Annotated in this window: 50 protein-coding genes (1 of these 50 only partly in view); 33 read left to right on the top strand and 17 right to left on the bottom strand. The window is 41.6% G+C overall.

Annotated features, from left to right (window positions below; translation table 11 throughout):
• Positions 1 to 839 carry the 3' portion of a BCCT family transporter gene (locus HNW13_RS08135; RefSeq protein ID WP_182744383.1) on the top strand. 742 nt of this gene lie to the left of the window's left edge, so 839 of the gene's 1,581 nt are visible here — the last part of the coding sequence; its start codon lies beyond the left edge, outside the window; the stop codon is at positions 837 to 839.
• 79 nt (positions 840 to 918) lie between these two features.
• Here HNW13_RS08135 and HNW13_RS08130 read toward each other — a convergent pair whose 3' ends face one another.
• Positions 919 to 1,635, bottom strand: a complete 717-nt coding sequence (locus HNW13_RS08130; protein WP_101088459.1) for a 3'-5' exonuclease — start codon at positions 1,633 to 1,635, stop codon at positions 919 to 921.
• Positions 1,636 to 1,645: 10 nt separating this feature from the next.
• A complete protein-coding gene (locus HNW13_RS08125; protein ID WP_101088458.1) occupies positions 1,646 to 3,523 on the bottom strand; it encodes a DUF294 nucleotidyltransferase-like domain-containing protein in 1,878 nt (625 codons plus the stop codon).
• Between the two features lie 1,047 nt (positions 3,524 to 4,570).
• Here HNW13_RS08125 and HNW13_RS08120 point away from each other — a divergent pair.
• Complete coding sequence (locus tag HNW13_RS08120; RefSeq protein WP_192114801.1) at positions 4,571 to 5,542, top strand: DnaJ C-terminal domain-containing protein; 972 nt, start codon at positions 4,571 to 4,573, stop codon at positions 5,540 to 5,542.
• 2 nt (positions 5,543 to 5,544) lie between these two features.
• On the top strand, positions 5,545 to 5,862 hold the full coding sequence (locus tag HNW13_RS08115) for a chaperone modulator CbpM (RefSeq protein WP_101088456.1): 318 nt from the start codon (positions 5,545 to 5,547) through the stop codon (positions 5,860 to 5,862).
• A gap of 423 nt (positions 5,863 to 6,285) precedes the next feature.
• Here HNW13_RS08115 and HNW13_RS08110 read toward each other — a convergent pair whose 3' ends face one another.
• The gene (locus HNW13_RS08110) at positions 6,286 to 6,543 is read right to left on the bottom strand and encodes a hypothetical protein (RefSeq protein WP_192114802.1); all 258 of its coding nucleotides are present in this window, start codon (positions 6,541 to 6,543) and stop codon (positions 6,286 to 6,288) included.
• Positions 6,544 to 7,300: 757 nt separating this feature from the next.
• On the opposite strand from HNW13_RS08110, the gene proV reads away from it, so the two are divergent.
• The 4 genes from proV to proX (HNW13_RS08090) all read left to right on the top strand — a co-directional run bounded on the left by proV (position 7,301) and on the right by proX (HNW13_RS08090) (position 11,819).
• Positions 7,301 to 8,527 (top strand): glycine betaine/L-proline ABC transporter ATP-binding protein ProV, encoded by a 1,227-nt coding sequence (gene proV, locus HNW13_RS08105; RefSeq protein WP_192114803.1) that lies wholly within the window; start codon positions 7,301 to 7,303, stop codon positions 8,525 to 8,527.
• Positions 8,528 to 8,553: 26 nt separating this feature from the next.
• Positions 8,554 to 9,405, top strand: a complete 852-nt coding sequence (locus tag HNW13_RS08100; RefSeq protein WP_192114804.1) for a proline/glycine betaine ABC transporter permease — start codon at positions 8,554 to 8,556, stop codon at positions 9,403 to 9,405.
• Positions 9,402 to 10,436 carry a glycine betaine/L-proline ABC transporter substrate-binding protein ProX gene (proX, locus tag HNW13_RS08095; RefSeq protein WP_162022988.1) on the top strand — a complete coding sequence of 345 codons (1,035 nt, stop codon included), beginning with the start codon at positions 9,402 to 9,404 and terminating at the stop codon, positions 10,434 to 10,436. The genes HNW13_RS08100 and proX (HNW13_RS08095) overlap by 4 nt, the downstream gene beginning before the upstream one ends.
• A 348-nt stretch (positions 10,437 to 10,784) precedes the next feature.
• Positions 10,785 to 11,819 (top strand): glycine betaine/L-proline ABC transporter substrate-binding protein ProX, encoded by a 1,035-nt coding sequence (gene proX, locus HNW13_RS08090; RefSeq protein ID WP_192114805.1) that lies wholly within the window; start codon positions 10,785 to 10,787, stop codon positions 11,817 to 11,819.
• 243 nt (positions 11,820 to 12,062) lie between these two features.
• On the opposite strand, the gene HNW13_RS08085 is transcribed toward proX (HNW13_RS08090), so the two are convergent.
• Positions 12,063 to 12,377: an ADP/ATP-dependent (S)-NAD(P)H-hydrate dehydratase gene (locus tag HNW13_RS08085; protein WP_347813080.1), complete on the bottom strand. Its 315-nt coding sequence runs from the start codon at positions 12,375 to 12,377 to the stop codon at positions 12,063 to 12,065.
• A 65-nt stretch (positions 12,378 to 12,442) separates the two neighbouring features.
• Between HNW13_RS08085 and HNW13_RS08080 the strand changes: the two genes are divergently transcribed.
• The gene (locus HNW13_RS08080) at positions 12,443 to 13,474 is read left to right on the top strand and encodes an IS630 family transposase (RefSeq protein WP_124013279.1); all 1,032 of its coding nucleotides are present in this window, start codon (positions 12,443 to 12,445) and stop codon (positions 13,472 to 13,474) included.
• On the opposite strand, the gene HNW13_RS08075 is transcribed toward HNW13_RS08080, so the two are convergent.
• A complete protein-coding gene (locus HNW13_RS08075) occupies positions 13,457 to 14,293 on the bottom strand; it encodes an ADP/ATP-dependent (S)-NAD(P)H-hydrate dehydratase (RefSeq protein WP_192114806.1) in 837 nt (278 codons plus the stop codon). The two genes, HNW13_RS08080 and HNW13_RS08075, sit on opposite strands and share 18 nt — an antisense overlap.
• A gap of 179 nt (positions 14,294 to 14,472) precedes the next feature.
• On the opposite strand from HNW13_RS08075, the gene HNW13_RS08070 reads away from it, so the two are divergent.
• Positions 14,473 to 15,429 (top strand): Gfo/Idh/MocA family oxidoreductase, encoded by a 957-nt coding sequence (locus tag HNW13_RS08070; protein ID WP_192114807.1) that lies wholly within the window; start codon positions 14,473 to 14,475, stop codon positions 15,427 to 15,429.
• A 62-nt stretch (positions 15,430 to 15,491) separates the two neighbouring features.
• Here the strand turns inward: HNW13_RS08070 and HNW13_RS08065 are convergent, their stop codons facing one another.
• Both HNW13_RS08065 and HNW13_RS08060 read right to left on the bottom strand, forming a co-directional pair.
• On the bottom strand, positions 15,492 to 16,661 hold the full coding sequence (locus tag HNW13_RS08065; RefSeq protein WP_192114808.1) for an MFS transporter: 1,170 nt from the start codon (positions 16,659 to 16,661) through the stop codon (positions 15,492 to 15,494).
• 96 nt (positions 16,662 to 16,757) lie between these two features.
• Positions 16,758 to 17,408 (bottom strand): peroxiredoxin-like family protein, encoded by a 651-nt coding sequence (locus HNW13_RS08060; protein ID WP_192114809.1) that lies wholly within the window; start codon positions 17,406 to 17,408, stop codon positions 16,758 to 16,760.
• A gap of 159 nt (positions 17,409 to 17,567) precedes the next feature.
• Here HNW13_RS08060 and HNW13_RS08055 point away from each other — a divergent pair, with 159 nt between their 5' ends.
• Positions 17,568 to 18,476: a LysR family transcriptional regulator gene (locus tag HNW13_RS08055; RefSeq protein WP_192114810.1), complete on the top strand. Its 909-nt coding sequence runs from the start codon at positions 17,568 to 17,570 to the stop codon at positions 18,474 to 18,476.
• A gap of 132 nt (positions 18,477 to 18,608) precedes the next feature.
• The gene (locus HNW13_RS08050) at positions 18,609 to 19,739 is read left to right on the top strand and encodes an acyltransferase family protein (protein ID WP_192114811.1); all 1,131 of its coding nucleotides are present in this window, start codon (positions 18,609 to 18,611) and stop codon (positions 19,737 to 19,739) included.
• 161 nt (positions 19,740 to 19,900) lie between these two features.
• Here HNW13_RS08050 and HNW13_RS08045 read toward each other — a convergent pair whose 3' ends face one another.
• From HNW13_RS08045 to HNW13_RS08035, 3 genes are all read right to left on the bottom strand, one after another.
• A complete protein-coding gene (locus HNW13_RS08045; protein ID WP_101088445.1) occupies positions 19,901 to 21,118 on the bottom strand; it encodes an HD-GYP domain-containing protein in 1,218 nt (405 codons plus the stop codon).
• Between the two features lie 354 nt (positions 21,119 to 21,472).
• The gene (locus tag HNW13_RS08040; RefSeq protein ID WP_192114812.1) at positions 21,473 to 22,258 is read right to left on the bottom strand and encodes a class III extradiol ring-cleavage dioxygenase; all 786 of its coding nucleotides are present in this window, start codon (positions 22,256 to 22,258) and stop codon (positions 21,473 to 21,475) included.
• 78 nt (positions 22,259 to 22,336) lie between these two features.
• A complete protein-coding gene (locus HNW13_RS08035) occupies positions 22,337 to 23,224 on the bottom strand; it encodes a LysR family transcriptional regulator (RefSeq protein WP_192114813.1) in 888 nt (295 codons plus the stop codon).
• Positions 23,225 to 23,309: 85 nt separating this feature from the next.
• On the opposite strand from HNW13_RS08035, the gene HNW13_RS08030 reads away from it, so the two are divergent.
• The 6 genes from HNW13_RS08030 to HNW13_RS08005 all read left to right on the top strand — a co-directional run bounded on the left by HNW13_RS08030 (position 23,310) and on the right by HNW13_RS08005 (position 28,598).
• Positions 23,310 to 23,741, top strand: coding sequence for a PACE efflux transporter (locus HNW13_RS08030; protein ID WP_192114814.1), 432 nt, complete (start codon positions 23,310 to 23,312; stop codon positions 23,739 to 23,741).
• Positions 23,742 to 23,871: 130 nt separating this feature from the next.
• Positions 23,872 to 24,249, top strand: a complete 378-nt coding sequence (locus tag HNW13_RS08025; protein WP_192115155.1) for a hypothetical protein — start codon at positions 23,872 to 23,874, stop codon at positions 24,247 to 24,249.
• A gap of 665 nt (positions 24,250 to 24,914) precedes the next feature.
• Positions 24,915 to 26,036: an iron-sulfur cluster-binding domain-containing protein gene (locus HNW13_RS08020; RefSeq protein WP_192114815.1), complete on the top strand. Its 1,122-nt coding sequence runs from the start codon at positions 24,915 to 24,917 to the stop codon at positions 26,034 to 26,036.
• A 4-nt stretch (positions 26,037 to 26,040) separates the two neighbouring features.
• Positions 26,041 to 27,096 (top strand): acyl-CoA desaturase, encoded by a 1,056-nt coding sequence (locus tag HNW13_RS08015; RefSeq protein ID WP_101088440.1) that lies wholly within the window; start codon positions 26,041 to 26,043, stop codon positions 27,094 to 27,096.
• A gap of 126 nt (positions 27,097 to 27,222) precedes the next feature.
• The gene (locus HNW13_RS08010) at positions 27,223 to 27,681 is read left to right on the top strand and encodes a DUF2127 domain-containing protein (protein WP_192114816.1); all 459 of its coding nucleotides are present in this window, start codon (positions 27,223 to 27,225) and stop codon (positions 27,679 to 27,681) included.
• Positions 27,682 to 28,127: 446 nt separating this feature from the next.
• Entirely contained in the window at positions 28,128 to 28,598 is a 471-nt protein-coding gene (locus HNW13_RS08005) for a Dps family protein (RefSeq protein WP_101088438.1), read from the top strand.
• Positions 28,599 to 28,794: 196 nt separating this feature from the next.
• Here HNW13_RS08005 and HNW13_RS08000 read toward each other — a convergent pair whose 3' ends face one another.
• The 3 genes from HNW13_RS08000 to HNW13_RS07990 all read right to left on the bottom strand — a co-directional run bounded on the left by HNW13_RS08000 (position 28,795) and on the right by HNW13_RS07990 (position 32,113).
• Positions 28,795 to 29,382, bottom strand: coding sequence for a TetR/AcrR family transcriptional regulator (locus HNW13_RS08000; RefSeq protein WP_192114817.1), 588 nt, complete (start codon positions 29,380 to 29,382; stop codon positions 28,795 to 28,797).
• Positions 29,383 to 29,697: 315 nt separating this feature from the next.
• Positions 29,698 to 30,447 (bottom strand): IS5 family transposase, encoded by a 750-nt coding sequence (locus tag HNW13_RS07995; RefSeq protein ID WP_124011573.1) that lies wholly within the window; start codon positions 30,445 to 30,447, stop codon positions 29,698 to 29,700.
• Between the two features lie 259 nt (positions 30,448 to 30,706).
• A complete protein-coding gene (locus tag HNW13_RS07990; protein ID WP_162023001.1) occupies positions 30,707 to 32,113 on the bottom strand; it encodes an alanine/glycine:cation symporter family protein in 1,407 nt (468 codons plus the stop codon).
• Positions 32,114 to 32,503: 390 nt separating this feature from the next.
• Here HNW13_RS07990 and HNW13_RS07985 point away from each other — a divergent pair, with 390 nt between their 5' ends.
• The 4 genes from HNW13_RS07985 to HNW13_RS07970 all read left to right on the top strand — a co-directional run bounded on the left by HNW13_RS07985 (position 32,504) and on the right by HNW13_RS07970 (position 37,132).
• The gene (locus HNW13_RS07985; RefSeq protein ID WP_192114818.1) at positions 32,504 to 33,844 is read left to right on the top strand and encodes a HAMP domain-containing sensor histidine kinase; all 1,341 of its coding nucleotides are present in this window, start codon (positions 32,504 to 32,506) and stop codon (positions 33,842 to 33,844) included.
• 117 nt (positions 33,845 to 33,961) lie between these two features.
• Positions 33,962 to 34,501 (top strand): response regulator, encoded by a 540-nt coding sequence (locus tag HNW13_RS07980; protein ID WP_102036286.1) that lies wholly within the window; start codon positions 33,962 to 33,964, stop codon positions 34,499 to 34,501.
• 395 nt (positions 34,502 to 34,896) lie between these two features.
• Positions 34,897 to 36,038, top strand: a protein-coding gene (locus tag HNW13_RS07975) for an IS3 family transposase (RefSeq protein WP_192114819.1) whose coding sequence is annotated in 2 segments (ribosomal slippage) — positions 34,897 to 35,143 and positions 35,143 to 36,038 — 1,143 coding nt in all. Because the reading frame shifts where the segments join, the coding sequence is not laid out codon by codon here.
• 503 nt (positions 36,039 to 36,541) lie between these two features.
• Positions 36,542 to 37,132 (top strand): hypothetical protein, encoded by a 591-nt coding sequence (locus HNW13_RS07970; RefSeq protein WP_192114820.1) that lies wholly within the window; start codon positions 36,542 to 36,544, stop codon positions 37,130 to 37,132.
• A gap of 172 nt (positions 37,133 to 37,304) precedes the next feature.
• Here HNW13_RS07970 and HNW13_RS07965 read toward each other — a convergent pair whose 3' ends face one another.
• On the bottom strand, positions 37,305 to 38,246 hold the full coding sequence (locus tag HNW13_RS07965) for a nucleotidyl transferase AbiEii/AbiGii toxin family protein (RefSeq protein WP_194956081.1): 942 nt from the start codon (positions 38,244 to 38,246) through the stop codon (positions 37,305 to 37,307).
• Positions 38,243 to 38,647, bottom strand: a complete 405-nt coding sequence (locus tag HNW13_RS07960) for a DUF6088 family protein (protein ID WP_182770863.1) — start codon at positions 38,645 to 38,647, stop codon at positions 38,243 to 38,245. Before HNW13_RS07960 ends, HNW13_RS07965 begins: the two co-directional genes overlap by 4 nt.
• Before the next feature lie 1,108 nt (positions 38,648 to 39,755).
• Between HNW13_RS07960 and HNW13_RS07955 the strand changes: the two genes are divergently transcribed.
• The 3 genes from HNW13_RS07955 (at position 39,756) to HNW13_RS07945 (ending at position 43,233) form a co-directional block, all read left to right on the top strand.
• A complete protein-coding gene (locus tag HNW13_RS07955; RefSeq protein WP_192114821.1) occupies positions 39,756 to 41,516 on the top strand; it encodes a protein adenylyltransferase SelO family protein in 1,761 nt (586 codons plus the stop codon).
• 261 nt (positions 41,517 to 41,777) lie between these two features.
• Entirely contained in the window at positions 41,778 to 42,428 is a 651-nt protein-coding gene (locus HNW13_RS07950; protein WP_192114822.1) for a MarR family transcriptional regulator, read from the top strand.
• Positions 42,421 to 43,233: a DUF3307 domain-containing protein gene (locus tag HNW13_RS07945; RefSeq protein ID WP_192114823.1), complete on the top strand. Its 813-nt coding sequence runs from the start codon at positions 42,421 to 42,423 to the stop codon at positions 43,231 to 43,233. The genes HNW13_RS07950 and HNW13_RS07945 overlap by 8 nt, the downstream gene beginning before the upstream one ends.
• A gap of 70 nt (positions 43,234 to 43,303) precedes the next feature.
• Here the strand turns inward: HNW13_RS07945 and HNW13_RS07940 are convergent, their stop codons facing one another.
• Positions 43,304 to 43,489: a hypothetical protein gene (locus HNW13_RS07940; protein WP_192114824.1), complete on the bottom strand. Its 186-nt coding sequence runs from the start codon at positions 43,487 to 43,489 to the stop codon at positions 43,304 to 43,306.
• Between the two features lie 385 nt (positions 43,490 to 43,874).
• On the opposite strand from HNW13_RS07940, the gene HNW13_RS07935 reads away from it, so the two are divergent.
• The 3 genes from HNW13_RS07935 to HNW13_RS07925 are packed head-to-tail and all read left to right on the top strand — an operon-like array spanning position 43,875 to position 46,583.
• Positions 43,875 to 44,621: a (Fe-S)-binding protein gene (locus HNW13_RS07935; protein WP_192114825.1), complete on the top strand. Its 747-nt coding sequence runs from the start codon at positions 43,875 to 43,877 to the stop codon at positions 44,619 to 44,621.
• Between the two features lie 8 nt (positions 44,622 to 44,629).
• On the top strand, positions 44,630 to 46,018 hold the full coding sequence (locus tag HNW13_RS07930) for an LUD domain-containing protein (protein WP_011637317.1): 1,389 nt from the start codon (positions 44,630 to 44,632) through the stop codon (positions 46,016 to 46,018).
• Between the two features lies 1 nt (position 46,019).
• Positions 46,020 to 46,583, top strand: coding sequence for an LUD domain-containing protein (locus tag HNW13_RS07925; RefSeq protein WP_192114826.1), 564 nt, complete (start codon positions 46,020 to 46,022; stop codon positions 46,581 to 46,583).
• A gap of 365 nt (positions 46,584 to 46,948) precedes the next feature.
• Here the strand turns inward: HNW13_RS07925 and HNW13_RS07920 are convergent, their stop codons facing one another.
• A complete protein-coding gene (locus HNW13_RS07920) occupies positions 46,949 to 47,848 on the bottom strand; it encodes a LysR family transcriptional regulator (protein ID WP_192114827.1) in 900 nt (299 codons plus the stop codon).
• 347 nt (positions 47,849 to 48,195) lie between these two features.
• Between HNW13_RS07920 and HNW13_RS07915 the strand changes: the two genes are divergently transcribed.
• The 6 genes from HNW13_RS07915 (at position 48,196) to HNW13_RS07890 (ending at position 57,637) form a co-directional block, all read left to right on the top strand.
• Positions 48,196 to 48,846 carry a GntR family transcriptional regulator gene (locus HNW13_RS07915; RefSeq protein WP_123883537.1) on the top strand — a complete coding sequence of 217 codons (651 nt, stop codon included), beginning with the start codon at positions 48,196 to 48,198 and terminating at the stop codon, positions 48,844 to 48,846.
• 56 nt (positions 48,847 to 48,902) lie between these two features.
• On the top strand, positions 48,903 to 49,781 hold the full coding sequence (gene prpB, locus HNW13_RS07910; RefSeq protein WP_192114828.1) for a methylisocitrate lyase: 879 nt from the start codon (positions 48,903 to 48,905) through the stop codon (positions 49,779 to 49,781).
• Positions 49,782 to 49,885: 104 nt separating this feature from the next.
• Complete coding sequence (gene prpC, locus HNW13_RS07905) at positions 49,886 to 51,010, top strand: 2-methylcitrate synthase (RefSeq protein ID WP_101088421.1); 1,125 nt, start codon at positions 49,886 to 49,888, stop codon at positions 51,008 to 51,010.
• Positions 51,011 to 51,097: 87 nt separating this feature from the next.
• Positions 51,098 to 53,689, top strand: coding sequence for a Fe/S-dependent 2-methylisocitrate dehydratase AcnD (gene acnD / locus HNW13_RS07900; protein ID WP_192114829.1), 2,592 nt, complete (start codon positions 51,098 to 51,100; stop codon positions 53,687 to 53,689).
• Between the two features lie 128 nt (positions 53,690 to 53,817).
• Complete coding sequence (prpF, locus tag HNW13_RS07895) at positions 53,818 to 54,987, top strand: 2-methylaconitate cis-trans isomerase PrpF (RefSeq protein WP_192114830.1); 1,170 nt, start codon at positions 53,818 to 53,820, stop codon at positions 54,985 to 54,987.
• Between the two features lie 481 nt (positions 54,988 to 55,468).
• Positions 55,469 to 57,637: a cation:proton antiporter gene (locus tag HNW13_RS07890; protein ID WP_192114831.1), complete on the top strand. Its 2,169-nt coding sequence runs from the start codon at positions 55,469 to 55,471 to the stop codon at positions 57,635 to 57,637.
• Positions 57,638 to 57,671 lie beyond the last annotated feature (34 nt).

Here is a 57,671-nt window from a genome sequence, read left to right as displayed (position 1 = left end):
TTGAAGGTGACCTATCCTTGCAAATCACTATTATTGTTGTAGTGACCATGCTGGCTATTGTCTCTGTGGTACGCGGGCTTGAAGGTGGTGTTAAAGTAATCAGTAACGTCAATATGTTACTTGCTGTTGTTTTAGTTGTCTTTGTTGCGCTTGTGACCGCTGCTGTTTCTATGGGCACTATTCCTACCACAGTAATGGGTTATGTTAAGAATATCATTCCCTTGAGTAATCCAATTGGTCGTGAAGATGAAGCTTGGATGCACGGCTGGACCGTGTTTTATTGGGCATGGTGGATTTCATGGTCTCCATTTGTGGGTATGTTTATTGCTCGTATTTCTCGTGGCCGTACGGTACGTGAATTTCTTACCGCAGTATTAATTATACCAACATCAGTGACTATCTTATGGATGTCAGTATTTGGTGGTGTCGCTATTGACCAAGTTGTCAATGAAGTCGGCATATTAGGCAGTGAAGGACTAACGGACGTTCCGCTTGCTATGTTCCAGATGTTTGATGCACTACCATTAGGCAATATTTTATCAATGATAGCTGTGCTACTGGTACTGGTTTTCTTTATTACCTCTTCCGATTCTGGGTCGTTGGTGATAGACAGTATTACTGCCGGTGGTAAAATTGATGCGCCGATCCCACAACGTATTTTTTGGGCTACAATCGAGGGTGCTATCGCAGCGGTATTACTCTGGGTTGGTGGCACTCAGGCGATTGAGGCATTACAAGCAGGTGCCATTTCGACGGCCTTACCCTTTACCATTATTTTATTGGTAATGTGTGTCAGTTTGTTGATGGGCATGCGCACTGAAAAACATAATAAAAACTAGTTTTTATTTGCTACAAAAAAGCCGATGATTGATTCATCGGCTTTTTTTTTAAGCATAATTTTTGTTCAATCAAAGCACATTATAACCATAATTTGTCAATCGCAGTGTCTGGACTAAAATGATATTTAATTTGAGCCTGCAGTAACTCTGCGGTGGCAATTGCATCGGTTAACGCATCATGGGGTGCATAAGCAGGTAAGTGATAACGTTCACGGCTATTAGCAAGCCGAATTGATTCTGTGCGCTTTCTTTTAAATAAATTAAGCAACCCTTGTGACTTCGCCCGTTGCACATTAGCCTCAATCTGCATGGTATCGATAACCGGAAACACAATACCTTCATTAATCAACATGCGTAAAGTGTGGTCAAGAAAATCACGCTCAATATGCCGATAATGCACCACCACAACTTTTCCTGCCAATTCATTTAAAAGCTGCTCCAAAATCAACAACAAATCTGGCGCACCTTGTAAATCTGAGTGGGTAATACCGTGAATAATAATTGAGTTTTCTTGTAATTTATCTATAGGGTTGAGATACCATTTTTTTGCTTTACTACAAAAAATTCGCTGTAAATTAAATGGTACTAGCCCAATACTAATGATGCTGTTTTGCTGTGAATCTAAACCGGTAGTTTCAAAATCCAATGCGACAAACTCAATATCACTTAATGGTGTTTCATTGTGATAAGTACCTGCATGATAAAAATCATGCAGGCGTTTATCTTTACTGTTATTGGCTTTTAATTCTAGAAAGGCTTGCCAGTTTAAAATCTCCTGGTCGCTGAAATTAGTCATGAGTTAACCTTTAAAGTTTGTTAGAACTGTAGCGATATTTTAAAAAGTTTTGCGCATTGCTTAACACTAAAAAAGCATCTTTAAGGTTGCGTCTTTCAAAATCAGACATACTTTCGGGTTCAATATTATTATCAGGCTCAATCCCAGACTCTATGTCTGTTGACTGATGACGCAAACGAACCAAAGAAATAAGCTCCATGGCATGTTGTAAATCTTCGCCCTTGGATGTGGGCAGAATACCCGAATCGATAATGTCTTCTAAACGTTCAAATGAGTTTTGTGATTGTGAGCCGATGGCAAGGGCATGCACTCGGATCAAATCGGCCAATGGCGCAGTACCACGACGTTTTAAATTGATAGAGTTATTATGACGACCATCTTTTTCCATCACAAAATCTTTAAAGAATCCCAGAGGTGGTTTTCGGTTGAGGGCATTGTGTGCTAAACAGGCTAAAAAGCGGTTGTTTTTCTTGGCTTTACTTAAGATAAAGGCATTGAGTTGTTCGGCCCATTTTATGCGACCATAAACCCCCGTAAGATCAAAGAAAATAGAGCAGTTTAATAAGGCTTGAGGGTTGGGGTTTTCTATCCAGTCACCGAAACATTCTTCCCATTGTTCGCGTGTTTTACGGTATTCAGGGTTACTTGCCATAATATCACCGGTGCAGTAACTGTACCCGCAGGCAGCTAAACCATCACAAACAAAATCTGCTAACTTTTCAAAATATGCTCCATGCAACGCAACGTTATAGCTATTATCCAGGATAATAGCATTATCCTGATCGGTCACCATTAGCTGTTCATCTCGAGCCATCGAACCCAGAGCTAAGAAGCAATATGGAACAGGTGGCGGGCCGAACTTTTCTTCTGCAAGTTCTAATAAACGCTGTTTAAAGTTACGACCGATTTCAGACATTGCCCGTCCGACCATGTGTGAATTAGCGTCTTCGTTAACCATGCGTACAAAACAGTTTTTTAACTCCGCAGAAAGCAGCACTAAATCTTCGCTACTTTTTTGCTGGAAGATACTGCTTACAAATAACAAACTATTTTGCGATTCGTAGCGAATGATATCCGCAACTTCAATCAGACCAATCGGTTTCTTATTTTTTAGAATGGGCAGATGATCAATATTGTTGCGCAGCATAAGCAACATCGCTTCAAAAATATACGCGTTGTGATCCAGCGAAATTAAATCGGTCGACATGACTTGTGAAATAGGATTATCAACACTTACCCCGGCTGCGATGACCTTAGCGCAGAGATCATGTTCGGTAATAATACCAACGAAACTGCTATCTTGTTGATCATCTATATCTGGGTCATTAATTAATACCGCAGATATATTCTCTTCGGCCATGATTTTGGCCACAGCTTGTATGCTGCTATTACAGGACAGAACCACAGGCTCTCTGGTGACTAAGGTTTTTACTTTGGAAGTGGTCAGTGCATTAGCATCATCGGTTTTTCCTTTTACCGCTTGTTTTAAACGGGTGGAATCCTCAGCTTCAACAAAATCAGCAAAATCATCATAATTCTCGCACAAATCATTGAATACCGACTCAGGAATACAGTATACCAGCGTATCTTTTACCGCTTTGGCTGGGAAGCGCACTTTATTATTGGTTAACAAGCCCATTTGTCCAAATAACTGCCCCTGGTCTAAACGATTATAAAGTTCACCTTTACGGCGATATAACTCTACGACTCCGCTGCGGATCATATATAGCTCTTTAACGTTGTCATTAAAGTTAACAATCATGCTATCTGTGCGGTAATAAGAAATCTCAACACTTTTAGCAACGTCAATTAACACTTGTTCTGGAAGCTGATCAAATGGGGCGTACTGAGCAATAAAGCTCTGAATTTCGAGTACTTCGGCTGTCATGAATAGACCTGCTAGTTGGTGATGACTGGAGAATTGTTAATATCTATTTAGCTATTATACGAGTGAAAATTGCTATTGTGTTCGAATATATAGCGGTTGCTGAGGCCATTAGTTACCTTTACGTGTTAAGCAGTAATGATGGTGGCCTAGCCAAAACGAACGATAATCTACTTATGTTATTAGCCATAGTAGCACTGCTGTTCTGATATTGTACCCAAAGCATTTCTGTGTGGTTAGATATTGAGTTAATTTGGTGAAACAAGTGACATTGCTGAATATTGTCATCAATGATGATATTTACTGTTCGATTTCAATAAGGCAATTTTATAAATTCCAGCCTAAGTGGTTAATCTATCCGCACTTATTAGTGCGTAATTAACACCATAGAAGTTAAAAATAAAAATTTTCTCTGAGGATAAAGGCTGTTCATGAAGCAGTGTCTCTTGTTATGTGAACATCGATATAATGTTGGAGAACGTAATGCAACTCGATAGCAAGCGCAGCACTCGAGGTGCCAGTTAATTTAAGTGCAATACTAAGCAATACTAAGCAGTACTAAGTAGTAATAAGCAGTAATAGCAGCACAATCTAAGTCAATTTATTGATATTTATCAACATAAATAGCCCGAGATGATGGGCGTGTTATCCATTTTCGCTGAAGATTTTACAGATCAAAGTTATGCAGATTACACCATGCTTTCATGCCGTTGTGTAAAGTGTCATCGTGTTCAAAAATGGATGATAGTACTGCTATGGTGTCATTGAGTTAGCTTTATATTGTTAACTAAGCTTGACACTTTTGTGAATGAAGTTAAGGCATAGTGTTTAGGATATAAATCAATTTCATAGGGTTATGCTGATGTAGTGTTATTTAAGCGGATGATGTTTTATTAATCATGCAATGCGCATTAACTAAACTCGCTATACTGTAATAGAGTTGATCAAGATCAAGCGTGTTGTTCGTCTGTGGGCCTAAACTCATTAGTGTAGATGGGTTCAAAGTTGTCTAACGATCCGTTGCAAACTTGCTTTTTGTGAGGGGATAAAATGAATTTTAAAGACTATTACACTGTATTAGGCATAGACCCTAAAGCGAATGATAAAGCGGTAAAGGTCGCTTATAAAAAACTCGCCGTGCAGTATCATCCCGATGTGAGTAAACATCCAGATGCAGAAGAAAAATTCAAAGAAATTGGTGAAGCCTATGAGGTGTTGCATAACACTAAAAAGCGAGCCGAATATGACGAGTTACGTCATCATCATCTTAATAGAACCCAAAATAGCTATGCCAATCAAGGTGGAGCGAATGGCGCCAGTCAAAATTGGGGACAACAGCAAAGCGATCCTCAAACCGACCAAGAATTTTCAGACTTTTTTAGTTCAATTTTTGGTTCAAGCCACGGTGGTTTTGAACAAGGTGGCCAACATAGGCAACGCCAAACCCAGCCCCCAAAAGGCCAAGATATTGAAATTGAGTTTCCGATGTTTCTCGAAGAAACATTGGTCGATACTCTTAAGCCAGTCGAGTTTACCTTACAACAACGAGAACCTAGCGGTCGTATCGTTGAACAACCTAAATCGTTAAAAGTTAAAATTCCTGCTGGCGTTGTTAATGGCGAACGTATTCGCTTGAAAGGACAGGGCGGTCCGGGAGCGACCAAGGCCGACAATGGCGATCTGTATTTACAAATTCGGTTTGTGCCTCATCCCATGTTTGATGTTGATGGCCGAGATTTGAGCATTGTTGTGCCAATAGCGCCATGGGAAGCAGTGCTGGGTACCAAGCTTAAACTGCCCACGTTAACCGGTAATATTCAGCTCACTATCCCTGCTAATAGTCAGTCAGGACAGCGATTACGTATAAAAGGAAAAGGCTTACTCAGTAAAAAAGTACATGGGGACTTATTTGCTGTACTCAAAATAGTCGTCCCGACATCACCAGACGAAACAAGCACACAATTGTGGACTGAATTAGCAGAGAAAAATAAGTTCGACCCACGTGCCAGTTGGAGTAAATAACGATGCTGCAGATTAATATAAGCGAACAAGATTGTTGGTTGAGTAGTGATGAACTGTGTGAGTGCAGTGATATCAGCTCAGCCTTACTACTTGAACTTGTGGAGCACAGTATTGCGATTCCATTGCAGGGCGAGGTGATAGAAACATGGCAATTTAGTGTCGAGAATTTACATCAAGTTAAAAAAGCCACGCGCATTCAACGTGATCTGGCACTCGACTGGGGTGGCATTGGTTTAATTTTACAATTACTCGATGAAAGAGACCGATTAGATCATGAAGTCCATATGCTAAAACAGCAACTAAGTCGGTTTAAAATATAATGACATATCGCTGACTATTGGATGTTAAGGCTCGTTACACTTCTCATTGGCAGTTGCGATTAAGCGGCAGCCTGATTATGTAAGTACCGCGATTTAGGACAGTCATTTAATTAATGCTACCTAACTATCGTTATTTAAGCTGTTTATAAAGGTTTATTAACGTTCTTTGCCGCTAAAAAACCAATACAGCTAAAATACATAAAGCCGAATAATGACTGTTGATTGTGGCCTAATGACATCACTTTTGCTCATTTAAGTACAATGCCTCTGGGCATAAATGGGCTGTAGGCAGTACTTCTTCTACCGATTTTGCCGCATATGGACATCGTTTAATAAAGGAACACAAATTCAGATAATCAAATCGATGACATCAATATAATAATGGATAATTACAGCGTTTGAAATTGGTTTTTTGCAATGGTACTAATGAACAAACTCAATGGTAAACAGGCACAGATAGACGAGAAAGATACCAATAATAACGAATCTAAACCAGCGCGTAGCGGTGCTAAAAATATCCAATAGCGACATCGGAGTTACAATTAAAAACGCCGTATTATCTAGTGCTTTCTCACGAATAATTGCCGCTGATACAAACATAAACATCGTCATCGTTAGGATCACCGCAAGTAAGCTAGGCACATGGCGAATATCGCTATTATCAGCATTACCAAATATCATTATTTGCGGTTATAGAATTTTCACTATCATGTTAAATGTGATCCGATCCCGACTCTATAATCATCCTGTTTTTGTAATCATTCTAAATGGCTATAGGCGAAGGTTGTAATTTGCTGTCATCGCTTACAACCCGCGATGACAGGGGTAACACTCATAAATAACCCATCAAACAGAGGGCGGGTGATGTGACTTGCTTGGCGAGGAGCATCAACGTAATTAATGTGACAAGAGAAACCAGAAAAACTCATGTAATACTTCTTAACAAAAGTATAAGCCAACAATAACGTTAGTGAGTCAAAGTGGTAGTGTAGTCGTACGATAAATATTCATAATCTAGCCATGAAAAGATAAGTCATCACTGCATAAAAAAAACACTTGATTCATGTGAATTAAAAAACAGCAAATTAATTCAGTTTCTGAAGCCTATAAATTTACTAACTAGCCAATTAACGATAAGCCTAAATGATTAACCACATAGTGCTTAGTTAACGAGGATGATGTAGACAACTAAATCAATAAATTACCCCTAACAAATATAAGGGTAATTTGGGTTTTATTTTTACAATTAAATTCAATGATTTATGTCTATTTCTGAAAACACTAACATTGACATGATTAGCGTTTAAGGACTACTGTATAAAATATATCGCGAAAGTGTGTGGTAAATATTTAACAGCGCAAAATTTATTCACGTGCTTTTTATGTAGCGTTAGTACAAAAAAGCAGAACGGCGTAAAAGAGCGTCATGGAAAATATTATGGAAAAAATAGTAATAAAAAATCTCTATAAGGTTTTTGGTTCTGAACCTCGCAAGGGGGTAAAATTACTTGAACAAGGGAAAAGTAAAGAAGAAATTTACGAACAGACAGGACTAACTGTTGCAGTTCAAGGTGCAAGCTTTACTGTGAACAAAGGTGAAATTTTTGTCGTGATGGGTCTGTCCGGCTCAGGAAAATCAACTCTAGTAAGAATGCTAAACAGGCTTATTGAACCAACGTCTGGAGAGGTGTTAGTTGATGGTCAAAATATCCTCAAAATGAATAAGGATGAGCTGGTAAAGTTTCGCAGAAGTAAAACCAGTATGGTCTTTCAGTCTTTCGCTCTTATGCCTCACCAAACAGTGTTAGAAAATGCTGCATTTGGACTCGAGCTTGATGGTATGGATAAGAAACAACGTGAAGAGCGAGCTCTAGATGCTTTAAAACAAGTCGGACTCGAAGGCTTGGAGAATGCATATCCCAAAGAGTTAAGTGGTGGTATGCAGCAGCGAGTGGGATTGGCGCGAGGCTTAGCGGTTGATCCTGATATCTTGCTCATGGATGAGGCATTTTCGGCGCTTGATCCTCTTATTAAGACAGAGATGCAAGATGAACTGCTTAAACTGCAAGATCGTCATGAGCGCACCATCATTTTTATCTCCCATGATTTAGACGAAGCATTACGTATTGGTGACCGAATTGCCATTATGCAGGGCGGCCGAGTTATCCAAGTCGGGACGCCAGAAGAGATTTTGCAAAATCCCGCTGACGATTATGTACGCGCTTTTTTCCGCGGTGTTGATCCAACCGGTGTTATCTCCGCAGGGGACATTGCCCGCGATAGCCAGCCAACGGTCGTTTGGCATACTAAAGCAGGTAGCCCACGAGCCACATTAGAAATGTTGAGTATGAAAGATCGCGAATTTGCCTATGTATTAGATTCAGAACACCGGTTTTTAGGTGTTGTCTCTTCAGATTCCCTGCGCGACGCTATTGACCAAGGAAATGGTACCAGCAAACTTGAGCATGCCTTTCTTGCAGAAGCTAAATCTGTTCAGGAAACCGATAGTCTTCAAGACATTTTATCTTTGGTAGCATCTCATTCTTGGCCTATTCCAGTTGTAAACTCAGAAAATAGATATCGCGGAGTTGTTTCTAAAAATCTGTTTCTTCGTACCTTAAACCGTGCAGAGAAGGGGACTTATTTTGAGCAGTCAGCATCTTAGAATACTAGCTTCAGGAGTGTTATATCATGTTCAGTTTTAATGAAAGAGTTATTCCCTTAGATGCATGGATCACAAGCCTTGTTGACTGGTTGGTAGAAGGGTATCGATGGTTTTTCCAGATGATAAAATGGCCCGTAGATTTCATTTTATCGAGTGTGTCAGATGGACTTCTGGCAACTTCACCTCTGCTTGTTATTGCACTGTTTGGCGTCATTGCTTGGAGGGTGTCAGGTTTCAAACTTGCTGGTTTTACGCTTGCATCGTTGATTCTCATTGGTCTGCTTGGTTTCTGGTCTGAAACCATGATAACCCTCGCCATGGTATTTTCATCTGTTGTGTTCTGCACCGTTGTTGGCGTGCCATTTGGTATATGGGCTGGACGCAGTGATCGTGTTAATAACATTCTACGACCCATTTTGGATGCGATGCAGACAACGCCAGCCTTTGTCTATTTGGTACCTATAGTGATGCTTTTTTCTATTGGCAACACTGCGGGTGTTCTTGCAACCATCATTTTTGCCCTGCCACCGTTGGTTAGATTAACCAGTCTCGGTATCAGGCAGGTACACCCAGAGTTAGTCGAGGCTGCGCTCGCCTTTGGGGCAACAAGCTCGCAGGTTTTACTTAAAGTTCAGATACCACTTGCTCTTCCGACCATCATGGCTGGTCTTAATCAGACCATCATGATGTCGCTCTCCATGGTGGTTATCGCCGCAATGATTGGCGCAGGAGGCCTCGGGGCACCTGTCGTTCTGGGCTTAAATACACTTGATATTGGTTTGGCCACGGTTGGCGGTCTTGCGATTGTTTTATTAGCAATCATTCTAGATAGAATCACCCAATCATTGGCAACCCCAAAAAATAAGGACGTAAAATGATACTTAAAAAAGTAATACTGGGCGCAGCTTTAGCTGCAATCACAATGACGGGGTCTGCAGCTCTTGCTGATACTCTCAAGCCAGGAGAAGGCATAACCGTTAAACCAGCTCGAGCGACATGGGACACCGGTTTTTTTCAGGAAGCGCTTGTACGACGAGGTCTTGAGACTCTTGGGTATGATGTGGAAAAGCCCAAAACGCTGGTGAATCCAATCTTTTACAAAACGGTCACTCTCGGTGATATTGATTATTGGACCAATGGTTGGTTTCCAATGCATAACGATCAACTACCGAAAAATTTTGATAAAAAAGCTGAAAAGATTGGTTATGTCATGAAAGCCGGTGGACTGGGTGGCTATTTAGTGTCTAAAAAAGAGGCCGATAAATATAATATTACCTCCCTTGAAGATTTTAAACGCCCTGAGGTGAAGAAAGCCTTTGATACCAATGGTGATGGCAAGGCCGATCTGACTGCCTGCCCTCCAGGCTGGGGATGTGAAAAAATAATCACCCATCATATGGACGTATATGGTCTCAAAGATGCTATCAATCCAGTGAAAGCGGCATATGCAGCAGGAATGGCATCGGCGATGGCGGGTTATAAAAATGGTGGACCAATCTTCTTCTATACTTGGGCACCAAATTGGACCATTTTTAAACTAAAGCCAGGCAAGGACGTTGTGTGGATCAACGTGCCTGAAATCAATCCGACCAAAGCGCAAAGTTCTGCAGTTGAACGAATGACGATAAAGGGACTTGAAGGCGCAGTTTCTGACCCGGTAAAACTTGGTTTTGTTGCTTCTGACATCCAGGTCGTCGCCAACAAAAAATTCACCAAGCAAAATCCAGCAGCTAGGAAATTTTTTGAAGTATTTACCCTGCAGCTTGCCGACGTCAACGAACAGAATACTCGGATGAACGATGGCGAAAAGAGTGAACAGGACATTCAACGCCACGTTGATGCGTGGATTGCCAAAAACCAAGATCAATGGAACGGTTGGCTGACTGAAGCACGTAATGCTGCTAAATAGTCTCAACCTGCACTAGCTTATTGGTAACCCGGAGCACACATACCGTGCTTACGGGTTATTTTTATACAACCCCCCCAAGTGTTTAGTAAAACGTATGCCAGCGCTTTCAAAAAAGAGGACTAAGCTGATAGTGAATTAGCCCCTAAAGAGGCAATGATGTTTTTCAAAGTAACAAGCCTAAGTTCTTATCATATTTTTCAAAATACATTTCAAATTCAACATATTATTTAAAATATAATTCATAAAAAAAATGAATGTGCTTATTTAAGTCCAAAGGTACAGGTCTATTATTGGTAATTATTTAAAGATAATGACCCAATCTATGGCAACAAAAAATAAGGAACGAAAATGATAATTAAGAAAGTAATAATGGGTGTCGCTTTAGCTGCAATAACCATGACAGGGTCTGCAGCTTTTGCCGATAATCACCAGCCAGGTGAAGGCGTAACCGTTAAACCTGCGCGGGCCACGTGGGACACGGGATTTTTTCAGGAAGCGCTTGTACGACGAGGTCTTGAAACACTGGGGTATGATGTAGAAAAACCTAAAGATCTGTCGAATCCGATCTTTTACAAAACCGTGACTCTCGGTGATGTTGATTATTGGACCAATGGCTGGTTTCCAAATCATGACAGCCAGATGCCGAAAGGATTTTATGACAAAGGTGAGAAAGTTGGTTTTGTGGTTAAGGCTGGGGGTCTGCAGGGCTATTTGGTGTCTAAGAAAGAGGCCGATAAATATAATATTACCTCCCTTGAAGATTTTAAACGCCCTGAAGTGAAAAAAGCCTTTGATACCAATGGCGATGGCAAGGCCGATCTGACCGCCTGCCCACCAGGCTGGGGATGTGAAAAAGTCATCAGCCACCATATGGATGTATACGATCTCAAAGATGCTATTAATCCGGTGACCGCTTCATATGCAGCAGGAATGGCGTCAGCGATGGCGGGTTATAAAAATGGTGGACCAATATTTTTCTATACCTGGGCACCAAACTGGACCATTTTCAAACTGAAACCAGGCAAGGACGTTGTCTGGATAAACGTGCCTGAAATTAAGCCATCCGAAGCTCAACGTTCTGGTGTTGAACGAATGACGTTGAGTGACATTGAAGGCGCGGTTTCTGACCCAGTAAAACTTGGTTTTGTTGTTTCTGACATCCAGATAGTCGCCAACAAAAAATTCACCAAGCAGAATCCCGCAGCAAGGAAATTTTTTGAGGTATTTACCTTGCCGCTTGGCGATATCAACGAACAAAACACTCGTATGAACGAAGGCGAAAAGAGTACCCAGGATATTCAAGGCCACGTGGATGAGTGGATTACCAAAAATCAGGATAAATGGAACGGTTGGCTGACTGAAGCACGTAACGCGGCTAAATAGTCTCAACCTGCAGTAACTAATGGTAACCCGGAGCACACATACCATGTTTCCGGGTTTTTTAAAGATAAGACTGGTGTGTATAAAGACAATTTGACATATAACCACTACTTATCAATGAAGAGGTCATTTACTTTTGTGTTTGAAAACAGAGTATGAATAAACATTTATAGCTAGATTATTACGATCTAGCCTTTGGTAAGCCATCTCGGTATTGGTCACCATCACGCGCTGATTTAGCATCGGTTAAACGGCTAATACTTTTAAAATAGCGTTAGGAATATAGTTAAGTAGGTCACTGGCTAACATGCCATATTGGCTTAAGTCCTCTGCAGCAATGTCGCCTGCCAAACCGTGTAAATAGACACCCAAACACGCTGCATTTATTGGGCTAACGCCTTGAGCGCAAAACCCTGAAATCATACCTGTTAACACATCGCCGGTTCCGGCTTTGGCTAGCGCGCTGTTACCTGTTGGGTTGATAAATACTCGCTCGCCATCACTAATCACACTGTGTTTGCCTTTAAGTACCACCACAGTGTTTAATTGCTTAGCGGCAATACTGGCATATACCCGTGATCATTGAAAATGCTTGATTTTGTCCCAAATGGGATCATCATAGCCCCATGAAACAAATTACACTCTCGCCAGAACAAAAAGTAGCATTGGAAACTCGACATAAAAGCTCGAGTGATAGGCGTGAGTGTGATCGCATTAAAGCCATTTTACTACGCGATGAAAATTGGCCAACGCCAATGATTGCCCAAGCGTTACGTATTCACGAAACGACCGTAGTTCGATACATTGATGCCTATGCTCACGACCAAAAACTCACGTGTAATAGTGGCGGCTCCTTAAGTTATCTGAGTCAAGAGCAAACTGAACTATTGATTGCACACCTGTGTGAGGTGACCTACTTGCATAGCCATCAAATAGTCGCTTATATCTCAGAACAATTTCAGATTAAGTACACAGTGTCAGGCCTCAATAAATGGCTGCATAAACATCAGTTCAGCTATAAAAACCCTAAAGGGGTTCCTCACAAATTTGATGAAGACAAACAAACGGCTTTCATTGAATATTATGAGCAACTAAAATCCTCGTTAACCCCTGATGAACCGTTATTATTTATGGATGCGGTTCATCCGACCCAAGCCACAAAAATCACCGCAGGCTGGATAAAAAAAGGCGTTGATAAACCGATAGAAACGACGGGAAGCCGAACCCGTATTAACGTGGTTGGTGCAATCCGACTTGGTCACTTAACAGAAGCGGTCATTGAGCAATATAGCAAAACGGTTAACGGTGCATCCATCATCGATTTTTTAAACCAAATTAGAGCGCGTTACTCAACAAGTGGTGTTATCCATTTGGTGCTTGATGGCGCTGGATACCATCGAAATGCCTTAGTAGTTAAAGAGGCTAAAAATCTGAATATAACATTGCATTACCTGCCGCCTTATAGTCCAAATTTAAACCCAATAGAACGATTGTGGAAGGTAATGAATAAACATGCGAGGAATGGGCAATACTTCGCAACGACAAAAGAATTCCGACGAAAAATCACTGACTTTTTTAGCATCACCCTCCCCGATATTGCCGATACACTCGGTGATACAATTAATGATAACTTTCAGAAATTAAAACCTGCAGTTTGAATTCACTTGAGTATAGTGCACCCGTTTGGCTTGAATTTCGCTGACATCAACATTGAGTAACCTAGATAACTCCTTTGGGTGTGGTGTGATAATGCTGTTTTTGGGCAAGTTGATAGATGTTTTCGATGGGCCGCTAGGATGAAGTAAGTGACTAATAAAGTTAAGTGCGTCTGCGTCAAAGATGACCGGATTAGGATTAGCTTGTATCTCAGTTAATAGGGCGTAAAAAAATCCATTATTGCCATCAGGAACAGATAAACCCTGTGAATGGCTGTTGCTAAGATGTTTGTTACTGAGTGGAGGGTTAGCGAGAGGACTAATGTTAGGGCTAATGTTAGGGCTAATGTTAGGGCTAATAATGAGTTGGTCAGTACTGTGGCCAATACTTAATCCACTGCCCATGGAAATGACACTGGCTTGGTTGAGTTTATCGCGAAGTTGTAACACAGCCCTTTTATCAATGGCCTGTACGTCAATAGCTTGTAGGTCACTCGACTGAGTATTCGATGGCTGCATCTTTGTTGATAATAAGTCTGTTGCTTGCCCTGCATCATCATGCCTTTGTGTTACATGAGTGAGTAGTGGCAAGGTAACAACATTTGGCGTTAATGCACTCACACTGTCACATACCGATGGACTACTGGCTAAGGTGACGTAACCCGCACCAACTCGTAATGCGGATAAACTCGACAAATAAGCCGCTCCCCGATAATGCAATGAACCAGCAATATTCAATACATGGCCAAAAGTCATTTTATGGCTGTTATCCGGCCTTGGAGGCAATATACTTTTGATATATTCAAGGGTTAACGTATTCATTGGCACTCGCGAGTTAATTTTGCATATCGATACAATAAAGTAGCACAAACAGGAAAAGCGTAATGGCTACTGCGACAAAAAAATGATGATATTTAGCTCTTACTATTAATTCATTAGTCTTGGAGGTATTGTGAATAGATTAATAGCCTTTGGCTTAGACATAATATTAAGGAAAATGAATGACTAGAATAAACTGGGGCATAGTGAGTACTGGCAGAATAGCGGCTTTATTTTGTCAAGATTTAGTCTTTTCGACTAACAGTCATTTATATGCCGTTGCCGCGCGGCAACAAACGGATGCCGATGCTTTTGCGAAGCAATACGGCGCCGAAAAGGCCTATCAAGGCTACCAAGCATTATTTGATGATCCAGACGTTGATATTGTGTATGTCGCCACGCCACATAATTTTCATTTTCAGCAAGCTTATGATGCTTTAATGGCAGGTAAACACGTGTTGTGCGAAAAGCCGATGACAGTGTCGGTTGAAGAATGCAATATTCTGGTTACGTTAGCCAAAGACAAAGGCTTGCTGTTAATGGAAGCATTATGGACTTATTTTTTGCCAGCAATCAAACAAGCAAAAAAATGGTTAGATGAAGGCCGTATTGGTCAGCTTAAACACGTCAAAGTCGATTTTGGCTATCCGATCCTATTTACGCCTGATGGGCGTGAATATAATCCGCAATTAGCGGGTGGATGTTTATTGGATATGGGTATTTACCCATTGGCGATTGCAGATTATTTTATTAAAGCTGACATCGATAATCTGTATGTTCAAGCGCATGTATGTGAAACCGGTGTTGAAGATGATGTGATTATTATTGGTAAAAGTGGTGATATCGCAGTGAGTTTAGCTTCGTCGTTTCAGTGCCGATTAAGTAATAACGCTTATCTTATTGGCGATAAAGGTTACATTGTTATTCCTGATGCATTCAGAGCGTCTGAATGCAGTTTGTATCATCTAGATGAGTTGGTCGATAGCTTTATTGATAGCAGAGCATCATTGGGCTATCACTTTGAGGCGGATGAAGCATGTCGACTCATCGAACAAGGCGATCTTGAAAGTAGGGTAGTAACACATCAACATAGCTTATTGTTTCAGTCGCAACTAGCGAGAATAAAGGCACTGATTTAAGATTGATTCAGCCGCTATGCTGGCAATATAGTCAATATAGCGGCCGCCAATCATTGAGCGGATTAACTCTTTTTTTCGGTAGCGGGTTTGCTGAAAATTTTATTGTCGCTGAACTGCATGGCGACCAATATCACAGCCATAATACTGGCTAATAGCATGGCGGTAGAAAAGCTCACCGTGGTGCCACCGGGAATAAATTCAACAAACGAAGTGATAAACTGACCGCCAAATACGGCCATCGTAAAATAGGATAAATTTTTGCCTCTAACGTTGGCTGCACATTTTTCTACCGTCATATGGTTAAGTAACGGAATACTGAAACCAAAACCAATACCCGCAAAGACAGCTCCAATGAGTAATATCGGCATACCGTTTGCGTTTGCAAAACCAACATGCGCGAGGGCATATGCTACAAATGCGACAGCTAACAAATACGTAGCGCTCATGTGTTTGGCAACTTTTGGCATAAAGTACGCAGCAACCACTGCAACCAATGAGATAAATGCTAGTAAATTACCCACTTGAGCTTCGTTATAGCCTTGTTGAACCATGCTCTTTGGGAGCACGACAATAGCGGTAAAAAAGATCACCATTGCCATAGTGGCAAAAAGATAAACCTGATGAAGTGATAGCCCTTGTTGAGTCTGGTTGTTATCACATTCAGCCTCAACCGTGATGGATGGATGTTTACGCGGCACAAATAACAACAGCATCAGTAAAAATAACCAAGCAACTAAGTATAAACTCAGCGGATAAGCCCAATTAATACTGGCTAATGTACCGCCTAAAAACAGAAACAATACCCCACCTAATTCAATAGCCATACCTTGTTTAGCTATCATGCTGAGCCGCTCATTACCGGTGTACCATTGCGAAATAAGTACGGTACTGCTCGCCATAACGACCGCAGTAATACCGCCTAATAAAATACGATTAGACAATACAAACCAAGGGCCATTCAACCAATACACCGCAAAGCCCAAGGCCCCATAGAGTATTAAACCGACGATGAGCGCCCGATAAGCACCAAACTTATCAATTGATTTACCCGCTATTGGGGCAAATAATACTGCACCTAATGCCGGAAAAGTCACCAGCCATACCGCATATTCATTGATGCCCAATGCATTCGATATGCTTAGTAATCCCGGAGCAACAAGGGCGCCAACCATAATGGTGAGGCTGGCAATACACAGCAGCGAAAAGCTGCCAAGTTTAGATAAACGAGTCATTGTTTTACCTGTGATTTGCTGAAGAACCATGATTTAAGAGAAGAGAGCGAAAGAGTGATTGTTCAACCACTCAGTCATTGATATCAGCATTGAACATTAAGCCAGCAGCTTTAATGCTTGTATGATGTCTTCTGGCTCTGAACGAGTTCGGTAATCTACGTCGACATAACGCCAGGTGACAACGCCGTCTTGACCGATAATGAATGTCGCGGGGATCGGTAACACACTGCCATTGCCATTATTGATGGCTTCAAGGTCGAGCTTGCGATCAACGCGCATATGTTCAGCGAGAAATTCAGGCACTTGCCATGCAACCCCATATTGTGATGCAACTTTTGCATCTTGATCTGACAATACCAAGAACTCTAGGTCTTGCATTTCATCTTTTGTCATAGAGCCATCCGGCACTTGCGGACTGATGGCAACCAATTGAGCTCCAAGGGTATGAATATCGGCTAACCTTGCTTGTAAAGCACGCAGCTGTAAGTTGCAGTACGGGCACCAGCTGCCACGATAAAATGTCACTACAACAGGGCCTTGGTGCAGTAAATCTACCAGGGATATTAATTTCCCATCCGAATGAGGTAACGAAAAGTTGGGCGTTTTTTGGCCAAGATTAATTGCACTATCACCTTGTTGAAATGCTTTTGCTTGTTCAATAATATCGTCAACGACTTTCATGAAATCAGGGTTCTTTTGTCGTCCCTCATTCATTTTAGCGTCGGTTTGCTGTTGTAAACTGTTCATATATTCCCTCGATAGCAACTAATTTAGCTAGCCTTTGGCAGACGACTCTGTGATTGGGACTTTGTAAATATAACTAGGCTAAAGAGTAAAGTGTTAGCGTCTATAATAAAAATGTTATTATTTTATTGAATCTATAGCAAAAGCGTATTTGAGGTGATTGTGGATATAAAAACATTGAAAAGCTTTATTAGCGTAGCGTCACACCACAGCTTTTCTGGCGCGGCGCGTGATCTCAATACGGTACAGCCGGCGATTAGCCGTCATATTGCCATGTTGGAAGAAGAGCTAGGAGTTATGCTGTTTATCCGCAATTCGCGCCAGGTGAAAATCACTAACGCGGGAGAGCAATTGTTGCACGATGCGAAACAGATTATTGCATTGGCAGACAACGCTAAAAGTCAGGTAAAACGAGCACAGCAGGGGCAGATAGGCGAGCTTAATATCGCTCATTTAAGTTCAGCATGTTTGACTTTTATGGCAGATTTAGTTCGCAGCTATTCGCAGCAATATCCTGATGTTCATGTCACGTTATTTGAAATGACCGCGACAGAACAAATTGAAGCATTTAAAGATAACCGCATAGATGTTGGGTTTTCGCGGCCATTACCCAGCGGGATTATTGATGAATTTAACAGTAGTAATATTTACATCGACAAGTTGGTGGCCGTTGTGGGACAACACCATCCCCTGGCTGAATATAGCCAAATAGAATTGGGTCAATTACAACAGCAAAAGTTGATCATCTTTAACCGTGACGAAGCAGTAGGTTTGTTTGACGATACCATTATGCTGTGTAAACAAGCAGGATTTTCGGCCAATATTATTAGCCAACCTAAACATATGCAGACCTTGTTAACTGAGGTGGCTGCTGGTCTAGGTGTTGCTATTGCGCCTTATTGTATTCGTAAATTATACAGTCAAGGTTGTCATTTTTTACCTTTCACTGATGCACATAAAGCTATACCCACTCAGCTACATGTAAAGCGTGCTAATGATCGTGCTACTGTAGATGCTTTTGTCGCGTTGGTATTATACAACAAAGCTAAAATTGCCAAAAGTATGGCTTAATTAATAGAGCTTGAATGATAGAGTTTAAGAAGTGCAGCTTAAGTGATGAAGTTTAAGTAAGATGGAACATTGCACTTAAGCCAGCTAGATACTCAACATTTTATACTAACAGGCCAGAGGAAGGCATTGACTATGGATGAGGTTTTACCACAAAACAGGCGTTATTCAGAACTTGATTGGTTGCGGGTGGTACTGATTTTTGCAGTTTTTTTACACCATGTATTGATGCCATTTAATGGTGACGACTGGCATGTGATGAATAATGAATCGAGCAAAGTGCTTGACGATATCATGGTGTATTTTGAACAACTCAGACTGCAAACATTGTTTTTTATCGCGGGTGCAGCCAGTTTTTTGTTACTGCAAAAAATGCCCGTGCGCCAATTTCTCTCGAGTAAGTTTCATCGGCTTTTTATCCCTTTGCTGGTGGGAATGATATTGATTGTGCCGCCACAACATTATTATGAGAACATTACTGAATATAGCTCTTTAGCATCGGCGTATGGTGAGTTGATGTTGTCGTTTGATAGTAATCATTTATGGTTTATTGAATTTTTAGTTATCTTTATGCTGCTTGCGGTGCCACTTAGGTATTTGTTAACACGCCAGACCGGTATTAAGTTACAACAATGGCTTGAACGAATAAGCCGTCATCGTTTTGGGTTGATCAGTTTAGTTTTAGTGTTAACCGTATTACGTGGTGCGCTCAAATATGTTGCGCCATCAGACAGTCACCATATCGAAAACCTGTCATTGAGTGTGTTTTATTTGTTTTTCTTCTTTGCAGGCATGTGCTTTGTCAAAAGCGAGCTTATTTGGCGCGCGTTAGCTGAACATCGATACACTTATTTAGCCAGTTTGTTCGTGAGTTCAATCCTGTTTTATGGCTACTATTACTCACCTGATTTAAGCCCGTATTTGTCACTTACCACACGATGGCAATTATGGTGGTTAGTTTGTACGCTAGTGTCTTGGTCTGGGTTATTAACCATGGCAGGTTTTGCGATTGCTCATATTAAAAATACGCCAACATGGCTGCATCAAACCAACGAATTGATCTACCCGTTTTATATTTTGCATCAAACTGTGATTGTGATGTTGGCGTTTTATATTGTGCAGTGGCAAGCTTCAATCACAATTAAATCGGTAAGTTTATTATTGAGTGCTTTTATAGTGTGTGCATTGCTATGTTATTGGTTGATACGGCCGTTTAACGTTACGCGGTATTTATTTGGACTTAAAATTATGTCTAAATCCAAATAACAGCTATTGATTAAGTTTTTGATATTAAGGAGTTTAACCGTAATAGACCACATTTAATCAAATTGAAACACCCAGATGTGAAAAGTCCGCCAAAGGCGCAACACGCTTAATATTCGCCTTAGCTTAGTACATAAAACAATCAATTAAAAAGCGGAAGTGGATTAGCCTTCGTGCGCTAAATACTCAATAATTTGTTCCATGTTCAGATTAAAATCATCAGCACGTACACACTTAACAATTAAGTCATCAGTGACAGTCGCTAAATCAATTTTGTTTCCTACTTCAAAGCGGTCTGGTTTTAAATGATAGAAAGGTCTGACTAATGGTCGGATAGGGTCTTTTGGGTTATGACCTTCAACAATAGCGAGTCTATTTGACTCAAGTTGAACCACTGAACCGATAGGGTAAACTCCCATACAACGAATAAACTGGTCGACTAAGTCTTTATCCAATTCATTTTTTTCAGCTAACGCGCGCAAAATACTGAACGATTTCACTTGGGCATAACCCTGTTTGTAACAGCGGTGCGAAGTCAGCGCATCAAAAATATCGCATATGCTGATCATGCGTCCATAAAGGGTAATTTTTTCTGCTGGTACGCCAAATGGATAACCCAATCCATTGAGTTTTTCATGATGTAAGCTTGCCACTTCTAAACTTAGTTGGCTGATGCCTGGGGTATTCTTCATAATTTCAATCGAGTAACTGGCATGAGTTTTCATAATATGAAACTCTTCATCGGTCAGTTTGTCTGGTTTGTTTAAAATCCGATCGGGGATCATGATTTTCCCAACATCATGTAAAAATGCGCCGATAGCCAGTTGATTAACTATGTCTTTGTCGATTTTTTTATAGACGGCAAACATGGTCATCAAAACAGAGACAGACACAGAGTGTTCTAATAAATATTCATCTTTATTACGAATATTTATCACACATGATAGGGCATTGGGATTATTAAAAATTAAATCGGTGGATTCTGAGGTGATCTTCTGTACCGGATCCATGTCTAACGGAAGACCGTGCTGCGCATTATGAAACAGCTTTTTCTGAATGTCTTTTGATTCATTGAACACTTGGCGCGCTCTAACTATTTCTTGATTAAAGAAATTTGCTTTCACATCGGTACGTACAGGCGTCACTTTTCGGGGCGCTTGAGGCTTAGGCCAACTGATATTTTGCTCAATTGTTGCGACATCAACTTCAGCTTTACTGGTATCAATGAGTAGTTTGGTAACCGATTTACGTTTTAATGCTTCAATAACCTTTTCGCTTTTAAGCACACCAGGTTTAGTGAGCGAAAAAGTATCTTTGGGTTCGGTTATTTCGACTACATACATTCCAACACAAACGTCAGTAATGTCATGTTCAATCAGCATAAATCGGTTCCTTGGGGCTATTTTCAACGTATGAGCGATGCGAGTCAAAGTACAGTTATAGTACTGCTATAGTACGACATTTTTAATAATATAGCGTATATAGTGCTGCAATATAAGCGTGATAACTTAATGAAGATCAATATTTTACCAAAAAAAATACTTAGCGAGTGCTTATAAATGTAACGACAATGAAATATAAACATAAACGCAGTTTATGATGAATTACCAACGACGTCCATTGTGTTTGAATTATCGGCATGTAACTGCGCGTTTTTTATTCAAAATTTATGATTAATTCTACTAATACATGAGCTTAAATATTTTACTCTATCCCTATTACTTAACACATCGTGTTTAATTAAATGAATAAGCATCGAGTGCTAACAATTCATACTCAACGTCTTGATGTATTTTTTTAGCAACACTTGCTTCGCTCGCCCCTAAAACAGCAATCAGCGGTAAAAAATGTTCCTGAGTCGGATGATTAAACTTAGCAAATGGTGCGAGCTGTAAGTAGTTTAATAACGATTGGGTATCATTATTTGCTAGCTTTTCTTCAACCCATTTGGTGAATTGATTCATCATATCAACGCCATTTAGTGTTTTAGGCTGACGAAAAACCTCGCTTAAATTATGGCTTGTTCCACCCGAACCTAAGATGAGAATATTATCGTGTTTTAATGATGCGAGTAGCTGTCCGTATCGATAGTTTTGTGCAGCCCCAACACGGGTGTTAATTGATATTTGTACGATTGGAATATTTGCTTGTGGGTACATCAATCTAAGTGGGATCCACACACCATGATCCCAGCCATGTGTTGGATCTAAATTGACCTTGATGCCAGCGTTGATAAACATGTTGGCAATTTGCTGAGCCAATGCGGGTTCACCCGGTGCAGGGTAGTGAATTTGATACAGTTCATCAGGGAATCGATAGAAATCATGAACGGTTTGTGGTTGCGCTCCAGCGGTAATCACCACATCGTCAGTGACATCTAAATGGGCAGAAAACACCACAATAGCTTTAGGTGTAGGCAATTGTCGGCCTAATTGTTGTAAAAAACGTGATGTTTTACTATTTTCGACAGCCATCATAGGAGAGCCGTGCGAAATAAACAGAGGTTTTTGATGTTGTTGCATATTAAGTATTCTCGTTTAATATCATTTACTACGAGTTTATTGTGAACTCAAATAACCATTTTTAAAAGAGTTTCATCATCATTCTGAATTCGTCAGTAATTGTCGCAAAGAATGTCTGAGTTGCTTAAACATCGGCTCTAAGCTGTAACGATGATGTTGGATTACTTCGACACTGGCTTGCCAACCCATATCTTTAAATTCGCTGGGTAATAACACCAATTGGCGACTTTTTACATATTCATTGGCGATATGATTGGGCAGTAAACACCAACCATTGCCCTGCAGTGTTAGTTCAAGTAGCACGTAATAATTGTCTGCATACCAAATGTCGGGGCTCAAGGCGAGTTGAAAGTTACTCGATTTGTTGTTACGCGATCGCATCAGTAACTGCCTGTGCAGCTTTAGGCTGGCTAAGTTAGTCGTTTCTTTTTGGGCTAATGGGTGTTTTTTCGCAACGTAAATATCAAATTTAACTGAACCAATCGTTTCATAATCAATGTGCGATGGAATAGACAGTTCGCTAAAAATAATCCCAGTTACGGCTCTATCAGTGTCAATCATATCAACAATATCGATGCTCGATGCAGTAAAAATTGCCAAAGAGGTATTGGGAAAATTGATTTCCAGCTGATTGACGATACTGGAGAGTTTGTGAAACGGAATGCCTTCATCTAGGCCTATAGTGAGCTCTGAAATAAAAGGCTTATCGAGGTACTGTGCACAATAGCGTAAACGTTGGTGTTGCTCTAATAACACTTGCGCGTGAGATAAAAGCTTTTCGCCTGCCAGTGTTAATTGCGGATAACGCCCACTACGGTCAAACAATATCGCATTGCAATCTATCTCAAGATTGATGACATGCTGGCTTACTACGGATTGGGCTTTTTTGAGTGAACGAGCCGCAGCTGAAAACGAGCCTGTTTTTGCTGTCGCCACCAACGCCTCTAGCTGATCAATACTATACATATCGCTTTTCCAGATACTACCTAACTGTTAAGTATCCTTATATTGGATGAGAATAATGCAAACGTCACGATTAATTGAGTGCATAATGCAAACAAAAGAGAGAATATTCCACGCGGTGTCTTTTGAGATATTGGCGGCAGCCATCATCGTCCCTGTGAGCGCCATGCTCATGGAGAAGAGCACCACTGATATGCTGGTGGTAAGTATCGGCATATCGTTATGTGCTGTCACATGGAACTATATTTATAATATTTGGTTCGATAGGTTATTAGGCAGTGACAGAGTTAAGCGTAATTTATCAACTCGTATTGTCCATGCGATGTGCTTCGAAGGGGGCTTGTTAGTGGTAACCCTTCCAATGGTATCGTGGTATTTAAGTTTAAACCTTATTGATACCTTAATACTTGAAGGGGGCGTATTGGTGTTTTTCTTCGTTTATACTGGTGTATTCAATTGGGCCTACGATATTTATCAACCTTACCAGCGCTGGTTTGGTAAAACGTTAGGTATTAGCTAAAAGCCTTTACGAGGGCGTCGATGCAATGTCGACTTCACTATGGCATCATTACTGAGTTCTCTCCCCCTGCAGGATGCCAAGCGAAATGGATTATCGCTTAAGTGTATTGTTATTTACTGTGTTTGTCTTGATGCTCCCGATCCACTTTGCGCGAGCAAATACTTTAACGCCTTTTACTAGTGATGGTTGCAGCGCATTTCCAGATGGCACGTTTGAACAAAGCGAATTATGGTTAGCGTGTTGCCAAAAACATGATTATGACTATTGGAAGGGCGGCACATTTGATGAACGCCTCGCATCAGATAAAGCATTACGTGCCTGTGTTACCAATGTGGGCCAACCGCAAATTGCTTTATTAATGTTAGCCGGTGTAAGAGTGGGTGGCTCGCCATATTTACCCACCCAATTTCGCTGGGGTTATGGTTGGTCATACCCAAGAGATTACGGTTCGTTAACTGAAGACGAGCAGAGACAAGTAGAAGGACTCTTTGGTCAAGAGCAAAAGTAATCATTAATCATTAATCATATGACAACAAAATCACCACAACACATCGGCACTCTTTTAGGCGTGTTATATGGCATATCGTTAACAATATTGGCGATATACCAGCGCTAAATGACTTTAGTGGGCTGGTTAACATATCATTTATATTTTTGATTCCGTTGGTTATTGTTCTTATTCGCGTTCACTTTGAGCTCAACAAAGAGTAAAATTTTTTAGCCGAACCCTTCGGACAGGGTTTGTTGGTCATTTCTACTGTGTTATCGGCTTTTAATGCAAATAAGAGCTACAAAGCCTCTGCCTTGTAGCTTTTATTTAAGTCATAACCAACAATTCGCTGCAAAAACAACCTTGAAAGAACATCTGGTCCTGGCGATTAAACCGATGTCACCAGTGTCATTTCGATGCCAAAAACCGTTAAGCTTAATTAAAACCTCACGCCGTTAAGCTATCCCATGAGTGTTTAATCGTTATATTTGTTATTTCGATAACATCTCAATATCCACTATTTATCGTCATAATCTCTATTATTAGAAATGGGTTGTCATTTAAAGCCTCATTCAATCGCCTTTTTAATAATGTGTTAAATAGCGTCAACAGCCACTTGCGCCTCGATGTTATTTCAGCATACAATCGTGCGCCGAAACTGAGCTAACACGTGTACGCTATAAATGAATTTATTGACCCAACTTAACAAAGTCACTGCTAAAACCTTATTTCATACTGAATCATTAGGCAGTTATTTCGAGCCGCTTATCCAACGTGTTAAGCCAGCGTGGCGAGCCCACTGGTTTCGTGCCCAGGTTTTGTCAGTTAAACCGCTTCGCGATGATGTATTACAGCTTGAGTTAGCTCCGCAAAAATCTTGGCCGCAAGCCAAAGCTGGCCAACATGTGTTATTAACGGTTGAGCTAAATGGACGGTTAATGACGCGGCCTTTCTCTATTTCGTCGTCGCCCGAACAACATCATGCTCAATACCCCAAAACACGGGTTATTCGCTTAACCATTAAACATAACGCGAATGGCGCTTTTACCTCAGGGTTAAGTCGGCATATCACTGCTGGTTGTTATGTTAACTTAAGCGCGCCGCAAGGTGATTTTGTGCTAGGTGAGAGTGTTGTTGACCTGCCTGAAACCCCATTATGGTTTGTTGCTGCAGGCAGTGGTATTACTCCGTTTATGGCTATGTTGCATCAATTGGCATTGTCTATAGAACGATCAGTATTGCAATCATTAAGCCCTATTCAGCTCATCTATTTTGCTAAAGCCGGCGAGCACTTATATGTTGATGAACTTACTGCTTTAGCGCAACAGATCCCTCAGCTCTCTGTGAAAATGTTGGTGCGTAAAAATGGCGACAGTTTAGCTGCTGCATTACAGGATTGCCCAGCAGCGAGCCAAGTGTTGATCTGCGGTCCCGGCAAGTTTAAGCAAGATGTTGACTGCCAATTAGATGCCATTAATCACCCGCCACAACACCGTCAAGCCGAGTACTTTCAAGCACCGGTATTGCCCCAAACAGATAACGGCCACCAGCATATTCAGTTAACGCAGCGAGGCAAACAAACCCAACTTATATTAGCAACGAACGATACTTTGCTAAATGGTTTAGAACTACAGGGAATAACTGCCAATTTTGGCTGCCGTATTGGTGTGTGTCACCAATGCCAGTGTGTGAAAAAAACGGGCGTGGTTAGAAATTTACGCACCGGTGAGCTATCGCAACAAGGTGAACAATTGATCCAATTATGCATTTCTCAGGCAGTGACGCCACTTGAGTTGGAATTATAAATCGATGAATAAAAATATTAATTTTGAGTTGTTAGCTAACGAGTTAGATGACTTAAAGCGCCAAACTTTAAGCGAGGTTGGTGCCACTGATGCTGCTTACATTCGTAAAGTGATTGTGTGGCAACGCGCTTTAGAGTGGGGCGGTCGTGTGTTATTGATGCTCGGGTTTATCCATCCACTATGCTGGGTTGTGGGGGTGTTGAGCTTAGCGAGCGCCAAAATTCTCGACAATATGGAAATTGGTCATAATGTGCTGCATGGGCAATATGATTGGATGAACGATCCTCATATTAACTCGCGTCAGTTTGATTGGGACATCGCCTGTGATGGTAAAAGTTGGCAACGGATCCATAATTACGAACACCACACTTACACCAATGTAATAGGTAAGGACCGTGATTTTGGTTATGGTTTGCTGCGTTTGTCGAATGATTTTTCGTGGCGGGTTAAAAACCTATGGCAATTTATTACTTACGTTAATTTAAGTATGCTATTTCAATGGGGTGTGTCTTACCATGAACTCGCTGCAGAACGTGTTTTTATGGGTAAAAAGAAACAAGACCGATCATCAAAAGTTGATGCTAGTGAGCTCAAACGTCGTTTTTTTAGTAAAGGTGGTAAGCAACTAATCAAAGATTACCTGCTATTTCCTCTGCTGGCAGGTCCACTATTTTTGTGGGTGATATGTGGTAACTTAATGGCTAATCTAATTCGCAATCTATGGACGTCTACCATTATCTTTTGTGGCCATTTTACCACCGATGTACATACCTTTAGCCAAGCAGAGTGTGAAAATGAAACTCAAGGTCAATGGTATTATCGTCAGGCGTTAGGGTCGTCAAACATTCTCGGTGGCAAATTGTTTCATATATTTACTGGTCACTTGAGTTTTCAAATAGAACATCATTTGTTCCCAGACTTACCATCGTCACGCTACCAGCAAGTGGCGCCACAAGTGGTGGCAATATTTGCCCGCCATGGGATTGCTTATCATACAGGGCCTTTTTTACGTCAATATAGCCAAGTGGTTAAACGTATTTTACGTTATTCTCTACCATAAACTGGATGACATTCGCTGACTAAGCACTTCAACCGAAGTGCTTTTTTTTATCGATAAAATATTCATAGGCGTGGTTATTAACAGCCGTTAAGATAGGTCAATCTGTTTAAACTGGAAACGCGAGAGATGATACCTTCAGATAAAGGGGTACGAGCTATAGCGATGCTAGAAGCAAGTAAAGGCGTATTGGCTTTATTGGTTGCAATAGGCTTACATGCGTATGCTGGTGCAAATTTGTCGGTGTTGGCAACACAATGGGTGACGCATTTACACCTAAACCCTGCAAGTCATTACCCGAGTATTTTTATTGCAATGATAGGATCGGTATCGCAATCAAGTCTGACGTTATTAGCATTAGGAGCTGCGGCATATACTTTGGTGCGCTTTATTGAAGCCTATGGTTTATGGCATAACATGCGTTGGACTCAATGGTTTGCACTTTTTAGTGGCGCAATCTATTTACCTTTTGAGCTTTACGAAATGATGAGCCACTTTAGCCTGCTCAGTGTGATTGTGTTGCTAATTAATCTTGTGGTGGTCATATATATGTATTTTGTGTTGTTTCCGCGTAGAGCAGCCATATGAGATCCGCTTCAATGTTTCGTTACGCAGATTAATCTAAAATTATTAACAGAGTTTAATGGCCAGCGGTTGATCCATTAAGTGGTAATGTTAGTATAAATACTCACTAGCATTAACGATGAGTTAGCGAAAACACGATTGATTGACTCGAAATGATTTATTTTACGCGAGTTTATGACGTTAATTTATGTAGACATTCAATTAAGTCATTTGCTTTACTAAATGCACTTTATTTGAATTGAGACCCGTTTTATTAGTGGTGTAATATTTGTTTTAACGGCGAGTGTTTTTATTGGTTTAATAAAACGACGATAAATACTCGCTGAGATACAATGTAAGCAACATGTTAATAGTAGAGGTGTTTATTATTAATCTTGCTGGCTTGTAATCACCATTTATACAAATGCTGTAATGTTATGACTAATTAATTCTACTTTACGAGGAATAAAATGACTGACATCGATATTGGTATAAAAAAAGATGACCGACTAAAAGTTGCCGAAGGCTTAAAAAGTTTATTGGCTGACTCTTACACGCTTTATTTGCAAACCCATAATTTCCATTGGAATGTTACCGGGGTACATTTTCGCGAATTACACTTAATGTTTGAAGAACATTACACTGAACTTGCGACAGCGGTCGATGATATTGCCGAACGTATTCGTACCTTGGATGTGGCCGCACCGGGAACGTATAAAGAGTTTGCGCGCCTGAGTTCTATTAAAGAAGTAGAAGGTGTGCCGAGTTCTACTGATATGGTTGACTTACTTACCCTAGGCCATGAGCAAGTCGTTAAAACATCGCGACAAGTGCTTAAGTTAGCACAAGCTGCTGATGATGAGTCAACGGTAGCCTTAGTGTCTGACCGTATGCGGATACACGAGAAAACGGCGTGGATGTTAAGAGCGACACGTAAGTAATCTGTACGATACTGAACCGTGTTGATACAATTTGCGATGGTTAGTGCTGTTATTATTTGAATTTGAATTTGAGATGCGACGATCTACTCATGAAGTCGATAGTTAGCATGATATTCTGGCATTGACTAAAATGTGAGTTAAAACGTGAGTTAAAACGTGAGTTAAAAAAGCGCCTCAATAAGGCGTTTTTTTGTGTTTAAGCAGTAGCAAGTTGTTTAAAAAACTCTTCTTGCTGTTGTCTCACTATGTCAACGTCATTGGTTGCTTTTAAATAAGATCGCAAACCAATAATGTTGATTTGAATTTTCTTCGCCGTGAGTTGACTGTCTAAATGGGCAGGTAAGTCGCCTTCAAGTTTGGCTTGGTCAATAATACTGGCAAATCGTTGTTCAAATTTGTTGAGCTGCTCACGGGCAACGTTTAATGTATCTAGATGAGATTCATCTAATTCAGATAACGTCCTTACTAACATGCACAATTCACTGGGTGAACCTTCACAGCATGGTTTAATCAGCCCACGTAGATAATGTGTTAATCCAACCCATGCACGATCATGTTGTTGTAACATATTATTTAAATTACGTTCGCCCGTTTGAGCATAACGAATAAGTGTCGCTTGATATAAATCAGCTTTACTACCAAATGCGGCATAAATACTGCCTGGTCGCATGTCCATAGTTGTTTGAATTTCTCGCGTTGATGTGGCCAAAAAACCTTTCTGCCAAAACAGGTTTTTTGCTCTTTCAAGTACGTCATCGCGATCGAATTTAGAAATATTAGCCATTACATCCTCTTTGGTTAGTTGGCTATTTTACGTTAACCCTATGAGATAAGGCCAGTATCTTTTGGCAATTTTTTAACCATAATGGCCATTGTTGCTGATTATGCTTAATTATGGATTTGATATGAACGATTCCTAATTGAGCAAATAATGTCGTTTAAACAACAAAACTGCATTCACGAGAGGTTATTTGAATTACAAAATTGACGGATAAATGCAGTGGATAAGCATGAGTGGTGTTGTGATATTGGTATTGTGATATTGGTATTGTGATATTGGTGTTGTGACATTAGCGTTGTACTAGGGGCTGTTGATCTTTCACATTGGCAGCCAAATTATAGAGCAAGCTAGAGCCAGCAGGCTTTCAAAATTAATTTTCAATTTATCATAGCGGGTAGCTATCGCTCTAAAATGCTTGAGCCGAGCAAAAGCATTTTCAACTAAATGCCGATATTTGTATAAACACCAATCGATATCGCCATTTCCTTGCTTCGAATTTTGTCTTCTAGGGATCACTGGCTTTGAACCACATTCACGCACTTTATCTCTAATCGCTTCACTGTCGTAGCCTTTGTCTGCAATAATAAAATGACTTTGTGGCAATAATTCAATAAGGGCATTAGCTGCTTTGCTATCATGAACTTCTCCACCTGTAACAATGAATTCTATCGGTAAACCATAGCTATCTACCGCGAGATGGATTTTGCTTGTATTACCACCACGACTTAACCCAATTGCTTGATTTTCATCAGATGATGCACCTGAACTGTGTTGATGGGCTTTTACATAACTTCCATCAATAAATTCCCATTCAGTATCACTATTAGTCGATAATGTTTTGAACAGCCTAAGTAAAATACCTTTTCTTGACCACAGTAAAAATCGACGGTAAATGGTATTCCATAAGCCAAAATATTCAGGTAAATCTCGCCAAGGGCAGCCAACACGCAATCGGTAAAGGATACCTTCCATCGTAAATCGATGCTCTTGCTTGTTATAAACTCTATCATCAAGCAGAATAGCTTTTAGCTTCGACCACATCTCATCAGTGAGCATTAATCGGGGCATGGTAATCTCGTTGTATTTGTTTTTGGCGAAGTGAATTATACGAGATTACCTTCTTCGCACAAAATTCAAACAAAGATCAACAGCCCCTAGTAGTGATGTAATGGTGGCATTTTGATATTGGCGTTATATTAGTACGGCTATAATGAGCCGTTATTAACGATAAAGCGGAATTGAACTAATGTATTCAATTCCGCTTTCAAAACTAAGCACTCAATTTACACTGAAGTTAAATCCATTGTAAAAATGCGCTGATTAAAGGCTAAGACCAAACCCCTTTTTCGGTTTTACCTTGTATTTCTACATCGGCCAGTTTGAACTCAGGCTTGTTAGTGGTTTTAAGTTTAACTTGATAATCACGGGTTAAATTTACGATGGTCGGGGTTAACAGCATAATGGCACTGATGTTCACTACCGTCATTAATCCTAACGCCATGTCGGCCATGTTCCACACTTCTTTTAATGAGGCGTTGGCTCCCCAATACACCATGCCTAAATACAATAGTGTGTAAATGGTGCGGCCATAGATGTTGTCGAGTTTAAATAGATGCAAGTTACTTTCTGCGTAGGCGTAGTTTGCTACTACAGAAGTAAAAGAGAATAGGGTAATAATGATGGCAACAAACATATCGCCGCTTATGCCCATATGGTAAGTCATGGCGTTTTGAGTGATACGAATACCTTCCATTTCACTGCCAATACTACCTTGAGCCAGAAGAATCACAATGGCGGTACAGCTACACAACACCATAGTGTCAATAAACACCCCAAGCATTTGTACGTAACCTTGCGCAACCGGGTGATTTGGCACCGGAGTGGCGCCCGCTGCCGCATGTGGCACACTGCCTGCGCCAGCTTCGTTAGAATATAACCCGCGTTGAATACCATTTTTAATCGCAGCACCGAGCGCACCAGCTGCTGCTTCATTTAACCCAAAAGCAGAGTTAATAATATCCATCAATACCCCAGGGACTTGTTGGATATTAATAATGGTGACGGTTACCGCTGCCAAAATAAATGCTAAGCCCATAAAAGGCACCACGAACTCGGCAAAACGCGCAATGCTGCGAAGGCCTCCCATAACAATAATGCCAGCAATTAAAGTAATGACCGCTCCAGAATAAACGGGTGAAATTTCGAAGGTGTGGTTGAGTGCGTCGGTGATGGTGTTGGCTTGCATGGCACTGAAACTAATGCCGTAACCAAGGAATAAACATAATGCGAATAGTACCGCTAACCAAGGTTTATTCAGTCCTGCGCGGATATAATAGGCGGGTCCTCCGCGGTATTCTTTATGATCGTCTCGCACTTTATATAGCTGACCTAAAATGCTTTCGGCAAATCCGGTCGCCATACCCAGTAGCGCGATAACCCACATCCAAAATACCGCACCGCTACCACCGAGTGATATTGCCATGGCGACACCGGCTAAATTACCAGTACCGACACGGGCAGAAAGACCGGTACACAAGGCTTGATACGAGCTAATGCCCGATTTGTCACCTTGAGTACTGCCTTTCATTACTTTAAACATATAACCAAAATGGCGAAGTTGAATAAATCTTAACTTCAATGAAAACCACACACCGGCAAATACCAATATATAAATGAGCACTTGGTATTCGCCCCACAGCACATTGTTGGTGAGCGATATAATGTCGTTAATCATTGAACAACTTCCTTGGTTTTATCGTTTTATTATTAGATATTTAAAAAGGTTACATTTCGAAAAAATGACCTATGAATGAAAACACAGACAACGTCCAAATGCGTTAATAACCCTGTCAGAGGGGTTATAATGCAGTTGGTTGATTTTGTTATTTGAATCGATATGCATTGTATCTACATATTTAACGGTATGCGAGGCGTTTTTGTTAGTTGTTTACTTTATTTTTGACTAAAAAAGTGAGTCTGCTTCGCTGAATTAATATCGTTAATATTGGCACTGCAAGGGTAAATTTTTGATAAAATGCTCTACAATTGCCGTGTTGTAAGGCTCTAACATTTGAAAGCGGGTTCTTTAGCTTAATACATCATAAAAATTAGGATAAATAATAGTATGACAAATGCTAGTCTGCCTTTTAATACAAGTCAGCAACAATTAGCCTTACTGCGATTAGTCAATTGGGGCCTTAAAATCGGCCTTATTTTGTTTGCTACAGACTTATTTGGCTTAACAACACCTCCGGTGACTTTGTCTTACGTGCTCATTTTTGAAGCTTGTTATGTCGGCTTTAGCTATCGATTTCATCGACTCAGCATGAACCACAATGGTTTGTTGTTTTTAACCTTATTGTTAGACACCTTGTTCTGGGCTACCTGGTTATATTTTACCGGTGGAGCAACCAATGCCTTTGTTTCATTGCTGTTATTACCGATTGCGATTTCTGCAATTACCTTACCCCTATGGGCACCTTGGTGCTTAACCATCGTATCGACGATATTTTATACTTTGATGATTGTTGATATCACCAAGCAAAATAATAGCCCGTTAATGGATCATGATATGAGCCAAATGCCAATTAACCACGTTATGCAAGCAAACCAGGCAATGGCTGCAAATCATGTTATGCCTGCAAGCCACAGTATGGACATGGGCTCGCACTATTTAGGCATGTGGTTTAATTTTGTTATTTCGGCATTAGTGTTAACCATCACGGTGGGCTTTATTGCCAAACGAATAAGACAAAAAAATGCCGAGCTGCGCTATTTACGAGAAGGCCAGTTACGCCAGGAAAAGATATTGGCCTTAGGCACCGCATCAGCGCAAATGGCCCACCAACTGGCAACGCCGTTAGCCACATTGCGTTTACTCACCGATGAGTTAGTCGATACCCATCATGATGCAGAACAACTGGAATTGATCAGCGAAATGCAGCAAGCGCTGAATCGCTGCGAAGTCACCTTAGCTGACTTACGTTTAGCGACCGAATCGATACGGGAGCAAAAACTAGCACAACAGCGGGTCGATGAGTTAGTGGCAACCTTAACCGAGCAAATCAGTTTATTGATGCCAGAAGCGCAACTGAATATCGCCATAGCACCACAAGTTGAGTCACGTATAGTCATGACCGACATGAGCTTGTTGCCTGCATTAATGGCGTTAATTCAAAATGGCATTCAAGCCAGTGAAGATAACCAACACCAGACCCGCGTAGATATCAATATTGGTTTGTCACAACCCAATCAGCTGACTATGACTATACGTGATTACGGTGTCGGCATTGCGACTCATTTGTTACAAACATTAGGCAGTAACATGGTAAAAAGTCCCAAAGGCATGGGCATCGCGGTATTATTAAGTCACACCAGCTTTGAGCGTTTAGGCGGTAAGTTATACCTTAAACCACATTCAGAATGCGGCACAGAAGCCATCGTGACGTTGCCGTTAAGCGTATAAAAAACGAGTTGAAGCTATTTTAAACGAATAGACGCGAGTCGAAGTAAACAGACGTTGAAATAAACTGACGTTGAAATAATAGACGTTGAAATAAATACAAGCTGAATTGAGAACATCATGAACAAGCTATTGATTATAGAAGACGATTTAGCCCTAGCGACCATTTTAGCTCGCCGCCTTGGCAAACATGGCTTTGAGTGTAAAACCTGCCATCACGCCAGCGACAGTTTATTAATGGCAAGGCAATTTGTGCCAACGCATATCGTGTTAGACATGAAACTGGCTGAACATAATGGTTTGTCGTTAATTAAACCGTTAAGACAATTATTACCCAACGTCCACATGGTATTGCTCACTGGTTTTGCCAGCATCGCGACTGCGGTAGAAGCCATCCGCCTCGGCGCAGACAATTACCTCGCCAAACCCGTCGACACTCAAACCTTATTAAATGCATTATTAGTCACACCAGACACTACAACGACTTATGGTGATATTGAAGAACTACCACTTAACCCCAAACGGGTTGAATGGGAACACATTCAACAAGTCCTCGCCACCAACAATGGTAACGTATCAGAAACTGCCCGCCAACTGGGCATGCACCGCAGAACCTTGCAGCGCAAATTGCTGAAAAAGCCAACGGCAGATAATCGGTAGAATAGGGGAGTTGGGTGTTTGTCCTACTTTGGACAAAGGGTGTTTTTAGATATTGCTTCATGGTCTGCGGCCACTAACGTCGTGGCGCTTCACCCACACCAGAGTTTTAAAACTTCGTTTGAATTCTCATCGATAAACTCCACCATAAATCGGTCGATTATAGCGTTATTTCGGTAATGGTATTGAGCATGAATTTAGGTTTATTTTTAGATTATTGCTTATTGCTTATTGCTTATTGGCCTGCGGCCACCAACGTCGTGGCGCTTCACCCACACCAGACCAAGAGGAAACCAACGGCTGTTCCCTCTTGGAACTCCCAGCCGCCTATTGTGGCTTAATGAAACTGTACACCGATTGAGGTAAAATCCCCTTAAGATAAAACGGTGTAAACAGTAATGAAGACTCAACCAACTTACTCAACAGAATTTAGAATAGATACCGCTAACCTTGTGATTAAACAAGGTTACACCATCCGAGAAGCTTGTGAAGCAACCGGCGTAGGCCCGACAGCGATTAGACGTTGGGTAACTCAGCTAAGACAAGAATTTGAAGGTATTACTCCATCAGCTAATGCCATCACTCCCGAACAAAAACGAATTCAAGAGCTTGAAGCGCAAATTAAGAAAATTGAATGGGAGAAAGATATCTTAAAAAAGGCTACCGCTCTCTTAATGCAAGACAACATCAAACGATAGCATTAATTGAATTGTTATCGAGAGAGCAGAACATCGTCAAACAGCTTTGTCATTTGTTTGAAATACCGCGTAGCAGCTACCATTATCATCTCAAACATCGTGGATTAGTGAAGCCTGAACGTGAGAAACTGCGCCAGCAAGCGATTGCAATCCACCGTGATAGTCGTGGCTCTGCAGGGGCAAGAACGATAGCAGGCCAGCTTAATCAACTGGGTGAAAATGTTGGCCGTTATAAGGCCGCGAGTTTAATGAGAGATGCAGGGCTAATAAGTAACCAACCCAGAAAGCATCGTTACAAGATAGCAAATGATGAATCTAAAATAGCCCCTAATTTGTTAAAGCGGCAGTTTAACGTTGAAGCAATAAATCAGGTTTGGTGTGGTGACGTGACCTATGTTTGGTCAGGAACCAAATGGCTCTATTTAGCCGTGGTAATGGATTTGTATGCGAGAAAAGTGGTGGGTTGGGCTTGCTCTGACAGCCCGAATACCGATTTGACTTGTGCAGCATTAAGAATGGCATTTGAAAGTCGTGGACGGCCCCAAAACCTGATGTTTCATTCTGACCAGGGTTGCCATTACAGTAGTCTTCAATATCGACAAATGCTGTGGAAATATCAAATAACGCAGAGTATGAGTCGACGAGGAAACTGCTGGGATAACGCGGTAATGGAACGTTTTTTTAGAAGTTTTAAAACAGAATGGATGCCGAAGTATGGTTACAACAATTTTGATGAAGCGAAGCTGGATGCGTTGAATTACATACTAAAGCACTACAATACAAAACGTGGTCATAGTTATAACAATTATATGACGCCAGCGGCTGCCGAAATGGCAGCGTAAAGACGCAACTCCTGTTGGTGTACAGATTTAGTTGACCACATCAGCCCCGCAACATTTTCGCTATTTACAAAATAAGAGCTGCGAAAAGTCGCCATGGGGATTTATCCAGCTTTGAATCTCGTTTGTAATCGGCCTCGGCCTTACTCGAAAATGCTAACGCTTTCGATAGTACATCCTGTACCGCGAAAGCTAGCCTGACGTCCTGTCTGGCTCACGCTATTTTCTTCAACGGTCTCAAGTTCAGAGTTGAATTTAACCATTCCCAATCATGGATTCTGACTCATTTATGGACAGTAACGTTTTAGAAAAGCCAATGTTTCAATTTACTTTTTATAAAAGTTTACCCTGACCCCACTAAATCAGAACTGTGGTGTGATATACATTGCTGTTGAACGTGACACAACATAAATAAATGAGTATAACTATTAGAGGTTTAGTTTTGCTTATCAAACTAATAAAATGGATTTCAGTACTATTAATTTTTAGTAAGGTATTAACGGATTATGAAGCGTAGATTTGTTTTTATATTTTTAATGATGATTTGTGCTGTTTCTGGATGCAGCAGTATTCCACTAACAACAATGTATAAAATGATGAGTGTCAATCCGCTAGAACTTGAACCAAGTGAGATAGTTGTCGCGGTTCAAGCCCCTAATGGAATCGTGGTTAGTAATAACGACGTAGTGATTAAGTTTGAATTTACAACGAATGACCCAAACTATAATTTTGAGGACGAGTATTTTGTAAAATTGAATACTCAATACGTATTACCTAATGAGTTAACACAAGAAATAAATCGGGACAGTAAGTTTTATATTTTGCAATTGAGTCAAAATGATACGTTAAAAATGCTTCGAGGGCAGGAGCTTGTAAAGAAATACAGAATGAACAATAGCGATGGCGGAGGAAGCTTTAATCTTAGCGTCGAGTCTGTATGTAAAAATAGTCAGTTTTCTGTTAAAAATAATGAATTAAACGTGTTTTTAAAACTTAATGAGAATGATGATTTTTTTACCTTTATGGAAGACCTTAACGTGTTAGAGATCGGTGAAGACAAATCGGGTTATATTAAACCTATTAGGTCTTGCACATAGCTATGACTGTTGTGGCGCTTAGTCCATACCAGACCAAGAAGAAACTGTATTGGCTAACGAAAGTTGGACATTACTTTAGAAGTTATCTAGCTTATTTCTGGACAAAAATCTGTTTAAAGAAAACATGCACCAGTTAAGATGTAGCTAAGAGCTGCAATGGCAGCATCGAGGGTCAGGCGATAAGCTGCTCTGAAATCCCTTTAAACGAAGCAAAGCAGGTATCAAAGTTATGTGGATCTGAGTTGTACACCATTGGAGCTACAAACTCGTCAAAACGCTTATGAAATAATTCGTTGGTTTCTAGCTCTTCTAATCCCAGCTTTAACTCATTATGCGGATCGTCGACAAACTCCTGATGTTGATTTCCATATCGCGCCTTATCTTCTTCTAAGACAGCATTAAAAATCGGCTTTAACACGTCCATATCAATCATATGTTCTAAGCTAATACAATGCACATCGTAGATGTGACGAACCAATGTCTCGTCATCCATACGCTTTGGATCACGCTTGACTGACATGGTGCGGCGTAACATGGAAAGCACTTTTTCAACCAAAGTCGAATCAATGGAAATACACGACATAGCGCTTACTTCGGCAGGTTGCTTGTAGCTTTGTGCCACTAGCGATGAAATAGTGCGAGATTCAACCCCTTGAAGTTCAATGGTCTCAATGAGCTCAAGTTTGATGTAAGGTCGTAGACACGGTGCTTGTTTGTATTGTTGAGGGTACTCTATTTCGATTTCTACATAGCGATATGAATCTAAAACCGTTTTTTTAAAGTATTTTAGGTAAGGGTGCTCAGCTAACATTGTTAGGAGGTCTTCAACTAATACTTTGCGAGCTCTTTTTTTCGCTTCTGTACCTTTGTTGAGAAATTCCAAAGTAGGAATCAATTTTATATCGACGTCTTCAGACATACGCATGATCTTAATGTTTGACTTAGCTAAAGCTGTTCCACCTGAAAACACAAGTCGATGGTGCTCACTGTTTACATTTTCCAACATAGCAAGTAGTGACACAACCCAATAGTCCTTTTCCGGGATGGATGGGTTACCTAATTCGAGTGCATCAGAGATTTCGAGAAACTGCTTTTTTAGTTTTGATATGGTCATTGTCGATTACTCAATACCCTGTTACCAACTTTAATGATGCGGTTGAATTGCTTAGAATCCCACTTGTACTGGATGGACGCTGGTATTTGAGTGGATTTTCCATTGATGCTTTTTTTTGATATGGCATCCATTTCAAAATCTACACCACGCAATTTTAAGATTTCACGCATTATTGCATCAGTGCCACCTGGGTTTTTTGGCATAGGTTTATTAGTTAGGCTGTTGATCGTTGACTTAGTGTATAAACCATACCCGACTTTCATCAGTTCGCCTTGAGCCACGAGTTTTTTCAAAACACGACCAATTTGGTCATAGCTGGCATAATTGTCGAAATCTTTACGCTCGAACACATAGCGGCGAGAGCGCTTTAACTTTTGATTAATAAAGTCAGTTGCTGTCATGATTCACCCTCCTATATAGTGCTTGACCTTAGTATACTTGAAGCTCATCGTTATTTGAAATATTTACGGCATTTACTCAAAAAAACATGCGACATAAAACCACAATTTAATTTTACCATTATCATGTTTATAAAGCTTTTTCTGGCAACTATTACATTCCGACATATTATTTTATTTGTTGGCGACCCAATTAAAAATAAATTCATTTTTAGCGTAAATTTGTCGTCGTGGCGATATGAGATGTGAAGCGCTACTATATAGTAAAGACATGAGAAAAATTAAGTCAAAGAGTAACGTCAGGGAATTTGCGAGCATAGGCCCAACACATAACGGGGCAAAAATGAGTTAATTTTTTGGCTTTAAAAGTACAAATTCAACTCTAGACTTGAGGATGTTGAAGAAAATAGCGTGAAGCTCACATGGCCTTTCTCGCACATCTATGTGCTACAAGGCATTCAGGCATCCTGCCTATCAGATGTGAGCTTAGCTTTCACGGTACAGGTCGTTTCTTGGCGTCCTGCCATCACGACATTCGTGAATCCATTCACATCAGATGTACCATCGGAAGCGTTAGCATTTTTACTCTTTATTACAAGATGGGCCGAAGCAGTCTGCAAATACAGGTCAAAGTTAAATTTAACTCCATGGCTACCTTTTCGCAGCTGTTGTTTTGTAAATAGCGAAAATGTTGCGGGGCGGCTGGGCCAATTCTTTTATAAAGAATAAAGAGGGGATTGCTGTTGATCCCCTTTTGGCCCGTGCAGGGTGGAACCTTGCGATCTAATTCAAACGAAGTTTGATAAATCTGGTGTGGGTGAAGCGCCACGACGTTAGTGGCCGCAGGCCATAATTCAGATACCATATATCATATGATGAAATAGATACTTTGCAGATGCAGCAAGCTAAGCTTTCCATTAGTATAATGAGTCGTTACCATGGGTGTCGGTTCCATCCATTTCTCTCAAGCTCTTTCTAATGATACCGCGCAGGCCTTCGACATATATGCTGACAAGATCCGCTTCCAGAAATCGAACAAATCGAATCATCGTCGACACGATGAACCATCAAGTTGTGAACAACCCTTCGACTCAAACAACAAGGTATCCCTATGACTAATCAACTGTCCCAGCAAACTCCCGTTACTGTCGAGACAGTCGACGATCTCGCTAAATTGGTTAACTACTCATTGATGGACACGCTCAACAGCGATCCTGACGCGACAGCTAATGGCGACGACCATGCGCCGCGACAAGTATTCTCTGGCCACTACGTTCCTGTAAAACCGACTTCAATTGAAAATCCAGAATATGTAGCACACAGCAGCAGCTTGTTTGCTGAATTGGGTTTTGCTGACAGCATGGCGCAGTCTGCCGATTTTATGAGCTTATTCTCTGGTGACCTGTCGAACGTTCCTGAACCAATGAGTAAGGTTGGGTGGGCGTGTGGATATGCATTGTCCATTTTTGGTACCGAATACATTCAACAATGTCCTTTTAGAACGGGTAATGGCTACGGCGATGGTCGAGCTGTTTCTGTGCTTGAGGCTGTGATTAACGATAAACGCTGGGAAATGCAGCTTAAAGGCGGTGGCCGCACGCCATATTGCCGCGGTGCAGATGGTCGCGCAGTGCTGCGATCCAGTGTGCGTGAGTTTCTCGCGCAAGAACACATGCACGCGCTTGGCGTACCAACGTCGCGATCGCTGAGTTTATATGTGTCTAAAACCGAGACGGTGCAGCGGCCTTGGTATTCTGAGGGCTCTAACGAACAAGATCCTGACCAAATGATTAGTGAGGCGGTTGCTATTTCAACACGTGTGGCACCTTCGTTTATTCGGGTTGGCCAACTTGAGCTATTTGGTCGCCGTGCCCGCACGCAGGAACACCCGCAAGCGATGGCAGAGCTTGAACTGTTGATGTTGCATTTAATTGATCGTGAATACGCTGATGTTATCGACCAAAAACTCACTAACGAACAAAAAGTGCTTTTGCTGGCGCGTGAATTCCGTAACCGTTTAACTTCATTGATAGCGAACTGGATCCGTGTTGGTTACTGTCAGGGCAATTTTAATAGCGACAACTGTGCTGCTGGTGGCTTTACGCTCGATTACGGCCCGTTTGGATTTTGCGATGTGTTCAATCCACAATATCAACCATGGACGGGTGGCGGACAACATTTTGCATTTTTGAATCAAGGCGTGGCAGCAGAACGTAATTTCTTGATGTTTTGCACCGCACTAAGCCCATTATTAATATCAAAACCCGATGACTTAACCCAACTTCAGCAGTTGGTCGATGGTTTTGCCACCGAGATGCAAACAAAGTTGGAGCAGATGTGGGCGGCTAAGCTTGGGCTTAACACTTTTGATGCGGCGTTATTTAATGAGCTTGAAACGCTGATGCTGCAAACCCCAGTGGATTACACAATATTCTTCCGTGAGCTTTCGTCGTTGCCTGATGATATTGGTCCACTGACTAACAGTTTCTATCGAGACTTAGCGCAAGGGCCAAAAGGGTTGGAGCAACGCTGGTCTGCTTGGTTAGTACAGTGGCAAACACTATTAGGCACCGAGGGCAATAGCACGATGCTTATTGCAGACGAAAACGCTGACACACAGCCACGTAACCGTGATGATATTATTGCGCAGATGCAACGCGTTAACCCTAAATTTACTTTACGCGAGTGGTTGCTGGTGCCTGCTTATCAGCAAGCCAGTGTTGGCAATTATGCACTCGTTCGAGAATTGCAGAAGGTGATGACCCAGCCTTACGCAGAGCAATCTCAAGAAGTTGAAGACAAATACTATCGACTCAAGGCATCTGAGTTCTTTGGGGTAGGTGGATGCTCGCATTTAAGCTGCTCGTCGTAATGGTGAGATAATCTATTGGCTTTGATTGGTGTCATACTTTATGCCACCTGCGTCAGGATTGTTATCTCAACGTATCTGTCGACTTGCTTGGCATATTATCATTAGCCTAAAGTGGCTAAATGTCTATTTTTAGCCATAAACGGCTAAATAAGCTTGTGTACTATCAATGCACTTAGTCGTTATTAGCCAAAAATGGCTAAGCTTGCATTATTAGCCATTTTTGGCTAAATTGGTCTAAATCTGCAAACAAAGGAGCGTTATGTGGAGCCTACCAATAAACCTATAGCCGTGATTGTTGGCGATATTGTTGACTCAACAAAGCTAACCTCTGCGCAGTTTGAGCTACTACTTAAACAGATCAAATCTATCCAGACATGGATTAGCGAGGGGCATAGCGAAAATGCGCACAGTATTGAGCGCGGTGATGAGTTTCAGTCTGTCGTGCATGATATTGAAAATGCGTTGAGATACACCGTTATATACCGGATTGGCATTAAGGCGCTTGGTAAAGCATTTGATAGCCGGATTAGTTTTGCAATTGCTGCAAATGCTGATTTACGTGAGTCGGTGTCGGAGTCGATGGGGCAAGCATTTGTGCTGTCTGGCCGCGGACTCAGTGGCCTTAAGAATGACCGATTATTGTTTAGCTCCGATAGCATCGCTCTCACTGAGTATTTTGACTTACTGTTTAAGTATCTTGATAAGCAACTTAACGACTTAACTGCGCGCCAATGTGAAGTGATGTTGCCAATGCTTCGAACCAATGAGGATTTGTCGATTAGTGAGTTAGCTGACATGCTCGATGTGGCTACAGCCACTGTCAGTAAGTCACTTAAAGCGTCTGGTTGGCCGTTGATCCATGAGTTAAATTGTCGGTTTATAAAGAAAGTCGCGGGGCTCAAGTATGTTTGATTTTTTCAGCGTGCTCATTCCATTTTTATTAATTCACACCATCTGTGACTTTTATCTTCAGACCGATCGGTGGGTAGAAGCTAAAAAAGCTCGCACTTACCGTTCACCTGAGTTGTACCTTCACGCGACTTTACAGGGTGTTGCATTATTACTGCCTGCAATGGCACTCGGGATTGATTGGCGTTCAACGGTGTGCTTAATCGTTATTGTCGCGGTAAGTCATTTTATTATCGATTTATGGAAGGTCACTACACCAAAGGGAGATAAGTTAGCCTACTTTGTTATTGATCAGGCTTTGCATGTTTCGGTATTGGCCGCGATTGCTTTTCATGTTGCCGATGGCGCATCGATTGAGGCAGTGTTACAGCATGAACGTTTCTCTGATGGCGTGTTGGTGGTGTTTGCTTATTTACTCATTCTAAAGCCAACTTCAATTGTGATTGGCGCTGTGTTGAATAAGTATCCCATCGTTAACTCAGCAATGGATACTGACGTCGTTACCGACACCGATGGTGTTGCAGGTCCTGTTAGTGATAAGACAGCAAATGTGAGCGGCCTTGTTGCGGGTGGCGAGTTGATTGGTTACCTAGAGCGATTATTAATACTGACGTTTACGTTGGTGGGCAGCTATGCCGCTGTGGGCTTTGTATTAGCCGCTAAGTCGATATTCAGATTTGGTGAGTTAAATCAATCAGCCAACCGAAGCATGACGGAGTATGTACTGATTGGCTCACTGATCTCTGTGGTCATCACAACCTTAATTGGGGCGTTAGTATCATTGGGTATAGATATAAAATTTAAGTGAAAAAATCATAAAAAAAGGCCTCTATATCAATAGAGGCCCAATAATCTTATTCAGATTTAAACTGATACCTTTAATCAGCCTTTATCCCCATTCCCATAGCAGATAAAGGCTGAGTAAAGTCACCAAGCATTGAGTAGACATTTGATTGCGACTCAAAGCCATCAACCAAACAACGCCAAAGTGTGTACCAAAAATCGATAACGTCAGTTAGATATAAGTTATTAAAACGGGGGATGTTTCCGACGTTACCTATCACATGATTGTGCTTAACCTCAACCATTCTGACAATATAAAAACACCAAACTGCGACACAATGTCGCAGGCTACTGAGTTGAATTTATAAAGATTGTTAACTACTGGTTAGCATTTATCGATGTATACCATGGTGTTGCACTTATTCATTGCTGATTCATCTGTGGGCAGCGGCTTTTGTTGTTATTGATGTGAGTTTTTGGTGCTGATGAAAGCGTATTCAGATCAAAAGTGAAAAAGTCTGCCGCGATATTTGCTTAATTAGCACTACATTTTATAAGGGTATAAGCATACATTGATGGCTCGATAATGAGTCGTTAGCCATTGCTGAGTTGATTTTAAACTCACTCAGACGATGTGTAATAACGCGCCTGGGGATATACCAACTTATGAAAATAGCACTATTTATACCGTGTCTAGTGAATCAAATGATGCCAGATGTGGCCATTGCAACACTGACATTATTAGAAAAGTTAGGCCATGAAGTCATATTTCCTGCTGGGCAAACCTGTTGTGGTCAGCCGATGACAAACTCGGGGTGTTTTGATGAAGCAAAAAACACCACCCTTAAATTACTCAACGCTTTTAAAGGTGTCGATTGTGATGCCATTGTGTGTCCTGCTGCCAGTTGTTTGGTGGCGGCTAAAGAAAACTTCCATGAGTTTGATGGCAGCCAAGAAGCCCAAGAGGTTATTAGTAAGCTTTATGAGTTAACGGAGTTTTTGCACGATATTGCCCCAATTAAAGCATTCGCTCGACCTGTAGCGGCCAAAATAAGCATGCAAATGAGCTGTCATGGTATTCGTATGCTTAATTTAGCGACGCCGACAGAGCAAATGGGTAAACAACGCTTTAATAAAGTGGAAGCGGTATTGGGTAACATTGCCGGGCTCGAGATTGTCTATCCTGCTCGTATTGATGAATGTTGTGGTTTTGGCGGCACGTTTGCGGTTGATGAAGGCGCGGTGTCGGCCAAAATGGGTAAAGATAAAGCCCAAGCTCATGCGGCAACGGGTGCTAAGTATGTCGTGGGGTTTGATCCTTCATGCTTGCTGCATTTAGATGGCATGATCCGTCGTCAAAAATTACCGATTGAAACCCGCCACATTGCCCAAATCATTAATGATGCTTTATAGGAGCCACTATGACCGAACTATATACCGCATCGGGTTCTAAGGTGCATGCCCATAAAGCTGATATTTTTTGTCGCGATGAAACCCGAGTTGATTGGCATTCTAAAGCCCTGTGGGCATTACGTGAAAAACGTGATCGCGCTGCAGGCAGTTTGCCTGAATGGGAACAACTAAGGCTGCTTGGCTCGCAACTAAAACTGCATACTTTGAGCCATTTAGCCCAGTACCTTGAGCAATTTGAACAACAATGCTTGAGTAATGGCATTAAGGTGCATTGGGCTAGTGATGCCCAGCAACACAATGAAATTGTTCATGGGATTTTAGCGAAACATAAGGTTAAAAAACTGGTTAAATCAAAATCGATGTTAACCGAAGAATGCCACATGAACCCGTATTTAGAACGCCACGGTATTGAAGTGGTTGATACCGATTTAGGTGAACGAATTATTCAGCTCGCTAACATGCCACCTTCGCATATTGTGGTGCCCGCTATACACATGAAAAAAGAGGAAGTGGGCGAGTTATTTCATCAACAGTTAGGCACTAAAGCCGGTGAGTCTGATCCACTGTATTTAACCCGTGCAGCTCGCGCGCATTTAAGAGAGAAATTCCTTACTGCCGATGCTGCCATGACCGGTGTCAATATGGCGATAGCAGACCAAGGTGCGATTGTTGTGTGTACCAACGAAGGTAATGCAGACATGGGCGCTAACTTGCCTAAGTTGCAATTGCACTCAATGGGCATCGATAAAGTGGTTCCTGATATGGATTCTGTTGGGGTGTTGTTGCGTACATTAGCCCGTAATGCCACAGGGCAACCTATTACCACTTATTCATCATTTTACCGTGGCCCACAAGAGGGCGGCGAGATGCATGTGATCATTGTTGATAATGGTCGCACTGAGATGATGAAAGACAAAATTTTAGCTGAGTCGTTAAAGTGTATTCGTTGCGGCGGCTGTTTAAATACCTGTCCTGTGTATCGCCGTTCAGGCGGTTATAGCTACAACTATACTATTCCTGGTCCTATTGGTATTGCGGTAGGTGCTAAGCATGACGATACCAACTCTATTCCTTGGGCCTGTACGTTATGCGGCAGTTGTACTTATGTGTGCCCAACGATGGTGCCATTAGATAAAATTATTGCCCATCATCGTCGTTTGAAAGCAGAAGCTAAGAGGTTGCCGTATGGCAAAGGTGGCTATATGCCGTTAGTGGGCCGTTTTATGGCTAATGAAACCTTAATGAATACCTCTATGTCCGCAGCAAGATTAGCACTGCGGGTATTACCGGGGAGTTTACTCAAGCCGTTTAGTGGTGCATGGGGTAAATATCGCGAGTTGCCTGTCGCACCAGAGTCTAGCTTTGCCAGCTGGTATAACAAGAATCGGAGCCGTTAATATGTCGAATAAACACACTATTATATCTGCACTAAAGCAATCGGCATTAGCTCAACATGCCATGCCTGCCATAGATGTAGTGGCTAATAATGATGATCTTGTTGGCCAATTTAATGCAAGTTTGAACACAGTAGCGGGCACGCTGCACCATGAAGGCGGTTTAGCATCGCTACAACAGGCTGTAGATGAATTGATCCAACAAAATATGCAGGTGATCTCGTTATTGGACAGTATTAAAGGTAATCGCCAAGTGCCTGAGACTGCTCACGATCTGGCTGATATTGATTTTTCCGTGATCCCTGGCGATCTTGGTGTGGCCGAAAACGGTGCTATTTGGGTTAATCAACCCAGTCATCGAGTAACGCCTTTTATTTGTGAAAACCTGATATTGGCGTTGGCCAAAGACAATATTGTCGCCAACATGCACCAAGCGGTTAAACAAGTGGCACTACAGCCAGGCGAATTAGGATTATTTATTGCGGGTCCGTCTAAAACCGCTGATATTGAGCAAGCATTAGTGGTGGGGGCTCATGGTGCCTGTAGTTTAAATGTGTACTTATACTAGGCATTAGTGGCTAGTGATTAGTCGCCATCTGTTAGTTGTCATCTATTAGTTGCCAGTGATGTCATTGACTGAGTGTTTCAGTTGATTGCATCACGTTAACTTATAGCAATATTAATCGAACCACTTAGGTTAGAACAACCTGTAATTAATCAAAACGTTCAGTTTCAAATTCAAATTCAAATTTAAACTAAAATTCAAATTCAAATTTAAACTAAAATTCAAATTCAAATTCAAATTCAAATTCAAATTCAAATTCAAATTCAAATTCAAATTCAACTTCGCATGTAGATTTAACTTTCACTTCAAACTCTAAGTATCTAAGTATCTAAGCACCTAAGCACCTAAGCATCGAAAATCGAATCGAGTTAGAACAAGTCGAAGATAGTGGCAGCACGTTGCTGAATAAACTCAATAAACAATTTCACTTTTAAGGGTTGCTGGCGACGTTGATGATACAAAATACTGATACGTCGATGCTCACCAGCCCAATCAGGTAACACAGGTACTAGCTCTTCATTCAATAGTTGTGGTTTAACAAATAATTCTGGTCCATATAAAATCCCGCCATCACCGACAGCGGCGCGTATTGCGCCGTGTAAATCCCCTAGGGTTAATTTAGCGGGTCCATCGTAATAATACTGCTCACCACTGTGATGTTTTAAGGTCCAGTTAAATAGCGGCCACACTTTAATTAACTGATAATCAACTAGCTGCTGCGGGTGGCGAAGATCAATGAGTTGCTTGGCATACTCAGGTGATGCATACAGGCCGTAATTTAATACTCCCAACGATGTTGATACCCAAGATGAGTCTGGTTGTGCGCCACCGACAATGGCAACGTCGACTCCTTCATCTATCAAATCAATGGTGCTGTTATTTTGGGTGATGTGCAGTTGAATGTGCGGATGTTGTTTCGAAAAGTCATTGATGGCCTCAATTAATATCATCGAGGTTATCGAAACGGGTGTCGATATCCGTAAGGTACTTTGCGGCTCATTAATAGTTTGACCACAAATACGATCAAATTGCGCCACCACATTATAGTAACGGTCAAATAACGCCCCACCTTCTTCAGTTAATCGAAGTTTACGGGTGCTGCGCATTATCAACTGAGTATTGAGGCTTTGTTCTAATTTGCTAATTTTGCGGCTAACCGTGGCAATGGGCAACTTTAACTCTTGTGCTGCAGATGAAAAACCACCGGCATTAACGACATGGACAAACAAATGGATCAATTCAAGTTGGCAGGCTAAATGTTGGCTCATCAAGAGACCCTTATTGTATTTATTGCTCTATTTATTGTTGGATTAATCGATGTCTCAATCACTTTATAAAGAGGAGTGTAACCCAACATAGTGTGTACAGATAGCTGAGTAATCATCGAACCACAAAGGCGTGATGAGTTATACCGTGGTGGCTAATATTAGCATGGGCTGACTTAAGGTTTATTGAGTGGTGTCATAAATTGGTCATAGCTAAGGCTTTATGATGAATTGGATTAATTGTCGACAAAAAGTGCCTTTTGGGGTTGTTATACGATTTAAAGGTGCTATATTGTCGACAACTTGTTTTGTGTAGCTGTTTTTTAATGTCAGTTTTTATTATCCAAGGTATGAATATGATCCAGCCGATTACTTCTGCAGATAAGACCTTTGTAGCCCTTAGAGACGATATAGTCGAAGGTCGTATTCAGGCCGGCTCTAAATTGAGCGAAACTGAATTGTCGACAAAGTATGCAGTGAGTAGAGCCGTGATCCGTGAAGCCATTAACCGCTTAGAGTCGTGTCATATTGTTGAGCGTAAAGCCAACGTAGGCGCTCGTGTGGTGGCGTTATCTCCACAAGGGTTGATAGAACTGTATCAAGTGCGTGAATCACTCGAAGGCATGGCGGCACGTTTAGCGGCAAAGAACATGACCGATGACGAAATTGCCGATTTAAACCGTTTATTACAATCTCACTTTGACGAGGTCAAAGGGGGCGAGTCTTATTATCAAGAAGCCGGTGATGTTGATTTTCATTATCGGATTATTTTAGGCAGTAAAAACAAACACCTAATTTCAATGCTGTTTGATGGCATTTATCATTTAGTGCGCATGTATCGCGTACAACTTGGCATGGCGGGTCCGCGTGTGACCACCGCTTATGATGAACACAAACACATTGTTCAGGCCATTTTAAATCGTGATGCAGAATTAGCTGAAATGCTGATGCGTCGCCATATTATGTATTCTAAAAATAATATCGAACACAAATTATCGTAATGTCTTGCGTGTGGCGTGTTACGCCCACGGTCATAATTGCATATAAGGAAAATATCATGAGCGCAGGTAAAAAATTTCGTCAAGCATTAACTAACAACAAACCACTGCAAATTGTCGGTACCATTAATGCTTATGCCGCCATGATGGCAAAGCAAATTGGTCATCAGGCCATTTATTTGTCTGGCGGCGGCGTGGCTAACGCCTCTTATGGTTTACCCGATTTAGGCATGACATCACTTAATGATGTACTGGTTGATGTGCAGCGAATTACTTCAGCCTGTGACTTACCTTTGCTGGTGGACATTGATACGGGTTGGGGCGGGGCATTTAACATTGCCAAAACCATTCGTGATATGGAAAAGGCTGGCGCAGCAGCGGTACACATGGAAGACCAAGTGGCGCAAAAGCGTTGTGGTCATCGTCCAAATAAAGAAATAGTTCCAGTAGAAGAAATGGTCGACCGTATTAAAGCGGCGGTTGATGCCCGTACTGACCCAGACTTTTTCATTATGGCGCGCACAGACTCGTTTGCTCAAGAAGGGTTAGAAGCCGCTATCGAACGTGCTAAAGCGTACGTGGCAGCGGGTGCTGACGGTATTTTTGCTGAAGCAATTAAAACTGAAGAGCATTACCGCGCCTTTGCTGAAGCATTAGATGTGCCTATTTTGGCTAACATTACTGAGTTTGGCCAAACTGAATTATGGAATAAGCAACAATTAGGCGAGTGGGGCGCGGCAATGGTGTTATACCCATTGAGTGCATTCCGTGCAATGAACAAAGCAGCTGAAAATGTTTACAGTGCTATTTTAACCGATGGCGACCAAAAAGCAGTGGTAGATACCATGCAAACTCGTATGGATTTATACGACTATTTGGGTTATCACGATTATGAACAAAAATTAGACAGTTTGTTTGCCGAAGGCAAAAATAAATAACGGCCTCAGTACGACAGCAAGACTCGATTACCACTAAAATAACAATACCCTACAATCGCGATTTAGCATGGTTAAATCGCGAAAAGCATAAGAAGGAAGATATCATGGTAGACAAGAAATTATCAGGCGCAGGATTACGCGGTCAGAGTGCTGGCGAAACAAAATTATGTACTGTCGGTAAATCAGGTTCAGGCCTAACGTACTGCGGTTACGATGTATCTGATTTAGCTGATAACGCTACCTTTGAAGAAGTCGCTTATTTATTATTTAACGGCGAGTTACCAAACCAGGCTCAGCTAACTGCATATAAAGCAGAATTAAAAGCGCAGCGTGATTTACCCGATGCACTAAAAGCGGTATTAAAATTAATTCCTGCTGATGCTCATCCAATGGATGTTATGCGAACTGGTTGCTCGTTTTTAGGTAACCTTGAGCCAGAAGTCGATTTCACTCAGCAACACAAAGCGTCGAACCGCTTATTAGCCGCATTTCCGGCCATCATGTGTTATTGGTACCGTTACACTCATGACGGTGTTGAGATTGATTGCACCACAGATGAAGATTCTTTGGGTGGACATTTTCTTAAACTGCTTCGCGGTGAAACGCCGTCAGCGCAACATCGCCGTGTAATGGATGTGTCGTTGATTTTGTATGCAGAGCATGAGTTCAACGCATCAACCTTTACCGCGCGTGTATGTGCCTCAACTTTATCGGATATGTATTCTTGTGTTACTGGTGCGATTGGTTCATTACGTGGTCCACTGCACGGTGGTGCTAATGAAGCGGCGATGGACATGATCCAAAAGTTCAGCTCGCCAGCCGATGCTAAAGTACAAATGGCATTGATGTTAGAACGCAAAGAAAAAATCATGGGCTTTGGTCATGCTATTTATAGTGAGTCTGATCCTCGTAATGTGATTATCAAAAAGTGGTCTGAAAAGCTGGCCCATGAAAACGGTGACACTTCTTTATATGACATTTCTGTCGCGTGTGAAGAGTTTATGTGGGACACCAAAAAGTTATTCTGTAACGCTGACTTCTTCCATGCCTCTGCTTATCATTTTATGGGCATTCCAACTAAGTTATTTACGCCAATCTTCGTTTGTTCACGTTTAACCGGTTGGGCTGCACATGTAATGGAGCAGCGATCGAACAACCGCATTATTCGTCCAAGTGCAGATTATGTGGGCAGTGAGCCTCGTAAAGTGGCGCCTATTAGCCAACGTTAATCAGCATGCCGAGTCTCGTTATGATGACTCGGCTTTTTTCGATATAGATTAGCGCTTATTCCTTTCATATTTATTGTGGATGAAGTTATGAATACTCAATACCGTAAAGCCTTACCTGGCACCCAATTAGATTATTTTGACACCCAAGAGGCTGTAGATGCGATTGAAGCTGGAGCCTACGCCAAACTACCTTATTGTTCTCGTGTGTTTGCCGAGAACTTAGTCCGTCGCTGCTCACCTGACATGCTTACTGATTCGTTAAAGCAGCTGATTGAACGTAAAAATGACCTTGATTTTCCGTGGTATCCAGCCCGTGTGGTTTGTCATGATATTTTAGGCCAAACCGCATTAGTCGACTTAGCGGGTCTGCGTGATGCGATTGCTGAAAAAGGCGGTGACCCCTCAAAAGTGAATCCAGTAGTACCGACTCAATTGATTGTCGATCACTCGCTGGCTGTAGAGCATGCTGGTTTTGAAAAAGACGCGTTTGAGAAAAACCGCGCCATTGAAGACCGCCGTAATGAAGACCGTTTCCATTTCATCAATTGGACCAAAACGGCATTTAAAAACGTTGATGTTATCCAACCGGGTAACGGCATCATGCATCAAATTAACTTAGAGCGTATGTCGCCAGTGGTGCATGCTCAAAATGGTGTGGCGTTTCCTGACACCTTAGTGGGCACCGACAGTCATACACCTCATGTTGATGCGTTAGGCGTTATAGCCATTGGTGTGGGCGGTTTAGAAGCCGAAAGCGTCATGCTCGGCCGTGCCTCATACATGCGTTTACCGGAAATTGTTGGTGTTGAAGTCACAGGTAAGCCACAACCTGGCATTACTGCTACCGATATTGTTCTGGCGTTAACTGAATACTTGCGAGCGCAAAAAGTGGTGTCATCGTATCTTGAGTTTTATGGCGAAGGGACCACCCATTTAACCCTTGGCGATCGCGCCACTATTACTAACATGACGCCTGAATACGGCGCCACCGCGGCGATGTTTTATATCGATAAACAAACTATCGATTATCTAACGTTAACCGGTCGTGAAGATGCACAAGTTAAACTAGTTGAAACCTATGCCAAACAAGCGGGTTTATGGGCTGATACCTTAACTAATGCTGTGTATGAGCGAGTATTGCACTTTGACTTGTCATCTGTTGGTCGTAACATTGCAGGCCCGTCTAATCCACACAGTCGCGTGCCGACATCTGAATTAGCGGCGCGTGGCATTAGTGGTGTGGTTGAAAACGAACCCGGTAAAATGCCCGATGGTGCAGTGATTATTGCCGCTATTACCAGTTGTACTAACACCAGTAACCCACGCAATATGATTGCCGCAGGTCTATTGGCTCGCAATGCTAATGCTCGTGGTTTATTACGTAAACCTTGGGTGAAATCATCGCTTGCGCCTGGTTCTAAAGCGGTGCAATTGTATTTAGAAGAAGCAGGTTTATTGCCTGAGCTTGAAAACTTAGGTTTTGGTATTGTCGGTTTTGCCTGTACGACGTGTAACGGCATGAGCGGCGCGCTTGATCCGGTTATTCAACAAGAAGTGATTGATCGCGACTTATACGCTACCGCAGTGTTGTCGGGCAATCGTAACTTTGATGGCCGTATTCATCCTTATGCTAAACAAGCCTTTTTAGCATCACCACCTTTGGTCATTGCTTATGCCATTGCCGGTACGATTCGTTTTGATATTGAAAAAGATATCTTAGGTATCGATAACCAAGGTCAAGCTGTCACGTTAAAAGATATTTGGCCAACCGATGAAGAAATCGATGCAGTTGTTAAAGCAAGCGTTAAGCCTGAGCAATTCCGTAAAGTCTATGAGCCAATGTTCGACATTAAAGTCGAGTATGGTAGCCACGTAAATCCGCAATATGATTGGCGTCCACAAAGTACTTATATTCGCCGACCACCTTATTGGGACGGAGCTTTGGCGAGTGAGCGCACCATGAAAGGTATGCGTCCATTAGCCGTACTCGGTGACAATATCACTACCGATCATTTATCGCCGTCAAATGCGATTATGCTCGACAGTGCGGCAGGGGCATACCTAGATAAAATGGGCTTGCCAGAAGCTGATTTTAACTCTTATGCCACTCATCGTGGCGATCACTTAACTGCGCAGCGTGCCACCTTTGCGAACCCTAAACTGTTTAACGAAATGGTGCAGGAAAACGGCAAGGTTAAGCAAGGATCACTTGCGCGCATAGAGCCTGAAGGCCAAGTCACTCGCATGTGGGAAGCGATTGAAACCTATATGGAACGTAAGCAACCACTGATTATTATTGCTGGTGCAGACTATGGCCAAGGTTCGTCACGTGACTGGGCGGCAAAAGGCGTGCGTCTTGCTGGGGTTGAAGTGATTGTTGCTGAAGGCTTTGAGCGTATTCACCGTACTAACTTAGTCGGTATGGGTGTGCTACCGCTAGAGTTCACTGCAGGCCATAATCGACATACTTATCATATCGATGGCACGGAAACCTATGATGTTGTAGGTGATCGTAATCCGGGCGCAATGTTAAATGTGATTATGACTCGTAAAAATGGTGAGCAAGTGACCATTCCGGTTAAGTGTCGTGTTGACACTGCCGAAGAGTTGTCAATTTATGAAGCGGGCGGTGTATTACAACGTTTTGCTCAGGACTTTTTAGCCAACGAAACTAATTAACCATAATTCGGGGTAATAAGTGAGTGTTGGTTTGGCAATAACCTAGTGTTAGTGCCTTACTCAATCGGTAGCTTATTAGATTATTAATAGGCTGCCGCTTTGGTCTTTTGTTATTTTAGGAATATGTGATGGCTCATTTACCACAAATGAAAATTCCAGCGACTTATATGCGCGGCGGCACCAGTAAAGGGGTGTTTTTCAGCCTGACTGACTTGCCTGCAGCCGCTCAAGTGGCTGGTGCAGCTCGTGATGCAATATTATTGCGTGTTATTGGCAGTCCCGATCCTTACGGTAAACACACCGATGGTATGGGCGGAGCAACGTCAAGTACCAGTAAAACGGTTATCTTATCCAAAAGTACTCAAGTTGATCACGATGTTGATTATTTATTTGGTCAAGTATCGATTGATAAGCCGTTTGTTGATTGGAGCGGAAACTGCGGTAATTTAACCGCGGCGGTCGGTTCATTTGCCATTAGTAATGGTTTAATCGATCCAAGCCGAGTGCCTGAAAATGGCACCGCAATTGTGCGTATTTGGCAAGCCAATATTCATAAAACCATTATTGCTCATGTCCCTATTACCAACGGTGAAGTACAAGAAACCGGTGATTTTGAACTTGATGGTGTGACGTTTCCCGCAGCTGAAGTGCAAGTGGAGTTTTTAGATCCTGCCGACGGTGATGGCGCTATGTTTCCTACAGGTAACGTGGTCGATGCACTTGACGTACCAGGCGTCGGGACCTTTAACGCCACCATGATTAATGCGGGCATTCCAACCATTTTTATTAATGCAGCCGATATTCAGTATCAAGGTACTGAGTTGCAAGATGACATTAATAATGACGATAAAGCCTTAGCCATGTTTGAAACTATTCGGGCTTATGGTGCGGTAAAAATGGGCTTAATCAACCATATTGATGAAGCGGCTGCTCGTCAACATACCCCTAAAGTGGCTTTTGTTGCGCCTGCTGCGGGTTATATTTCATCCAGTGGCAAAGCGGTTAATACTGACGATATCGATCTGGTCGTGCGGGCCCTTTCTATGGGTAAACTGCATCATGCGATGATGGGCACAGCAGCAGTGGCCATTGGCACTGCCGCGGCGATTCCTGGCACATTAGTTAATTTGGCTGCTGGCGGTGGTGAGCTGAGTGCGGTTCGTTTTGGTCATCCATCTGGCACGCTACGCGTGGGTGCTCAAGCGGTGTTAGTGCAAGGTCAATGGCAAGTTAAAAAGGCTATTATGAGCCGAAGTGCGCGAGTATTAATGGAAGGTAAGGTGAGCATTCCACAATAATCACGTTATGTATATGTTATAAATAAAACCTCAGCTTTTGCTGAGGTTTTTGTTTATACGGGATTAATAGATAAAAAAACAATTGATTAGCGTTTAAACTTATATTGTCTTTTGCTTATGTAAATCAGATGTTTATCCCAAAAATATCCAAAAGATATAAAATGTGATATTGGTCAAAAAAAGTCTTGATCCTATTGTTAAATTAGTATGTTATATGCTGGATTTTGTCAGCTGCTTTTTACGGGTTCAGACATATAAGCATCATGTAATTATGATGTAATAAAAGGAAATATCAGTAGGTTTTATCGATTAATAGAAGATTGATTAATCACAATAGATTAATCATCAATTGATGATTTGGCTGATTAAGTTGTTATAAAACAGTCGAGTTGAATGCATTTAGAGCACGATATTAACGTGAGTCGCATTGCTTATTTTAAGTTAGTCATTGGCAATGATAGCAATACAAAAGGAAACAATTATGGTTGAACACATTACAGGCATGCTGGCATTAATCGGTGTGTTATCGCTTTTGTGTCAATGGGTTGGTTGGAAGTTACGTCTGCCAGCAATTTTACCACTTTTATTATGTGGTTTACTGTTAGGGCCAGGATTAGGAATATTAGACCCAGATGAAATCTTTGGTGATTTATTGTTTCCTATTATTTCGTTAGGTGTTGCGGTCATCCTGTTTGAAGGTGCGCTGACACTTAACTTTAAAGAAATTAAAGAACATGGACGAATGGTGACCCACCTTGTCACTATCGGCGCATTTATTACCTGGGCGTGCATTGCACCTGCAGCGCATTATTTGCTTGGCTTTGACTGGGCAATTGCCATGTTATTTGGCGCATTAGTGGTGGTGACAGGTCCAACCGTTATTGTGCCTATGTTGCGTACGGTGCAACCTAAATCAAATTTAGCCAGTATATTACGCTGGGAAGGCATCGTTATTGATCCTATCGGTGCGTTACTTGCTGTATTGGTATTTGAATATATCGCCGTTACAGCCGACCCAACCACACACGTATTGAATGCATTAGGCTTAACCTTAGTGCTCGGTTTTGGCTTAGGTGCAGCGGGCGGTTACTTAACGGGTTTAGCTATCCGTAAAAACTTGTTCCCGCATTACTTACGCAACACCGCAGTATTAACCATTATGCTGGGTATTTTTGTTGGTTCGAACATTTTACAAGAAGAGTCTGGCCTGTTAACGGTAACGGTAATGGGTATTTGGTTAGCAAACATGCGCGGCGTTGATATTGCTGACATTTTAGAATTTAAAGAAACCCTAACTGTACTACTGATTTCTGCGTTGTTTATTTTGTTGGCGGCACGTCTGGATTCTGGCGCCATGCTTGATCTAGGACTTGGTGGTGTCGGGGTGCTTTTAGTAGCGATGTTTATTGCTCGTCCACTCAGTATTTGGATTTCAGGCTTAGGCACTAATTTGTCGTCTAAAGATAAGTGGTTTTTAAGTTGGGTTGCGCCTCGCGGTATTGTTGCAGCAGCTATTTCATCATTATTTGCCATAAAACTTGAAACAGTTGGCTTAGAAGGTGCCAGTTCAATTGTACCGTTAGTATTCTTAATTATTATTGGTACCGTGGTGATTCAAAGCTTAACTGCCGGTCGTTGGGCTAAGTTTTTAGGTGTGAAAGAGGGTTCTAATCAAGGAGTGTTAATCTTTGGCGCGTCTAAATTCTCGCGTGAATTAGCTTCTATTTTAATTTCGAAAAATATTAAAGTGATTCTTGCGGATAACAACTGGGATAGCATTCGCCAAGCGCGCATGGACAATATTCCGGTGTATTTTGGTAACCCAGCGTCAGAGCATGCATCTAATTTCATGGACTTAAGTGGTATTGGTCGAGTGCTTGTGATGTCACCATACCGTCAATTAAATCCGTTGGTGACGTTTCACTTTCAAGATTTAATGGGCACCGAAAAAGTCTATGGTTTAAACAACGCTGACAGCGCCAGTGCTCGTCATCAGTTGTCTGAATCTTATCTCAAGCGCTTATGTTTATTTGGTGAGAATATATCTTACGCCAAAATTGCCAGTTTAATGGCTAAAGGCGCGGTATTAAAAATTACCAATATTACTGAAAACTTTACCTATGACCATTTCAAAAAGCGTTATGGTGATACAGCTATGCCATTGGTTTATTTAACTAAAGAAGGCAAGGTTAAAGTCATATCTGGTGTTGAAACGATAGTGTTACCAGTGGGTATAGAGTTAATAAGCTTATTGCCACAAGAAGCGCAAGACCAAGCTGTTATTCAACGAGCATTAGATGACGAAGCCGACCGCCAAGCTAAAATAGCCGCCGAAGCAGAAGCAAAAGTGGCCGCTGAAGCAAGAGCTGTTCGCGAAGCACAAGAAGCCGAGCAACGCACTATTGAAAAAGCACGCCGTAAAGAAGAAGAGCTAGCGCTATTTGAACAACAAGAAAAAGCCCGCTTATTAGCTGATGAAGAGGCTGCATTAGTGAAGCAAGAAACAGCTATTCTAGCCAAAGAGTTAGCCGCGCAAGAGAAGGCTAAACAAGCTGCAAGCGCTGCAAGCGCTGCAAGTGAGCCGAGTGATGCAGAGACTGCAGCCGACGAAGAAAAGCCACAGCAATCGAGCGATACTAAAACGGTATAGATACTAAAATGGTATAGATATTAAAACAGTATAG

This window comes from Shewanella sp. BF02_Schw (assembly GCF_014596695.2).
Classification (GTDB): domain Bacteria; phylum Pseudomonadota; class Gammaproteobacteria; order Enterobacterales; family Shewanellaceae; genus Shewanella.
The sequence above is the reverse complement of the archived record's forward strand: the minus strand, read 5'-3'. Positions and strand labels throughout refer to the sequence as shown.

Excerpts from the sequence above, each read along its gene's own strand:
- HNW13_RS08010 (WP_192114816.1), top strand. The coding sequence starts at position 27,223 with ATGATACCTTCAGATAAAGGGGTACGAGCTATAGCGATGCTAGAAGCA.
- HNW13_RS07945 (WP_192114823.1), top strand. The coding sequence starts at position 42,421 with ATGTTTGATTTTTTCAGCGTGCTCATTCCATTTTTATTAATTCACACC.
- HNW13_RS08080 (WP_124013279.1), top strand. The coding sequence starts at position 12,443 with ATGAAACAAATTACACTCTCGCCAGAACAAAAAGTAGCATTGGAAACT.
- proV (WP_192114803.1), top strand. The coding sequence starts at position 7,301 with ATGGAAAAAATAGTAATAAAAAATCTCTATAAGGTTTTTGGTTCTGAA.
- HNW13_RS08015 (WP_101088440.1), top strand. The coding sequence starts at position 26,041 with ATGAATAAAAATATTAATTTTGAGTTGTTAGCTAACGAGTTAGATGAC.
- HNW13_RS08045 (WP_101088445.1), bottom strand. The coding sequence starts at position 21,118 with ATGCTGATTGAACATGACATTACTGACGTTTGTGTTGGAATGTATGTA.
- HNW13_RS07935 (WP_192114825.1), top strand. The coding sequence starts at position 43,875 with ATGAAAATAGCACTATTTATACCGTGTCTAGTGAATCAAATGATGCCA.
- prpB (WP_192114828.1), top strand. The coding sequence starts at position 48,903 with ATGAGCGCAGGTAAAAAATTTCGTCAAGCATTAACTAACAACAAACCA.
- HNW13_RS07985 (WP_192114818.1), top strand. The coding sequence starts at position 32,504 with ATGACAAATGCTAGTCTGCCTTTTAATACAAGTCAGCAACAATTAGCC.
- HNW13_RS08005 (WP_101088438.1), top strand. The coding sequence starts at position 28,128 with ATGACTGACATCGATATTGGTATAAAAAAAGATGACCGACTAAAAGTT.
- HNW13_RS07890 (WP_192114831.1), top strand. The coding sequence starts at position 55,469 with ATGGTTGAACACATTACAGGCATGCTGGCATTAATCGGTGTGTTATCG.
- HNW13_RS07990 (WP_162023001.1), bottom strand. The coding sequence starts at position 32,113 with ATGATTAACGACATTATATCGCTCACCAACAATGTGCTGTGGGGCGAA.
- HNW13_RS08115 (WP_101088456.1), top strand. The coding sequence starts at position 5,545 with ATGCTGCAGATTAATATAAGCGAACAAGATTGTTGGTTGAGTAGTGAT.
- HNW13_RS08070 (WP_192114807.1), top strand. The coding sequence starts at position 14,473 with ATGACTAGAATAAACTGGGGCATAGTGAGTACTGGCAGAATAGCGGCT.
- prpC (WP_101088421.1), top strand. The coding sequence starts at position 49,886 with ATGGTAGACAAGAAATTATCAGGCGCAGGATTACGCGGTCAGAGTGCT.
- proX (WP_192114805.1), top strand. The coding sequence starts at position 10,785 with ATGATAATTAAGAAAGTAATAATGGGTGTCGCTTTAGCTGCAATAACC.
- HNW13_RS07980 (WP_102036286.1), top strand. The coding sequence starts at position 33,962 with ATGAACAAGCTATTGATTATAGAAGACGATTTAGCCCTAGCGACCATT.
- HNW13_RS08110 (WP_192114802.1), bottom strand. The coding sequence starts at position 6,543 with ATGATATTTGGTAATGCTGATAATAGCGATATTCGCCATGTGCCTAGC.
- HNW13_RS07965 (WP_194956081.1), bottom strand. The coding sequence starts at position 38,246 with ATGACCATATCAAAACTAAAAAAGCAGTTTCTCGAAATCTCTGATGCA.
- HNW13_RS08100 (WP_192114804.1), top strand. The coding sequence starts at position 8,554 with ATGTTCAGTTTTAATGAAAGAGTTATTCCCTTAGATGCATGGATCACA.
- HNW13_RS07915 (WP_123883537.1), top strand. The coding sequence starts at position 48,196 with ATGAATATGATCCAGCCGATTACTTCTGCAGATAAGACCTTTGTAGCC.
- HNW13_RS08040 (WP_192114812.1), bottom strand. The coding sequence starts at position 22,258 with ATGCAACAACATCAAAAACCTCTGTTTATTTCGCACGGCTCTCCTATG.
- prpF (WP_192114830.1), top strand. The coding sequence starts at position 53,818 with ATGGCTCATTTACCACAAATGAAAATTCCAGCGACTTATATGCGCGGC.
- acnD (WP_192114829.1), top strand. The coding sequence starts at position 51,098 with ATGAATACTCAATACCGTAAAGCCTTACCTGGCACCCAATTAGATTAT.
- HNW13_RS08025 (WP_192115155.1), top strand. The coding sequence starts at position 23,872 with ATGCTCCCGATCCACTTTGCGCGAGCAAATACTTTAACGCCTTTTACT.
- HNW13_RS08065 (WP_192114808.1), bottom strand. The coding sequence starts at position 16,661 with ATGACTCGTTTATCTAAACTTGGCAGCTTTTCGCTGCTGTGTATTGCC.
- HNW13_RS08030 (WP_192114814.1), top strand. The coding sequence starts at position 23,310 with ATGCAAACAAAAGAGAGAATATTCCACGCGGTGTCTTTTGAGATATTG.
- HNW13_RS08130 (WP_101088459.1), bottom strand. The coding sequence starts at position 1,635 with ATGACTAATTTCAGCGACCAGGAGATTTTAAACTGGCAAGCCTTTCTA.
- HNW13_RS07930 (WP_011637317.1), top strand. The coding sequence starts at position 44,630 with ATGACCGAACTATATACCGCATCGGGTTCTAAGGTGCATGCCCATAAA.
- HNW13_RS08035 (WP_192114813.1), bottom strand. The coding sequence starts at position 23,224 with ATGTATAGTATTGATCAGCTAGAGGCGTTGGTGGCGACAGCAAAAACA.
- HNW13_RS08075 (WP_192114806.1), bottom strand. The coding sequence starts at position 14,293 with ATGAATACGTTAACCCTTGAATATATCAAAAGTATATTGCCTCCAAGG.
- HNW13_RS07920 (WP_192114827.1), bottom strand. The coding sequence starts at position 47,848 with ATGAGCCAACATTTAGCCTGCCAACTTGAATTGATCCATTTGTTTGTC.
- HNW13_RS07970 (WP_192114820.1), top strand. The coding sequence starts at position 36,542 with ATGAAGCGTAGATTTGTTTTTATATTTTTAATGATGATTTGTGCTGTT.
- HNW13_RS08120 (WP_192114801.1), top strand. The coding sequence starts at position 4,571 with ATGAATTTTAAAGACTATTACACTGTATTAGGCATAGACCCTAAAGCG.
- HNW13_RS08020 (WP_192114815.1), top strand. The coding sequence starts at position 24,915 with ATGAATTTATTGACCCAACTTAACAAAGTCACTGCTAAAACCTTATTT.
- HNW13_RS08060 (WP_192114809.1), bottom strand. The coding sequence starts at position 17,408 with ATGAACAGTTTACAACAGCAAACCGACGCTAAAATGAATGAGGGACGA.
- HNW13_RS07925 (WP_192114826.1), top strand. The coding sequence starts at position 46,020 with ATGTCGAATAAACACACTATTATATCTGCACTAAAGCAATCGGCATTA.
- HNW13_RS08050 (WP_192114811.1), top strand. The coding sequence starts at position 18,609 with ATGGATGAGGTTTTACCACAAAACAGGCGTTATTCAGAACTTGATTGG.
- HNW13_RS08125 (WP_101088458.1), bottom strand. The coding sequence starts at position 3,523 with ATGACAGCCGAAGTACTCGAAATTCAGAGCTTTATTGCTCAGTACGCC.
- HNW13_RS07995 (WP_124011573.1), bottom strand. The coding sequence starts at position 30,447 with ATGCCCCGATTAATGCTCACTGATGAGATGTGGTCGAAGCTAAAAGCT.
- proX (WP_162022988.1), top strand. The coding sequence starts at position 9,402 with ATGATACTTAAAAAAGTAATACTGGGCGCAGCTTTAGCTGCAATCACA.
- HNW13_RS07955 (WP_192114821.1), top strand. The coding sequence starts at position 39,756 with ATGACTAATCAACTGTCCCAGCAAACTCCCGTTACTGTCGAGACAGTC.
- HNW13_RS08000 (WP_192114817.1), bottom strand. The coding sequence starts at position 29,382 with ATGGCTAATATTTCTAAATTCGATCGCGATGACGTACTTGAAAGAGCA.
- HNW13_RS07960 (WP_182770863.1), bottom strand. The coding sequence starts at position 38,647 with ATGACAGCAACTGACTTTATTAATCAAAAGTTAAAGCGCTCTCGCCGC.